Here is a 55,196-nt window from a genome sequence, read left to right on the forward strand (position 1 = left end):
CTATGCCAACACCCAGCAGGCCGGGCCCACCCATACCTCCCGCGCCATGGCGATCGTGCATCTCGCGATCCACGACACCATCGCCTTCCTGCGCCGGCCGCAGGCGGCCTACCTGGTGAAGAAGGGCGAACCGGTCATCGCCAACCCCGGCGGCATCGTGCTGGAGGATGCGATCGACGGCGCCGCCGTCCGTTCGATGACCGCGATGTATCCGGCCTATGCCGAATACTTCACCGAGGCGCTCGGCACCTTCGGCCAGGTGGGATTCGACTTCGGCGCCTCCGTCGCCGATGCGATCCTCGAGTTCCGGGCGGATGACGGCGCCAACCTGCCCGACCCGCCGCCGAGCCTGGCGGCCTATGGCACGCACCGGGTCGACCCCTACAACCCGGGCCAGGGCTTCCTCACCTCGCATTGGGGCCAGGTGACGCGCTTCATGGGCGGGACGCACACGCCGCTCGCCAACTATCCCGGCAAGGGCACGGCCAGCTTCCTCGACAACGCGCATTTCCGCCAGGACTACGAGGAGGTGAAGGAATTCGGCGCGCGGGAGCGCCGCAGCCGCACCGCGGAGCAGAGCGTCATCGGCGTCTATTGGGGCCATGACGGGGCGCAGGGCCTCGGCGTGCCGCCACGGCTGTACAACCAGATCGCCCGCAGGATCGCGCTGGCGCGGAACCTGACCCTGATGCAGGCGGCGGAGATGTTCGCCGAGGTCAATGTCGCGATGGCGGATGCCGGGATCGACGCCTGGCACTACAAGTACCAGCAGAACCTCTGGCGCCCGGTCGCCGGGATCCGCGACGAGGCGCCGGGCTATGCCGACCCCTTCTGGGCGCCCTATGGCGCGCCGCAGACCAACCGGCCCGGCGCGCGCCCGACCACGCCACCCTTCCCGGCCTACCCCTCCGGCCACGCCGCCTTCGGCTCCGCCATGTTCCAGGTGCTGCGCCTGCGGCGCGGCGGCCCGGCCCTGACGGTCGCCAACATCCTCGATGCGGCGGATGGTGGGCCCATGGAGGCGGAGGAGACGTTCAGCTTCGTCTCGGATGAGCTGGACGGTCGCGCCGTGGATGCGGATGGCTCGGTCCGCACGCGGCTCGAGCGCCAGTTCAACAGCTACGCCCGGGCGGTGTGGGAGAATGCCATCAGCCGGGTCTATCTTGGCGTGCATTGGCGCTTCGACGGGCTGCCGCGCAACGCCGCGGACAATATCGGCGGCGTGCCGCTCGGCCTCACCATCGGCAGGACCGTGCATGAGTTCTTCAACACCGGGCCCTCGCTCGGCGGCCCTTGAGGCGTCACCCGCCGCCGAGGCGCGCCGCCGGCAGCCCGAACTGGCGGCGCAGGTGGTGGCGCGGGATGCGCTGGGGCCGGTGCGGCTGCTGGGCGGGGCGGATGCCAGCACCTTGCGCTTCGACTCGACGCGGACCGTCCACGCCGGCCTGGTGACGCTGGATGCGGCGAGCCTGGCGCAGACGGCGGAAGCGGGTGCCACCGGCAGCGGCGGCCTGCCCTACATTCCCGGCCTGCTCGGGTTCCGGGAGGTGCCGGTGCTGGTCAGGGCCTTCCGGGCACTGCCCGAAAGGCCCGACCTGATCCTGGTGGATGGGCACGGGCTGGCGCATCCGCGCGGCCTCGGCGTCGCCAGCCATCTCGGCGTGGTGCTGGACGTGCCGACCATCGGCGTCGCGAAGTCGATCCTGGTGGGGACCGTGGAGGGCGACCTGGGCGAGGAAGCTGGCGCGCAGGCGCCGCTGGTCTGGCAGGGGCGGCAGGTCGGCGTCGCCCTGCGCACCCGGCGCGGCGCCAATCCGATCTATGTCTCCGTCGGCCACCGCGTCTCCCTGGCGACGGCGCTGCGCTGGGTGATGGCCGCCGGCCGCGGCCGGCGCCTGCCGGAGCCGACGCGGCTGGCGCATGAGGCCGCCACGCGGGTCCGTCTGGCGGCCCGCGCCGCCGCAGGGTAAGCCGCGCGCCATGGCACGGTTGTGGATGGTTCTCGGCGCCCTTTCGGGGCTGGTTGCGGTGGCGATGGCCGCCTATGCGAGCCACGGGCTGCCGCCGGAGGTGGCGAGCCTCGCCAATACCGGGGCCTCGCTGCAGGCCTGGCATGCGCTGGCGCTGCTCGGCTGCGGGCTGCTGGCGGATCGGCGGCGGGGGCCGCTGGTGCACCTGGCGGCCGGCTGCTTCGTCGCCGGGACGCTGGCCTTCTGCGGCGGCGTCTATGTGCGGGTGCTGACCGAAACCTCGCTCGGCCCCGTGACGCCGCTCGGCGGGATGCTCCTGCTGGTCGGCTGGGGCCTGCTGGCGGCGGCGGCGGCGCTGGCACCGGAGCGATGATCGCCAGCGCCTATCTGGCGGCCGAGGGGTTCGAGGCGGAGCTGGCGGAGGAATTTTCCCGCGCTGGCCGCAGGATCGGGTCCTGGCATGGCAGGCTGGCGCTGTCGCCGGACCCGCCCGGCCCGGCCGCCTGGGCGCTGGAGTGTTGGACCGCGCCGCAGGAGCTTCGCGCGGAATCGGTGAAGCAGGCGGCCGATGCGCTGCGCGCCATCCAGCGCAACTGGGCCGGCTATGCCGCCAGCCACCACCGGCGCAGCGCGCTGATCACGGAACGCCTGCCACCGGTGAAGGCGCGCCCGCTGGTCTTCCCGGAACCGGCGCCCGGCGGGCATCTCGGCGCCTGGACGCTGCTGGCGCCGGACCGGCTGCTGGCGAGTGCGACCAAGACCAGCCCCTTCGTGCAGGGCGCGGTCGCCTTCGTCGAGGATCGCGAGGGCCCGCCTTCCCGCGCCTATCTGAAACTGTGGGAGGCGCTGACCCGGCTCGGGCGGCATCCGGGGCCGGGTGAGACCTGCCTCGACCTCGGCGCCGCGCCGGGGGGGTGGAGCTGGGTGCTGGCGAAGCTGGGCGCGCGCGTGGTGGCGGTGGACAAGGCGCCGCTGGATGCCGCGGTGGCCGCGCTGCCCGGCGTGACGATGCGCGCCGAGAGCGCCTTCGGCCTGGACCCGCGCACGGAGCCGCCGGTGGATTGGCTGTTCAGCGACGTGATCTGCTACCCGAGCCGCCTGCTGGCCCTGGTGCAGCGCTGGATCGCCGCCGGTGCGGCGCGCAACTATGTCTGCACGCTGAAGTTCCAGGGCGAGACGGACCACGCCACCGCCGAGGCCTTCGCGGCCATCCCTGGCGCGGTGATGTTCCACGGCGCGCACAACAAGCACGAGCTGACCTTCGCGCTGCTGGACCAGCCCGGCCGCCCGCACCAAAACTGACCTGACCTGACCTGCGGCGGCCAGCGGCCGCCGAGGCCGCGAATTGCGGCCCGCCGCCTATGCGGCGAGCCAAGCCCCCGGAGGGGGCGCCCGGCGCCTGAGGGCAAGTACATGCGGCCGGCACAGCCGGCCGAGGCCGCGAATTGCGGCCCGCCGCTTATGCGGCGAGCCAGGCGGCCGGAGGCCGCGCCCGGCGCCTGAGGGCACCACAATACTGCGGGCGGCGGGGATCGAACCCGCATGGCACAAGGCCGAGGGTTTTTAAAACCCTTCCGTCTACCATTCCGGCACGCCCGCCTGGCGCGAGTATGCCGTCTCGCGTGGGGTCAGGGAACCGGCTGCGACATCGATTGGTCGGCGCGGGCCGGTGGCGGCTCCGTCTGCGCCATGTCGGATTGCAGGTGCGATTCCATGATGGGGCGCAGCAGGCTCCACCATTCGCATTCCTCCTCCCGCCCGCGGGCCGCGCACCAGATGCGGCCGGAACCGAGCGGTCGCATGCCGAGGCCGATCAGCACGGCGCGGGAGGCGTGGTTGTCCGGCTGCACGGCGGCGCGGATCTCCGCCACGCCCAGATGCTCGAACACGGCCGAAGCGGCGGCGGGGGCGGCCTCGCGCATCAGGCCCTCGCCCTGGAAATCATCGCCGAGCCAGTAGGTCAGTACGGCGCGGCTGCGATCGGCCTCGGCGCGGCTGGCGCTGATCCAGCCGAGGACCTGGCCGGCGCGCGGGCCGCCTTCGCGGCGGGTGATGACCATGGGTAGCGCAAGGCCCGCCATGGCGGCCGCGCGCGCCTCACCCAGGCGGGCCGCGGCGGCGGAGGGCAGCAGGTGGACGGGCCAGGAGGCGAGGCGGGCACTGATGGCGGGACCCATCAGGCCGGCCAGGGCCTCGGCATCCTCGGGGAACGGCAGGCGCAGGCACAGCCTGTGCGTGTGAACCTCCCGGACAGGGTCGCCAACTGCGTTCATGAACAAACTTTGCCTGCGTTAAGGCAATCTTACCAGTCTCCCGATCAACCGCTCCGCGAGTTTCTTACGAGGCGGATCAAATATACGTGCAAGACTCACGCGACCGTGATCGACGCGGGCGCGCTGGCTCGAAAATGCGAGGAATCCCGCATGTCCATGATATCGCCCGTATCCTGAGCCGCCGACACCGCCGAATCCGAGCGAGGGAAAGGCCGCGTATTCCACGGTGCGGCCGGTGACGAGGGCGCCTGAGCGTGTGCCGGATGCAAACCGGGCCACTTCCGGGCGAGTGGCGCCGAACAGGTAGATGGCAAGTGGCGCCGGGCGCGCCACGATCCAGGCGATGGCTGCCGGTACATCAACCATTGGTTGAACAGCGAGGACCGGGCCGAAGATCTCCTCCGCCAGCAGGGCATCGCCAGGCGCCGGATAGGCCAGGGACAGGGCGCGTTGCCGGCTGGGGCCGTCGGAGGCCAGCGGCTCCAGCCGCACGCCCTGGGTCAGGCGATCCAGCCGCGCCGCCTGGGCCGCCGTGGCGATGCCGGTTTCGGGCAGCCCGATGCCGCTGGCGCGGCAGGCGGCGGCGAAGGCCTCCGGCGCGTGGCCGACCAGCAGCACGGTGTCGGGCGCGATGCAGGTCTGCCCGGCATTCACCGCCTTGCCGGCCAGGATGTCCCGCGCCGCCACCCCCAGGTCGGCCCCCGGCAGCACCACCGCCGGGCACTTGCCGCCGAGTTCCAGGGTCAGTGGCACCAGGTTGCGCGCCGCGGCCAGGGCCACCTTGCGGCCGGTCTCGGTGCCGCCGGTGAACATCAGGTGGTCCCAGGCCTGCGCCGCGAACTCCGCCGCGACGTCCGGCCCACCCTGCACCGTCACGGCAATATCGGGGCCGAGTGCCGTGGCCAGCACTTCCGCCAGCAGCGCCGCCGTGCGCGGCACGGCCTCGGAGGGTTTCATCGCGACGCGGTTGCCGGCGGCGATGGCATCCACCACCGGGATCAGGGCCAGCTGCACCGGGTAGTTCCAGGGCGCCATGATGCCGACGATGCCCTTCGGCACCGGCTCCTCCCAGGCCCGGGCGGGCCAGAAGGGATAGGGCACGGCGACGCGGCGCGGCTTCGCCCAGGCGCGCAGGTGGCGGCGGGAATAGCGTGCGGCATCGACGGTGCAGAGCACGTCGGCCAGCAGCGTCTCCAGCCGCGACCGCCCGCCGTAATCCGCATCCAGGGCCGCGGCGATGTCCTCCGCCCGCCTCAGCAGTGTTTTCGCGAGTTGGTCCAGCAGGGCGCGGCGGCGGTCCGGGTCCGGGGCGCCGTCGCGGGTCTCGGCGGCGCGGAGGTGGGCGAGCGCCTCGGCTGGCGTCACGCCACCACCCGCTGGCGCAGCGCGCGGCCGAGCACGGCGGCGGCGGCCTCGCCGGACCGCACGGCGGCCTCGATGGTCGCGGGCAGCGCGGCGAGCGTCCAGTCGCCGGCGAGCACGAGGTTGGCCAGCGGCCGGCGCGGCGGCGCGGGGGGCGGGTTCAGCCCGTGGCGTGGCGTGGCGCGGCGTTCGCGCACGGCGCGGGCCGGTGAAGGGGCCTCGGGCCAGGCGCCGGGCAGGCGGAAGCGCAGCGCGGCCTGGCGAACCTCCGGCCAGATCCGCGCCGCGGCCTCGGCATCGGTCAGGCCTACGGCGGCATCGGCGGCGCTGACGGTGACGGAGACGCCGGTGGGCCGCACCAGCACCCATTGCGACAGGCCGCCGAGCAGGCCGAGGAAGCGCACCGGCCCCTCCTCCACCCGGTTGAAATGCACGTTGAGGATCGGTGCGTGGCGCTGCGGCACCGGCAGGCCGGGCAGCAGCCGCGCCGCCTCCCACGGTGGCACCGCCAGCACCACCGCATCGCCGGGGAGGAGGGCAATGATGGTGTCGCCGAAATCCAGCGCGGTGACCCGGCCCTCCGCCTGCACCAGCGCCCGCAGCCGTGCGCCGGCGCGCAGGCTGGCGCCGTGGCAGCCCAGCGTCGCCAGCGCCGGCGCCACCAGGTCCGGCCCCAGCCCCTGGCGCGCCACCAGCAGCCGTGCCGCGCCCTTGCCGCCGAGCCGCCGCAGCACCGCGCCGAGCAGCCGGGCGGAGGCTTCCTCCACCGGCGTGTTCAGCGCGGCGACGGTCAGCGGCTCGACCAGGGCGCGCAGCAGGCGCGGATGCGCGGCGAAGGCGGCGGCGACGCTGCGATCCGGCCCGGGAATCGCCAGGCGCAGCAGGGCGAACAGGCCGCCGAGGCTCAAGCCATCCGGCCGCCGCGCCGCATCGCCCCAGCCGAGCGGGGACAGCGCGACCCGGCGCGCCGTGCCTTCCTCCAGGTCCAGCACCGGCAGGCCGAGCGGCTCCGGCTCCACCCAGGCGTCTCGTGCACCAATCGCGGTCAGGAAGCGCAGCGCGGCGCGGTTGGCGCCGAGCAGGGCGTGGGTGCCGTTGTCGGTGCCATCCGGCAGGGCGCGGGCGCGGCCGCCGGGGGCGGGCGTGGCCTCGTGCAGCGCCACGCGCTGGCCGGCGCGGGCCAGGGCCAGGGCGGCGGCGAGGCCGGCGACGCCGGCGCCGATGACATGGATCGTCACGGCTTCATCGCCAGCCAGGCCATATGGAGCTTTTCGCCCCGTGTCAGGCGCAGGCGGGTGCGGGGGTGGGCGAAGCCGCGGGCGATCATGCGGTCCAGCAGGCGGCGATAGCCCCACATCATGATGCGCGCCGGTTTCATCGCCTTCGGATCATGCTCCCGCAATTCCCGCTCCGCCTGCGCGAAGCCCGCCGCCGCCTGCGCGGCCAGTTCGGCGCAGCAGCGGGCGAAGCCGGGATGCGCGACCAGGGCGGCGGCGTTCCCTCCTTCGACGCCGTGGCGCGCGAGCAGGCTCCCCGGGACATAGACGCGATCGATCGCCGCGTCCTCATCCACGTCGCGCACGATGTTCACGAGTTGGAAGGTGCGGCCGAGCGCCAGGCCGAAGGCCTCGGCTTCCGGTGCGCCGAAGATGCGCACCGCCATGGCGCCGACGCTGCCGGCGACGCGGCGGCAGTACTGGGCGAGCGCCGCCTCGTCGGGCAGGCGCAGCGCGGCGGTGGCATCGGTTTCCATGCCGTCGATCATCGCGGCGCATTCGGCGCGCGGCAGCGCATATTGCTGCCGGGCCCAGGCGAGTTCGGCGGACAGCGCGCAATCCGGCGCATCCAGCTTGCGGCGCCAGGACTCCAGCAGCCGGCGCTTCTCGGCCTCCGGCATCGCGCCATCGGCGATGTCGTCCACCGCGCGGCAGAAGCCATAGACGGCGTAGAGGCCGCGGCGGCGCTCGCCCTTCAGCACCGCCATGCCGCGGCCGAAGCTGCTGCCGGCGCGGGCGACGCGGGCGCGCACCACGGCGGCGTCGCTGCGCGGGGCGCGGGCCAGGCCGGCAAAGGCCGCGCCGAAATCGGCCTTCGTCAGCGCGACGCGCCCGGCCACCGGGTCCGCCGCCCGCAGGCGTGCGAGCAGCCGCCAGGCGAGGTCCAGCGTGACAGCCGCCTGCAGGCGCAGCCGGGACCGCAGCAGGCGCGGCAGCGGGGATGCGACCTCCAGCGCCGCCTCGACCCGGTCCAGCGCCGCATCCAGCACGGCGCGGCGCTGCGCGTTTTCCGGCGCGAAGAACGCGGCTTCGCCCCCGGCCAGCGCCATCCAGGGCTGCGGCAGGTAGATGCGGTCCATCGCGGCGCGGTCCGGCACCAGGTCCTGCAGGTGGTTGAGGATCTGCAGGGCGGTACACAGCGCGTCGGAGGCGCGGAGCGCGCCGGCGTCCTCCTCCCCATGCAGGCGCAGCAGCAGGCGGCCGACAGGCTCGGCGGAGCGCGCGCAGTAATCCTCGAGCGCTGGCCAGTCGGCGTAGCGGGGCTGCACGGCGTCCTGGCGGAAGGCGGAGAGCAGGGTGCGGGCCTCCCCGGTGCCGACTTCGGCCAGCGGACCGGCCGGGTCGTCGAGCAGGCGCTCCATGTGGTCCAGCCGGGCCAGCTTTTCCGGCGCGCTCAGCGCGGGCGCATCGGCGATGTCGTCCGCCAGGCGGGCGAAGCGGTAGAAGGCCAGCACCTTGGGGCGCAGCGCGGCCGGCAGCAGGCGCGAGGCGACCGGGAAATTCTCCGTCGTCTCCGTGCGGTTTGGGGGACCGGCGGGGAGCCCGGCGGAATCCATCCTCAGGCCGAACCGCCGGTCAGGACGTCGTGGCTACACGGGCTCATAGGCCCGGCCCTTCCAGCCGGCCGGCTTGCCCAGCAGCCCGCGCACCAGCGCCGTCCACTGGATCGCCAGGGCCACCGCCACCGTCAGCGGGTGCAGCGGGATGGTCCACCACGGCTCCCTCACCCGCAGCGTCACCGCGGCCCGCAGGGCGAAGCCGAGCGCCAGGGCCAGCAGCGCCGCCGAGCGCGGCAGGAAGAAGAACGGCCAGAGATGCGCGCCCGCCAGCATCACGGTCCAGATCGGCAGGCCAACCGGCGTCGCCATGCCCTCCCGCGCATTCTTGATGAAGCCGGCCCAGCTCTGGCCGAAGTCGCTGTACATGCGGCAGGTGGCGAGCCCGGCACCCTCCACGACTTCCGTCGCCAGCCCGTGCTCCCGCATGCGCCGGGACAGGGCCAGGGCGTCGTGCATCACGCCCTTCACGCCCTCATGCCCGCCGGCGGCGAGATAGGCCGCACGCTCCACCAGCATGAGCTGCCCGCAGGCGGCCGCCATGCCGGAGCGACGGGTGAAGGCGCGCCCGCCACCTGGCAGGTAGCAGAATAGAAGAAAATTGATCATCGGCACGGTCAGCGCCTCGCCCAGCGAGCCGATGAGCTGCTTCGGCACACCGGTGACCATGGCCGTGCCAGTGCGCGCGGCGTGGCCGGCCATGCTGGCGGCCGCCTCCGGCGCCAGGCGCACATCGGCATCGATGAACAGGAAATGCGTGCCGCGCGCGGCCTCCGCCAGCCGGGCGCAGGCATGCACCTTGCCGGTCCAGCCGGCGGGAAGGGGCGGTGCCGCCTCCAGCCGCACGCGCGGGTCGCGGGCGGCGTAGGCTGTGACGATGGCGGCGGTTTCGTCGGTCGAGCCGTCATCCATCACCACGACCTCCACCGCGACGCCGCGGGAGGCCAGGGCCGCATCCAGGCAGGCGGCGATGTTGGCGGCCTCGTTCCGCGCCGGGATCAGGATGGAGACGAGCGTGCCCTCCACCGGCGTACCGCGCGGCGGGCGCACCAGGAACAGGTTCACCACGCCCATGGTGGCGGGGAACATGGCGAGGGCGAGCGCAATCCAGGCCCAGGTGAATTCCATATCCATCGCCTAGCCCGCCCCTCCCCTTGGATCATGTCGTGGGTCGAATGTTTGGCCCTTCATCGCGGAACGCAAGCGCCGCCACAACTGGTAGATTCCGCCCATGCCCTCCGGGCCCTGCAGCAGCGTCTCGAACCGGGCGGGATCGCGCGCGATGGCGTCCTGCGCCAGACGGTCCATGGTCATCGCCAGCGCGTCGGAAAGCACCGCGACGCGGGCCTCGCGCGGCAGCGCCGCCAGCGTTTCCCCGCTGACGGGCTGGCCGAAGGCGCACAGCATCTCCGGCTTGCGTTCCGACCAGAAGGGGTAATCCAGCGCCAGGGGCACGAACAGCGCCTCCGGCGCCATCTCCGGCAGGCGTGTCATGCCCAGCGCAATGGGCACCGGGCGTTCGCGCGGGTCGCTGAACCGGCCGGGGGCGTTCATCCACAGCATGCGGTCCGGCGCGCCCAGAACCAGGCGGGCGGTGCGCAGGAAGGCGACGGCCCCGCGCGGCGTCGCGTTCTCCACCCCGAAGACGCCGATGCGGGTCATGAAGCGGTAGCGGGTCAGCGCGCCGGCATCCATCGGGATGAACATGCGCCGGCCCGGAAACAGCCGCTGCGACAGCAGCATGAAGGCGACGCCGTCCCACCAGCCCGGATGGTTGGCGAAGACCACCAGCGGCCGGTCGCCATACGGCTGCGGCAGGCCCCACAGCGCCACCCGCGCGGCGCGCATGTGCTTCCGGAAGAACCGGCCGAACATGTAGTGGAAGAACGCCATCCGCCGCGGGTCGTACAGCGCCACGGGGTTGTCCCCCGTGGCAGCCCTGGCCGTCGGGCCACCAGCGGGCGGCGTCATGTGGTTCACGGCACGGCTATTCCGCGGCGGTGGCCAGTTCGGATTCGCGGCGCCCGGCCTCCTTCGCCGCCGCATCCATGCCGCGGCCGCCACGGTCGCGATCCAGCGCGTCCGCCGCGATCCAGCCGGACATCATCACCATCGGCATGCCCGGCCCCGGATGCGCGGCGCCGCCGCACAAATACAGGCCCTTCACCAGCTTGGACCGGTTGCCCGGCTTGAAGGCGCCCATGAAGCTGCCATGGCTGGCGAGCCCATAGATGGCGCCGTCCAGCACCTTGTAGCGCTCATGGATATCGACCGGCGTCAGGTGACGCTCGACCACGATGCGCTCCTCGATATCCTCCAGCCCCGCCGTCCGCTTCAGCTTGTCGAGGATGGTCTGGCGGTACTGCGGCAGCATCTTCGACCAGTCATGGCTCGGCCGCAGGTAGGGCGTGTGGACCAGCACGTACAACGCCTCGCCACCCTCCGGCGCGACCGAGGGATCGGTGCCCGACGGCGCGGCCAGGTAGGCGGTGGGATCGGGGGCCGGGATGCCCTTCTTGTAGATCGCGTCGAATTCTTCTTCCGCATCGCGGGAGAAGACGAAGTCGTGGTGGCCAAGATGCTCGTAGCGCTTGTTCAGGCCGAGATAGAGCACCACGCCGGAACAGGCCGGCTCGAAGTTCTTCTTGGCGTATTTCCGTCCGGGTTCGCCGCCCACCAGTTCCTTGTAGGTGCGGACCGCGTCCATGTTGGAGATCACGGCGTCGCAGGCGATCCTTTCCGACCCGACGCGCACGCCCTTGATGGCGCCGTTCTCGATGTCGAAGCCGGTCACTTCGCTGTCCGTCCGCAGCTCCGCGCCCAGGTCGGCGGCCAGCTTGGCAAGGCCCTCCGCCACTGCCCGGGTGCCGCCCACCGGATACCAGACGCCCTCGCTGGCCTGCATGTCGCCGATCGAGCAGACCACCGCCGGCGCCAAGTAGGGCGAGGAGCCGATATACTGGCAGTAATGGTCCAGCATCTGCGCCAGCCGCTCATCAGGCACATGGCCGCGGATGATCTTCGCCGCCGTCTTGCCCATCTTCAGCGACAGCACGTCGCGCAGCGTGTTCGGGTTGAGGTTGGCCTTCATGTCGATGGTGTCGGAGACCCCCTCGACCGGCCGCCAGAAGAAGAATTTTTCCGAGACGCCATGCAGGTGGCGGCTTTCCTCCTGGAACTTGCGGTAGCCCTCGCCCAACCCGCGGCCGGGCGCGAACTTCTCGATCTCCGCCTGCATGGTCGCGACATCGGCCATCAGGTCGATCTGCGTGCCATCCTCGAAGAAACACCGCCACTGCGGGTCCAGCCGGATCAACGGCAGGTCCTTCGCCTGGTCGCGCCCGGCCTCCGCGAAAATCCGCCGCAACACGCGCGGCACCGTCAGGATGGTCGGCCCCATGTCGAAACGAAAATCACCCGAGCCGTCCGGCGCCGGCAGATTCAACACCGCCGCCTTCCCACCCAGCCACGGGTTCTTGTCCAGCAACGTCACCTTGTGCCCGCGCGCCGCCGCCACGGCCGCCGCGGCTAGCCCACCCAGGCCACCCCCCACCACCACCACCCGGTCTGCCATGCGTGCGTCCTCCGTGTCGTCGAAGTCTTAGCAGGTTCCGCGGGTGGCCCGCAGGGAGGGCGCTGCCCTCCCTGCACCCTCCCGCGAAGGGGCAGCGGCCCCTTGAACCCTTGTATGAGGGGTGGAAGGGAGGAGGGGCTTGGAGGGACCGTTGAACCGGCGGTCCCGCGATGCCCCTCCTCCCTTCCACCCCTTGATGGGATTCCAAAGGGACCACTGTCCCTTTGGCGGGGGTGCAGGGGGCAGCGCCCCCTGCAAGGCCACCCGTGGAAGTTGATTAAGTCTCCGCCGCCACCGGGGTCGCCGCCCGGAAGCCGCTGTCGGCGGTCGGGCGGCTGGGGGCGGCCGAGAGGCCGAGGTCGGCGGCGAGCAGGCCGGTGGTGATGCGGGCGCCTTCGTAGATCACGGGCAGGCCGCTGCCGGGGTGGGTGCCGCCGCCCACCAGGTACACGCCTTCGACGTCGCGGAAGCGGTTGCCGGGGCGGAACAGCAGCATCTGCGGCAGTTCGTGCGACAGGTTGAAGGTGGCGCCGTAGCCCACGGCGAAGTCGCTTTCCCAGTCCTGCGGGGCGACGATGCGCTCGTACTTGATGTGCGGCCGCAGGTCGCCGAGGCCGAGGACCTTGAGGCGGTCCAGCGCGATTTCGCGGAAGCGGGCGCTTTGCGCGGCCCAGTCCGGCTGGTGGATCAGGTTCGGCACCGGGACCAGGACGTAGAGCGCCGAATGGCCGGCGGGGGCCATGGTCGGGTCGGTGGCGCCGGCGTGCTGGACGTAGAGGGAGGGGATTTCCGGGATCACCCCGGTCTCGATCTCGCCGATGTTCTGCCGGTACTGCTCGGACAGGATGACGTTGTGGTGGGCGACGCCGGGCAGTTCGCGGTCGAGGCCGAGGTAGAGCATGAAGGTCGAGCAGGAATAGCGCGCCTGGCCGATCTTCTTGTCCTTCCAGCCCTTCCGGAGGTGGTCGGGGATCAGCTTCGGGATGGCGTGGGCGAAGTCCGCGTTCACCACCACCGCGTCGGCGTCGTGGCGCGTGCCGCCGATCTCGACGCCCTTGGCGCGCTTGCCCTGGAAGGCGATGGCCTCGATCGGGGTGTTCAGGCGGATATCGGCGCCGAGCCGTTCGGCGACGCGCGCCATGGCGGTGGACACGGCGCCGCAGCCGCCGATCGGGTGGAAGACGCCGTGTTCATATTCCAGGAACGACAGGATGGTGAACAGCGCCGGGCATTTGAACGGGCTCATGCCCAGGTATTTGGTCTGGAAGGAGAAGGCGAGGCGGACCCGGGGGTCCTTGAAGTGCCGCGCCAAATCCTTGTCCACGGTGGACCAGGGCTTCATCAGCGGCAGCGCCTTGAGCATGTCCGGCCGCATCATGTCCGCGGCGGTGGAGAAGGCGCGTTCCAGCACCGGCCGGAAGGCTTCCAGCTTGGCGCGGTTTTCCAGCATGAAGGGCCGCAGCCCCTTGGCGTCGCCCGGCGAGATGCGGGCGATTTCCGCCTCCATCCGGTCGAGGTCGGCGCTGGCGTCGAGCCTGGTGACGTCGCCGCCCTTCTCGAACAGCAGGCGGTACTGCGGCTCCAGCCGCCGCATGTCGACTTCCTGCTCGAGATCCGCGCCGCAGCGGGCGAAGATCTCCTTCAGGATGCGCGGGTACAGGAAGAAGGTCGGGCCCAGGTCGAAGCTGTAGCCCTCCTCCGAGGTGAGGGTGCGCGTACGCCCGCCCACCACCTCGTCCTTCTCGTACACGGTGACCCGTGCGCCGGAGGCGGCGAGCAGCATGGCTGCGGCAAGGCCACCCGGTCCGGCGCCAATGATGGCAACCTTCGGGCGTGACCGGTGGAGGGCGGGGGAGGCGAGAGGAGCGGTCATGTCAGTCCGCAGCAGATGCGTGCGTGTCGGAATGCTGCAAGAGGCATGTCGATGCCGTTAAAGCACGAACGGCACGGGCACCAGGGCGCCCTGCTCGATTTCCAGGCATCGGGCCTCGGCGCGCGGCAGCAGCCGGGCCAGGTAGAAGGCGGCCAGCGGGGCGTGCGCGGGGGATGCCGCGGCGGCGCGGGCCAGCATCCAGCCGCCCAGCAGCCAGCCGCAGGCATCGAGATAGGGCGCGGCCAGGGATTGCGCGCGGTCGGGGTCCTTCGCCTGAAGCCCGAGCAGGATTTCCGTCACGTCGCCCAGGCGTTCCGCGGCAGGGGTCAGGCGGCGGTCGCTGGCGGAGACCTCGGCGAGCAGCACCCGCATCGCATCGCCCTCGTCGCGGGCCACCTTGCGGACCAGCAGGTCGATGGCCTGGATGCCGTTGGTGCCCTCGTAGATCGGCGCGATGCGGGCGTCGCGGAGGATCTGGGCGGCGCCGGTTTCCTCGACGAAGCCCATGCCGCCATGCACCTGGATGCCGGTATTGGCGGTCTCCAGGCCCCGGTCGGTGCACCAGGCCTTCACGATGGGGGTCAGCAGCGCCAGGCGCGTGGCGCCTTCCTCGTCGCCCAGCAGGTGGTGCGCATCGAGCGCCGCCGCGGCCTCCAGCGCCAGCAGGCGGCCGGCGAGGGTGACGGCGCGCATCTCTGCCAGCATGCGGGCGACATCGGCGTGCTGCGCGATCGGGCGGCCGTTCTGGACGCGCTGGAGGGCGAAGGCCTCCGCCCGTTCCAGGGCGCGGGCGCCCTGCCCCACCCCCTGCACGCCGACGGCGAGGCGGGCGGCGTTCATCATGGCGAACATGGCGTTCAAGCCGCGGCCGGGCTCGCCCACCAGCTCCGCCTCGGCGCCTTCGAACAGCATGGTGCAGGTGGGCGAGGCGTGGATGCCCAGCTTCCGCTCGATGCCGCCGCAGCGCAGCGCATTGCGCTGGCCGGCCTCGGTGATGCGCGGGGCGGCGAACAGGGAAATGCCCTTGGAGCCTTCCGGCGCACCGGGCAGGCGGGCCAGGACGAGATGGAGGATGTTCTCCGTGAGGTCGTGCTCGCCCCAGGTGATGTAGATTTTTTGCCCGTGCAGGGCGTAGCGGCCATCGCCCAGCGGCTCCGCCTTGGTGCGCAGCGCGGCGAGGTCGGAGCCGGCCTGGGGCTCGGTCAGGCACATGGTTCCGGTCCAGGTGCCGGAGACCAGCTTGGGCAGCCAGCGCGCCGCCTGGTCCGGCGTCGCATGCGTCACCAGCAGGTCGATGGCGCCGGCGGTCAGCACCGGGCCGAGGAAGAACGCCATGTCGGCGGCGGAGGCGAGTTCCGTCACCGCCACCCACAGCGCGTGCGGCAGGCCCTGCCCCCCATGTTCCTCGGGTGCGGAGACGCCCTGCCAGCCGCTGTCGATCCAGTCCCGCATCAACTGGTTGTAGTGCGGCGGCACAGTGACCGTGCCGTTGGCGTAGCGGGCACCATGGCGGTCGGCATCCTGCCAGCCGGGCGCCATCTTTTCCGAGGTGAAGCGGGCGGCTTCCTCGACCAGGGCGGCGATGTCGGCGGCGGGCAATGGGCTGCCGGCGGCCTCGGTCAGGCCGGGCAGGCCGATGACCTGGGTCAGGCCGAGGACCAGGTCCTCGGCCGCGGTGGGCAAGCTCATGCCGCGTTTTCCTGTTGCAGGGCGTCCAGCAGGCCCGGCGGTGGCGGGGTGGCGCCGGCGGCCCAGCCGGGCAACGAATCGGCCAGTGAGGCGTCACCCGCGGCCCGCGCCAGGGCCAGGCCGAGCAGCGCGCCGAACTTGAAGCCGTGCCCGGAGAAGCCGGACATCACGAAGGCCCTGTCGCCCAGACGCTCCAACACGAATCGCTCCTCCGCCTCCACATCGTAGTAGCAGGCGGCGGCGGACAATACGCGATAACGATCGAGCCCGAGGATGCGCGGCCTGGCGAAGTCCAGGATTTCCGCGGCCTCGGCGGCGGTGGCCTCGCGCGGCGCGTCGGGGTCGCCGGTGGGGGCGAAGCGGTGGTCGCCGATCTTCAGCGGGGTGCCGGCCACGGGCGGGACGGCGTAGAAGCCGCCATCCTCGGCCAGGTCCAGCAGCATCGGGGCCCGTTGCCAGGCGGCCTCGTGCTCCGGCGGTGGCGCGAGGCGGACCAGGATCTGCCGGGTCGGGCGGACCCGCGTGGCGAGGTCCGGCAGCAGCCGCGGCGCCCAGGGGCCGGCGGCGACCACCAGCAGGTCGGCCTGCAAACGCGTGCCATCCCGCAGCAGCAGCCCGGCGCGGGCCGGGTCGACCGCGGTGGCGTGGCCACGGCGGATGTCCACGCCCCGGCGGGCCAGGATGCGGGACAGCATCTCGACGATCCGGCGCGCCAGCAGCACGCCGCCGCTGGGCAGATGGAAGGCGTCGGCGAGGCCGTCGGCGGACAGATAGGGGTAGCGGGTGGCGATGGCGGCGGCGTCGAGGTCCTCCACCGCATGGCCATCGGCGCGGAGCGCGGCGCGGCTGTCCGTGATCCAGGCGTTCGGCGCGTTCGCCAGGGCGAGCACCCCGGTCGGCACATAGGCTGTCTCGCCGGCTTCCTGGAACAGCAGGCTCCAGGCGGCATGGGCGGGGTCGATCATCCGCATGTAGCCGCGCGCGGCGCCATAGGCGTGGCGGATCAGGCGGTGGTCGTCCACCGAACTGCCGCGGGGGTTTGGCACCGGGTCCTGTTCCACCACCCGCACGGCGTAGCCGGCCCGGGACAGGGCCCAGGCAGCCGACAGGCCCATGACACCGCCACCGAGGATGAGCGCGCTTCGCATGCGCCCATTCTCGCCCGGCCCGCGCCGCTTGGGGAGGGGGGTTACCCCAGGTGCAAGGTTGCCGTGCCCTCAAGCGCCTGGCCGGGCGCCAGCACATGCATCGGGCCGTGGGCGGCAAGGTCGGGGCGGTTCACGGCGTCCGGCACATGGCTCACCGGCTCGACGCACAGCACCTCCGCGATGCTCGGCGCATAGATTTGCAGGTGGCGGGACCAGTCGCCGGTGGCGCGCAGGACCAAGGTGGGGCCGCCGGGCCAGGCGATCTCGGCCAGGCCGTCCCAGCCGGCGAAGTGGGTGTCGTGGCCGACCAGCACGGCCTCCCCGCCCGCCAGCCCGGCCGAGGGGCGCGGCGACTGGGCGAGGCCGCGGGCGTCGCGGCTGAAGGTGGTGGTGGCGGCGAAGCGCAGGCGGGTGCCGAGGGGGCGGGTGAAGAAGGGGTGCCAGCCCATGCCCATGGGGGTGGGCAGGCTGCCGGTGTTGGTCAGCGCCAGGGACAAGGACAGGCCCTGGTCCGTCAGCGCCACCGTCAGCCAGGCGCCGCAGCGGAAGGGCGGGTGGTCCACCAGGCAGGACAGCACGGCGCGGTCCGCCGCCTGGGATTCGACCTTCCAGGCCTGTTCCCGCACGAAGCCGTGCAGGGCGTTGTCCTCCAGCGGCCGGTTGATCGGCATGCGGTACGCGGTGCCATTCACGGTGATGCGGCCGCCATCCAGCCGGTTGGTCCAGGGCGCCATCAGGAAGGCGCTGTGCAGGCCGCGGTTCGGGCTTTCGCCGGCCGGCACCGGCGCCACGATATCCCGGCCGCGCCAGGTCAGGGTGCCGAGTGCGGCGCCCTCATCCTCCAGGATCGTCGCCGCCCAGTCGCCGGCACGGAGGGAAATCATTCCGGATCGAACTGGTCGCGCGGGGAGAAGCCGCCCTTCCGCGAATACTCGATCGAGCAGTAGCCGCCGCCCTGGTAGCGTTCCTCCACCGGGTCGTCGGAGACGATGTGGCCGACCTCGGTGCGGAAATCCTCGGCAGTGTCCTCCGGCTCCCAGCCCAGGCGGTCGCGGTGGTCCGCGCCCCAGAAGCTGTCGGGGTTTTTCGAGGCGCCCCAGATCACGCAATGCCCGGTGCGTTCGGCGACGATGGTGCGGGTGATGAGGCGGGCGAGATCGGCGTAGGACAGCCAGGTCGCCAGCATCCGCTTGTTGATCGGCTTCGGAAAGCAGGAGCCGATGCGGATGTTGACGTTCTCGACGCCATGCTTGTCCCAGTACATGCGGCCCATCAGCTCGCCATAGACCTTGGACAGGCCGTAGTAGCCGTCCGGCCGGAAGGCGCAGTCGGCATCGAGCTTGGCCTGGTTGCTTTGGTTGTTCCCCTGGGGCCGTTCATGGAAGCCGATGGAGTGGTTGGAGCTGGCGAAGACCACGCGGGCGCCGAACATCCGGGCGGCCTCGTAGATGTGGTACAGGCCGTGCAGGTTCGGGCCGGCGACCTCCTCGAACGGCTTTTCCACACTCACGCCGCCGAAATGCAGGATGGTGCCGCAGCCTTCCGCCTGGCGGACCACGGCGAGCGATTCGGACAGGTCCGCCTTCACGAAGCGGGCGCCGGCGGGGATCTCGTCCGGGAAGGGCATGATGTCGGTCAGGCGCAGGGTGAAGCCGGCGGCCGACAACTCGCGCGTCAGCATGCGGCCGAGATTGCCCGAGGCACCAGTGAGCAGGATGGGTTTGCTGTCGGTCATGCCAAAAATCCTCAGTCGGCGAAGCGATGCACGGGCGCACCCTGGCCCAGGCCTTCGGCGCGGAACAGCCCACCCAGGGTCGGATGCTCGGCCAGCACCGATTCGCGGCCGCGGCGCAGGCTGGTGACGAACAGCGTGGACAGGTCCGGCCCGGCGAAGCAGGGCATGGTGGGGGCCGGCACGGGGAAGGCAAAGTGGCGCAGGATCTCGCCAGCCGGCGAGATCACGTTGATGCGGCCGGCTGAGACGCCGGCGGACCAGTAGTTGCCCGCCGCATCGCAGGCGGCGCCATCCGGGCGGCCGGTTTCGTCCGTCATGGTGATGACGGTGCGCCGGGCGCCGGTGGCGCCGGTCGCGGGGTCGAAGTCGCAGGTGTCGATGCAGGCGCTGCGGCTGTCCGAATGCCACATCGTGCGGCCATCGGGCGACCAGGCCAGGCCGTTCGAGACGGTCAGCCCCTCGCGCCGCCGCTCCGCCCGGCCATCGGGGGTGACGCGCCACAGCATGGCGGTTGCCTGCTTTTCGGGCCGGTCATCCATGCTGCCGACCCAGAATGCGCCATCGGGGCCGACCTTGCCGTCGTTCAGGCGGTTATGCGCCGGCTCCTCCGGGATGGTCGCGAAGGGCGCGGTGGCGCCGCTGTCCGGGTCCAGGCGGATGAGGCTGGCGCGCTGCGCCACCAGCAGGGCGCCGGATCGGCACAGCGCCAGGCTGCCGCAGACCTCCGGCACCGGGATGCGGTGGACGCTGCCATCGGCGGGGTCGAAGCGGATGACGCAGGGGGCCAGGATGTCGACCAGCCACAGCACGCGGCGGCGGTCGTCCCAGGTCGGGCCCTCGCCGACCTCGGCGCGGAGGTCGGCGGCAAGGATGAAGTCCATCAGCCGGTGTATCCCAGCAGCAGCTTCGGCAGGGTCAGGGAGATGGCGGGGATGTAGGTGGTCAGCATCAGCGCGAACAGGATGGCGGCGTAGAAGGGCAGGATCGACTTCATGATCTGCTCCATGGGTATCTTGCCGATGGCGCAGCCGACGAACAGCACCGCGCCCACCGGTGGCGTGGTCAGCCCCAGTCCCAGGTTCATCATCATCACCATGCCGAACTGCACCGGGTCCATGCCGATGGCGACCACCACGGGCAGGAAGATCGGCGTGGTGATCAGGATCAGCGCCGCCATGTCCATGACGCAGCCCAGCAGCAGCAGGCAGACGTTGATCATGATGAGGATGACGATGGGGTTGGTGCTGATCGCCAGCATCCCTTCCGTCAGCAGGTCCGGCAGCCGGTACACGGCGAGCAGGTAGGCGAAGGCGGTCGCGGTGCCGACCAGCAGGAACACCACGGCGGAGGTGCGCACACTCGCGGCGACGCAGATCTTGAAATGCGCCCAATCCAGGCTGCGATACACCAGCACGGTGACCAGGATGGCCCAGATGGTGCCGAAGGCGGCGCTTTCGGTGACGGTGAAGATGCCGGACAGCACGCCGCCCAGGATGATCACGGCCGTCAGCAGGCCGGGCAGCGCATCGATGAAGGTCCAGACGATGTGCCGGATGCCCTGGAACGGCTCCGCCGGGTAGCCACGCTTCACCGCGACGACGTAGGCCGCGATGCCGAGGCAGAGGCACATGATCAGCCCGGGCACGAAGCCCGCGACGAACAGCGCGGAGACCGAGATGCCGCCGCCCGCCGCCAGCGAATACAGGATCATGTTGTGGCTCGGCGGGATCATGATGCCGGCGATGGAGGAGGTGACGGTGACGGAGACCGAGTAGTCCGTGCCGTAGCCGCGCTGCTTCATCGCCGGGATCAGGATGGTGCCGAGCGCGGAGGCATCCGCCACCGCGCTGCCGGAGATGCCGCCGAACAGCATGGAGGTGGAGACGTTCACCACGCCGAGGCCGCCGCGCATCCAGCCGAACAGCGACGACGCCACGGAAATCAGCCGGCGTGCGATGCCGCCATGCAGCATCAGTTCGCCGGCGAAGACGAAGAAGGGGATGGCGAGCAGCGAGAAGATGCTCATCCCCGAGGCCATCTGCTGGAAGGCGACGGCGGGGTTGATCCCCTCGTACAGGAAGCCGACCACGGCGGCGATGCCGAGCACGAAGGCGACCGGGACACCGGCCGCGATGCCGAGGAAGAAGATGCCGAAGATGATGTAGAGGCCGGTTTCCACGCAGGGCTACTCCAGGAAGGCCGCGGCGGCGCCGCGCTGTTCCGGACCCTCCGGGTTGAGGATGTCCTTCAGCACCTGCTCCACCGAGAACAGGAAGGTCAGCGCGCCGCAGACCATCATCGGCGCGTAGGTCCAGCCCTGGCTGATGTTGAGCAGCGGGATGTTGAACGGCCCGACCATGCCGACCAGCTCATACCCCCAGACCACCATGCCGAGGCCGAACAACCCGACGGCGGTGTCGCAGCCCACGGCGATCCAGCGCTGGATGCCGATGGGCAGCGCCTCCCGGAAGCCGAGCACCGAAAGATGAAACCGCTCCCGCACCCCGACAGCGGCGACCGGCAGGGCGATGGCGAGGATCGAGAGGGTGGCCCCGCGCTCGATCCAGGTGGGCGTGTCGTTCAGCACGTAGCGGCCGAACACCATCCAGCCCATCATCACCACCAGGCCGACCAGCGCGAAGCCGGCCGTCACGACGACGATCCGCGACAGGATGTCGAGGATACGGGAAAACAGCACCATCTTGTTCGGTCACCCCGGCTGGTGGTTGGGGGCGGCGCGGAGGCCGCCCCCTGCGTCAGGTCACGGCAGGGCGCGGATCGCCTGCACCATGCCGGCGAGGCGCGGCGTCGCCGCGTACTTGGCGTAGACCGGCTCCATCAGCGCCGACCACGGGGTGCGGTCCGCGATCTCGATCACCGTCACGCCGGCGGCCACCACGCGCTGGCGCGAGACCTCCACGCGTTCCGCCCAGAGCTGGCGCTGCAGCGTCGCACTCTCACGCGCCGCGTCGCGCATGATGTTGCGATCCGCCTCGCTCATCCGGCGCCAGCGCTGCTGCGACACGGCCAGCACTTCCGGCACGTTGGAATGCTCGGTGGTGGAGTAGTAGCGCGCCACCTCGAAATGCCGCGTGCTCTCATAGGAGGGGAAGTTGTTCTCGGCCGCGTCGATGACGCCCGACTGCAGGCTGGTGAAGACCTCGCCGAAGGGCAGCGGCGTGGCGTTGGCGCCGAGCGCGCGCATCAGGTCGATCCACAGGTCGCTGGTCTGCACGCGGATCTTGAGGCCGCGCATGTCGGCCGGCGTGCGGATCGGGCGCGTGGAATAGACGCTGCGGGCGCCGCCATCGTACCAGGCCAGCGCGATGATGCCGATCGCCTCGAGGTCCTTGGCGATTTCCTGCCCGGCGACGCCATCGATCGCGGCGTGGCTGTGCGCCACGTTGCGAAACAGGAAGGGCAGCGTCACCACGTTGGTGGACGGCGCCAGGTTGTTGAAGGGGCTCAGGTTGAAGTTGCCGAAGTCGATGGAGCCCAGCCGCATCTGCTGGATCGCCTCGTCCTGCTGGCCGAGCTGCGCCGAGTGGTAGGTGCGCATGCGGATGCGGTTGTTGGTGCGCTGCGCCACCAGCTCGCCGAACCGGTCCATGCCGCGGCCGTTGGGATAGTCGCCGGCGTGGATGTTCCAGCCGCGCCATTCCTGGGCGACACTGGGGCTGGCAGCCCATGGCAGGATCGCCGCGGCTGCTATGGCCACGGCGCGGATGGCGCGCATCGCTTTCATGTGGATCCCTCTCCTTCCCCGTTCCGCGGCCTTCTGGCTGCGGGTTATACGACATCATACAACCGGTGCCGCGCGGCTTTGTCAATTCATCCGGATGGAACGAACCCCTGCCCACAGCGCTGACGCTGCATGCGCAGGAGAGTGCGAGCATGGACCGGGATATGCTGGTTGAGGAAGTCGAGACTGGCGGCGTCCGGCTGCTGCCGGCCCGGATGATCGGCTACCTGATCTACCCCTCGGCGCTGGAGTTGATCCTGTCCGTGCCGCCGGCCAACGACCGGGTCCCGCCCGGCGAGGCCTGAGCGCCGCGACCCCGGCTTGCCCGATCGGGCGCGCGACCGCAGCATCCGGCGACACGTCGCCGGATGCCCGCCACCATGCCCCATACCCTTGCCGAAGCCGCCGAGGCCCTCGCCGCCGGGTGCACCACCGCGGAGGCCCTGACCGAGGCGGCGCTGGCGCACATCGCCGACCCGGCCGGCGAAGGCGGGCGCGCCTTCATCACGGTCCACGGCGATGTCGCGCGCGCCACCGCGCGGGCGATGGACGGGCTGCGTGCCGCAGGCCTTGCGCCGAGCCCCTGGGCCGGCATCCCCATCAGCATCAAGGACCTGTACGACGAAGCCGGCCAGCAGACCCGCGGCGGATCCGTCGCGCTGTCCGACATCGCGCCCGCCGCGGCGACGGCACCTTCCGTGGCGCGGCTGCAGCGGGCGGGCTTCGTCGTGCTGGGGCGCACCAACATGGTGGAATTCGCCTTCTCCGGCCTCGGCGTGAACCCGCATTTCGGCACCCCGCGCAGCCCGTGGGACCGGGCGACGGGGCGGCTGCCGGGCGGGTCTTCCTCCGGCGCCGCGGTGGCGACGGCGGATGGCATGGGCTTCGCCGGCCTGGGCTCGGACACCGGCGGGTCCTGCCGGATTCCGGCGGCGCTGTGCGGCATCGTCGGCTGGAAGCCGACCGCGTCGCGGGTGCCGTTGACGGGGACGCTGCCGCTGTCCTCCACGTTGGACAGCCTCGGGCCGCTGGCCCGCTCCGTCGCCTGCTGCGAGGTGCTGGACGGGATCATGGCGGGCGAAGACCCGGCGCCACCCCAGCCGTTGGGGCCGGTGGCCGGGCTGCGATTGGGCGTGTTGCAGGGCTATGTCTGCGATGGCTGGGATGCCGGCGTGACCGAGGCCTTCGAGCGCACCCTGTCCCGGCTTTCCGCTGCCGGCGCGCGGGTGGAGAAGCTGGCGGTGCCGGAGCTGGCCGAGATTCCGCAGGCCAACGCCACCGGCGGCTTCGCGGCCAGCGAGGCCTTCGCCTGGCATCGCGGGCTGATCGAGCGGGCGCGCGACCGCTACGACCCGCGCATCCTGGCGCGCATCCTGCGCGGCGGGCAGATGCCGGCGGCGGACTACATCGCCCTGCTCCGGGACCGCGCCCGCATCATCGCGGGTTTCGCGGCGCGGACGGCGGGGTTCGATGCGGTGGTCTCCCCCACCTGCCCGCTGGTGCCGCCGGCGATCGCGGCGGTGGAGGATGAGGCGGAGTATGGCCGCATCAACCTGCTGCTGCTGCGCAACACCAGCGTCGGCAATTTCCTCGACCGCTGCGCCATCAGCCTGCCCTGCCACCGGCCGGGCGAGGCGCCGGTCGGCTTCCAGCTGATGGGCGAGCATGGCGGCGATGCGCGGCTGTTCGCGGTGGCGGCGGCGGTGGAAGCGGCGCTGGCGGCCTGAGTCAGCGCGGCGCCTCCAGTGCGCGCGGTTGTTCGTCCTTCAGCCCGACCCCCGTGAGGCCAAGCCGGCGCGCCGCGGCGACCAGCCACAGCAGCTTGGCGGCGGCATCGCCTGGGGACAGGCCGCCGGGGCGGATGTTGCTGATGCAGTTGCGCTCCGCGTCGCTGCGGCCGGGGCGTGGCGCGTGGGTCAGGTAGATGCCCATGCTGTCGAGCGCCGAGAGGCCGGGACGCTCGCCGATCAGCACGGCGACCATCGCGGCGCCCAGCGCGTGGCCCACCTCGTCACCGAGGGCGACGCGTGCCTGCGTCGCGATGACCGGCGGCGCGACCTGCCAGCCGGCGGCCAGCAGGCCTTCCGCCAGGATCGCCACCAGCGCCGGTGCCTGGGCCTGCACGCCGGTGGCGCACAACCCGTCGGCGACGACGATGGCGAAGCAGCCGGGCATCGGCGCCAACCTGGTCGCCTCGCCAGGCGCCAGCCGACGGCCGCGGTCGGGGCGCAGCAGATACTCCCGCCGGTCCGCTGCCGCGCTGGCCACCACGGTGCCGCCGATACGCGCCTGCAAGGCGGGCGCATCCAGCGTGGACCAGACGGCGTCGCGGGCCTGGGCGTGGGCTTCCTGGAAATCGAGATGCGCGGCGGTGGGCAGCCCGTTGCCGACACGGCCGAGGCCGACGCGCGCGGCGGTGTAGCGGCGCAGGTCGGTCCAGAGGACGGGTGCCGTCACAGCAGGCCCGCCGTGGCCATGCCGCTCGGCAGCCGGTCCGGCGTGCGTTCCGCGAGGCCCATGCTATCCAGCCACGCGGCGAATTCCGGCGCAGGCTGCTTGCCGAGCGCGGCGCGGACATACAGGCCATCGTGGAAGGAGGTGGACTGGTAGGCCAGCATGGTGTCGTCCGCCCCCGGCACGCCCATCACGTAGGTGACGCCGGCGACGCCGAGCAGCGTCAGCAGCGCGTCCATGTCGTCCTGGTCGGCCTTCGCATGGTTGGTGTAGCAGACATCGACGCCCATCGGCAGGCCGAGCAGCTTGCCGCACATGTGGTCCTCCAGCCCGGCGCGGATGATCTGCTTGCCGTCGAACAGGTATTCGGGGCCGATGAAACCGACGACGCTGTTGACCAGCAGCGGCCGGAAGCGGCGCGCCACGGCATAGGCGCGGCATTCCAGCGTCTGCTGGTCCACGCCGCGATGCGCGTTGGCGGACAGTGCGCTGCCCTGGCCGGTCTCGAAATACATGCAGTTGTCGCCGAGCGTGCCGCGCCGCAGCGCGAGGGCCGCCTCATGCGCCTCCGCCAGCAACGCCAGCGAGACGCCGAAGCTCTCGTTCACGCCCTGCGTGCCGCCGATGGATTGGAACACCAGGTCCACCGGCGCGCCGCGGCGCATCGCCAGCAGCGTGGTGGTGACATGCGCCAGCACGCAGGTCTGCGTCGGGATGGCGTAGCGGTCTCGCACCGCATCCAGCAGGCCGAGCACGCGGCAGAGGTTGTCCACATTGTCGGTCGCCGGGTTGACGCCGATCACGGCATCGCCGGCCCCGAGCAGCAGGCCGTCGAGCACCTGGGCAGCGATGCCCTTCGGGTCGTCCACCGGGTCGTTCGGTTGCAGGCGGATGGACAGGGTGCCCGGCAGGCCGAGCGTGTTGCGGAATTTCGTGACGACACGGCATTTCGCCGCAATGGCCACCAGGTCCTGCAATCGGCAGATTTTCGAGACCGCCGCCACCATCTCGGGCGTCAGGCCGGGGGCGAGCGCGGTGACGGCGGCGGGGTCGGCGGCCAGCAGCCAGTCGCGGAAGCCGCCGACCGTCAGGTGGGCGACCGGGGCGAAGGCGGCATCCTCATGCCCATCGACGATCAAGCGCGTAACCTCGTCCTCCTCATAGGGCACCATCGATTCGGACAGGAAATGGCGCAGCGGCAGGTCGGCCAAGGCGCGCTGGGCCGCGACGCGCTGCGCGGCGGATTCGGCCGCGACGCCCGCCAGGGCGTCGCCGGACCGGAAGGGTGTCGCGCAGGCCATCAGGGCGCGCAGATCGGCGAAGACGTGCCGCGTGCCGCCCACCGTCGCGGAAAAACCCATGCCGTCCTCTCCTTGCCAGGCACCGGTTGCCAGCCCGCGCAACCGGGGGGAGGATGGCACGAATCATCCCCGGGAGTGAGCATCGGCATGGATCGCGAGAAACTGGAAATGCGGCCGGACGCGGCGGCGGCCTGGCCCGACCAGATCTACGATGCGCTCAAGGCCAATGGCATCACCCAGGTGGCATTGGTCCCGGATGCCGGACACAGCCGGCTGATCCGCCGCTGCCTGGCGGACAACGAGATGACGGTGGTGACGCTGACGACCGAGGAGGAGGGCGTCGCGATGGTGTGCGGCGCCTGGCTTGGCGGGGTGAAGGGCGTGCTGCTGATGCAGTCCTCCGGCGTCGGCAACTGCATCAACATGCTGTCGCTGTCCACGCTGCACCGCACGCCGCTGCCGATGATCGTGACGATGCGGGGCGACTTCGCGGAGTTCAACCCGGCGCAGGTGCCGATGGGCCATGCGACGCAGACGGTGCTGGAGGCGATGGGCACGCTGGTGCATCGCGCCGACAAGCCGGAGGATGTGGCGGAGACGGTGGATGCGACGCTGCGGCTCGCCTTCAACACCTTCCGCCCCGCCGCCACCCTTCTGGGCCAGCGCCTCATCGGCGCCAAGACCTTCGGCAAGGACTGACCCATGGCACAGCTTCCGGATCGGCGCGACGTGGTGCGCGCCCTGCTGGCGGATCGCGGCGACCTGCTGGTGATCGCCGGCCTCGGCGCCTCCGCCTGGGACATCACCGCCATCGGCGACCACCCGCGCAACCTGCCGCTGTGGGGCGGGATGGGTGGTGCGGCGATGATGGGCCTGGGCCTGGCGCTGGCGCAGCCCTCGCAGAAGGTGCTGGTCATCACCGGCGACGGCGAGATGCTGATGGGCCTCGGCGCGGTCGCCACCATCGCCGTGCAGAAGCCGGCCAACCTGTCCGTCGTGGTGCTGGACAACGAGCATTACAGCGAGACCGGTGGGCAGGAGACGGCGACCAAGCATGGCGTGGATCTCGCCGCCATGGCGCGCGGCGCCGGCATCGTCGAGACGCGCACGCTGCGCGGGCTGGAGGAGGTGCCGGCGCTGCGCGACCGCGTGCATGCCGGCGGCGGGCCGCTGTTCGCCGTGGTCAAGATCGCCGTCGGCAACCTGCCGCTGGTGCTGCCGCCACGCGATGGCGCCATCCTGCAGGCGCGGTTCCGCGAGGCCGTGCTCGGCCCCGCCGCACACCACCAACTGTGAGTTCGGAAAAATGCCGCACGTAATCTGCCTTCGCCCCATCCACGACGATGCATTGGCAAAAATGCGGGCGACGGAGGGGGTGACGGTGGAGGTGCTGATGGACCTCTCGCCGGAGTCGCTCGCCGCCCGGCTGCCGCACGCCGATGCGCTGATCGTCCGCACCGCCAGGATCGACCGGCCGCTGCTGGCGCATTGCACGCGGCTGAAAATCCTGGCGCGGCATGGCGTGGGGTACGACCAGGTGGATGTGGCGGCGCTGACGGAGCGCGGCATCCCGCTGACCATCACGCCGGATGCCAATGCCGTGTCGGTGGCCGAGCACGCGCTGATGCTGATGCTGGCCTGCGCCCGCAAGCTGTCCGGCTATGACGGCAACATGCACCGCGCGACGCCGGTCTGGGGCGGCCAGCCGAGCCTGCCGACCTTCGACCTGGCCGGGCGCACCGTGCTGGTGGTGGGCTTCGGGCGCATCGGCACGCGCGTGGCGAAGCTGTGCGCGGCCTTCGACATGAAGGTGCTGGTGCGCGACCCGAACGTCGCCAAGGGCACCATCGCCGGCCTCGGCTTCACGCCGGTCGATGATGCGGCGGAGGCGGCGGCGCAGGCGGACATCGTCACGCTGCACGTGCCCTCCAACCCGCAGACGCGGCACATGGTGGATGCGCAGTTCCTGGCGCGGATGAAGCCGGGCGCGGTGCTGGTGAACACGGCGCGCGGCACGGTGCTGGACCAGTCGGCGCTGGAGGCCTCGCTGCGCGCAGGCCACCTGTCCGCCGCCGGGATCGACGTGTTCGAGGAGGAGCCGGTGGAGACGCCGCTCAGCCTGCTGTCCGCGCCGAACCTGGTGATGACGCCGCATGTCGCGGCCAGCACGGCGCAGGGCTTGCGGCGGATGGCGCTGGACAGCGCGGGCGCGGTGCTGGCCTGCTTCGCCGGGACGCTGGACCCGGAGATCGTGGTGAACGCGGAGGTCCTGCCGCGGCGGAACTGAGGCGGGCCGAGACCCCCTCACCCAACCCTCTCCCCCAAGGGGGAGAGGGCTTTTTGTCAGTCGAACTGGATGTTGGCGCGGCGGATGACCTCGGCGTATTTCGCCGCGTCCCGCCGCAGCAGGGCGGCTGCGTCGGCGCTGGTGCCGCCGCCGGGGATGAAGCCTGCATCGGCCACGCGCTGGCGCAGACCAGGGTCGGACAGCGCCTTGTTCACGGCGGCGACCCAGCGCTCCGCGATCGGGGCCGGCAGGCCGGGCGGGCCCATCACCATGTACCAGACGGCGGCGTCGAAATCGGGGAAGCCGCTTTCGGCGATGGTCGGCACGTCCGGCAGCGTCGGCACGCGTTCCTTCAGCGTCGTCGCCAGCGCCCGGACGCGGCCGGCACGGATATGCGGCAGGTAGGTCGGCAGCGTGTCGATGGCGATGTCGATGCGCCCGGCCAGCACCTCGTTCACCGCCTGGCCGGTGCCGCGGAACGGGATATGCGTCATGTCCAGCCCGGCGGCGAAGGACAGCGCCGCGGCGGCCAGGTGCTGCTGCGTCGCGACGCCGGAGGAGGAGTAGTTCAGCTTGCCCGGATTGGCCTTGGCATGCGCGATGAACCCACGGAAATCCTGTGCCGGGGAGGACAGCGGCACCACCGCCACCAGCGGCACCGTGCCGGCCAGCACCACCGCCGTCTGGTCGGCGATGATGTCGAAGGGCGGCGGCTTCATGGTCGGCGGCACGACGGCGGAGGCGCTGACGGTCGTCATCAGCATCTGGTAGCCATCGGGCCGGCCACGCGCATTCTGCGTCGCGGCGATGGTGCCGGACCCGCCGGCGCGGTTGTCGATGGCGAGGGCCTGGCCGAATTCCTCCTGCAACGCCGGTTGCAGCAGGCGGGAGATGATGTCCGTGCCGCCGCCCGGCGCGAAGCCGACCAGCAGGGAGACGGTACGGGTGGGATAGGCGCCTTGCGCCAAGGCCGGCATCGGCAGGGCGGCAGCGCCCGCCGCGGCCAGCAGGCCGCGTCGATTCAACATCAGTTTCCTCCGGAGTCTTCTTGTGGCGGCAGGATGCCGGGGTGTCAGGTGCCCGTCCAGACCGGCTTCCGCTTGGCGAGGAAGGCCTGCACGCCTTCGCGGAAGTCGTTGCTGCCGAAGCACATCGTCACCAGGTCGTCGCCGTCGATGCTGCCATTGGCGATCCGCAGGCGCTTCAGCGCCACCTTGGTCGCGGTCAGCGTCAGCGGCGCCATGCCGGCGACGTCCTCGGCCAGCTTCATCGCCCGCTCGGCCAGGGCTTCCGGCGTCTCCAGCATCTCCGAGATGAAGCCGGCGGCCAGCGCCTCGGGCGCGTCCATCAACCGCGCGGTGAACACCAGGTCCTTCAGCTTCGCCGGGCCGATCAGCGCCGCGAAGCGGGAGATGTTCATGGTGGACAGCGTATTGCCCAGGGTGCGCGCCACCGGCACGCCGAAGCGGGCATTGGCGCTGGCGATGCGGAGGTCGCAGACGCCGGCGATGCCCAGGCCGCCGCCGACGCAGGCGCCGGCCACCGCGGCGATGACCGGCTTCGGGCAGTCCTCGATGGCGGACAGCACGCGGTCGATGCGGGTCTCGTAGTCCAGCGCGTCCTGGCCGGTGCTGAAGTTCTGGAACTGGCTGATGTCGGTGCCGGCGGCGAAGGCCTTGCCGCCGGCGCCGGTGATGACCCAGCAGCGGATCGCCGGATCCTTCGCCACCGCGGCGGCCTGTTCGAACAGGCCTTCGTACATCGGGAAGGTCATGGCGTTGCGCTGTTCCGGGCGGTTCAGCGTGGTCCAGGCAACAGGACCGCGGGTCTCGTGCAGGATATCGGGCATGGGTTGGTTCCTCCTCCCCCCTTGTGCAGCGGTCCGGTGCGGGGCGACAAGGCGGGCAGCCGGATGGAGGTCCACAAGAATGCGTATCGTCAGCGTGAAGCAGGGCATCGCCCCGATCGCGAGCGACATTGCCAACGCCTATATCGACTTCTCCAAGATGACCGCCTCCATCGTGGCGGTGACGGTCGAAGGCGAAGGCGGGCGCCGCGCCACCGGCTACGGCTTCAACTCCAACGGCCGCTACGCCCAGCCCGGCCTGCTGGCGGAACGCTTCGTGCCGCGGCTGACGGAGGCCTCGGAGGCGCAGATCACCGCACCGGACGGCAGGCTGAACCCGCAGGGCGCCTGGGCGGCGATGATGAAGAACGAGAAGCCGGGCGGCCATGGCGAGCGCAGCGTCGCCGTCGGCGTGCTGGACATGGCGTTGTGGGATGCGGCCGCCAAGTTGGAGGGCGTGCCGCTGTGGCGGCTGCTGGCGGATCGCTACAATGGCGGCGTGGCGGATGAGGCGGCCTGGGTCTACGCCGCCGGTGGCTACTACTACCCCGGCAAGGGGGTGGATGCGCTGGTCGAGGAGATGAAGCGCTACCTCGGCATGGGCTACGCCACGGTGAAGATGAAGATCGGCGGCGCCCCCGGCACCAGCATCGCCGACGCCCTGGCCGAGGACCGCGCGCGCATCGAGGCGGTGCTGGGGCTGCTTGGCGGCGATGGCGCGAAGCTGGCGGTGGACGTGAATGGCCGCTTCGACCTGCCGGCGGCGCTGGCCTATGCCGAAGCGCTGGAGCCGATGGGCCTGCGCTGGTACGAGGAACCGCTGGACCCGCTGGACTACGCCACGCATGGGACGCTGGCCGAGCACTACGGCCCGCCGATCGCCACCGGCGAGAACCTGTTCTCCATGCTGGATGCGCGCAACCTGATCCGCCATGGCGGGCTGCGGCCGGACCGCGACATCCTGCAGATGGACCCGGCGCTGTCCTACGGGTTGTGCGAATACCTGCGGACGCTCGACATGCTGGCCGCCCATGGCTGGTCCCGCCGCCGCTGCGTGCCGCATGGCGGGCACCAGTTCGCGCTGAACATCGCGGTGGGCCTCGGGCTGGGTGGCAATGAGAGCTACCCGGAGGTCTTCGCGCCCTTCGGCGGCTTCGCCGACGACGTGCCGGTGGTGGAGGGGCGCGTGGCGATGCCGGATATCCCCGGCATCGGCTTCGAGGCGAAGAACAAGCTGTATGAGGTGTTCAGGACGCTGTAGCCCTCGGCAGCGTGGTGATGCCGGGGATCGCCTGCACCCGGGCGACCCAGTCCCGCACGCCGGGCCAACGGGCGAGGTCGAAGCCCCCCTCCTCCGCCCGGTGGGTGTAGGCGAACAGGGCGAGGTCGGCGATGGTCGGCGCCTCGCCGGCCAGCCAGGGATGCGCCGCCAGGCGGCGTTCCATCACATCCAGCGCCTGGGCGCCGCGGCGGGCGCACTCGGCCAGACGGTCGGCGTGCAGATGCGCCTCCCGCCGCCAGGCGATGATGTTGCGGGCGACGGCGATGTAGGGCTCGTGGCTGTACTGCTCGAAGAACAGCCATTCATGCACCCGCGTCCGCGCCAGGCCGGGCGGCGGCAGCCAGGGCGTGCCCTCGGCGAAGTGCAGCAGCATGGCGTTGCTCTCGACCAGGACCGTGCCGTCATCCAGCACCAGCGCCGGCACCTTGCCGTTGGGGTTGATGGCCAGGAAATCCGGGCTTCGGGTCGCGCCGGAATTGCCATCCGTCTCCACCCATTCGAAGGCGTGGCCGGTCAGGGCCAGGATCTGCGCCGGCTTCCAGCAATTGCCGGACACCCGCATGCCATGGAGTCGCATGAAAACTCCCGGAGATGGAACAACCCGCAGGCTAGCGCAAAAGCCACTCCGGTGCGAAGGCATCGGCGCCGGAGGGCAGCGGCACGGCTGGGTCCGTGACGAAGGCCAGGATGTCCCGCACCACCGCGTCCCGGTTGCTGTCGGTCAGCAGCAGATGGAAACCTTCCTCGTGGATGCCGATGCGGATCGGGCTTCCGGCCGGCAGGGCGTTCAGCGCGGTGCGGACGGAGCCCGCCGGGATCAGCATGTCCTTGGCGCCATACAGCAGCAGCACCGGCGCCGGGGTGCCGCGCGCGGTGCGGCAGCAGGCGGGCAGCGCTGCGACGGCCTCGTCCATCAGGTCGATCAGGCCGATCGCGGCATCCACCCGCGTGCTGCGCACCACCAGCGGGTCCCGCCCCAGCCGGCGCAGCGCCGCCGGGTTGTCGCTGGCGACGATGCCGCCGACGCCGCCCTGGAAGCCGACGATCGGCATGGTCCGCGCGGCGACCCAAAGCCCGCCACGCATCAGGGCGTTCATGGACTGCCGGCCCCATAGCGCCGGGGCCAGCAGGATATAGCCATCGACGGGTGGCGGCTCCGCGCTGCTGCCGGCCAGGATGGCGACGGCGCCGCCCATGCTCTCCCCCATCAGGAACAGCGGCAGGTCGGGGTGGCGGGCGCGCAGCAGGCGCGCGGCGGTGGCGGCATCGGCGGCCAGCGTCTCCGCCCCCGCCCAGTAGCCGCGGTTGGGGGACCGGCCGAAGCCGCGCTGGTCGTAGGCATGGACCAGCAGGCCGCCCTCGGTCAGCGGGCCGATGCTGTCCTCCAGGAAGTTGCCGGAATGGTCGTTGAAGCCGTGCAGCGCCAGCAGCATGGCGCGCGGCGGCCCCTTCGGCGCGAAGGCGCGCAGCGGCAGGCGGGCGCCATCGGCGGCGACCACGGCATCCTCGGCCAGCGAGGGCGCGGCGATGCGCGGGCCCGCCGGGATCACCACCGGGGTGCAGCCGGCCAGCAGCAGCGCGAGGATCAGCACCAGCGGGCGCAGGGGGGGTCGCATACGATTCCCCTACCAAGCCGGCGCGGGCTGGTCCATCACCTCCGGACCCCCTATGTTCCCGCCGCCAATCATGAGGACCGCCATGCGCGACGCGCGACAGACCGGCTATACCCCGGTGGCCCTGCCCGGCGTGACGCCGATGGACACCCTGCCCGCCACCGCCCGCACCGTGGGCTGCGATGGCGGCGGCGGCGCCCTTGGCCATCCCCTGGTCTATCTGCGGATCGAGGACCGGCAGGTGACCTGCCCCTATTGCTCCCGCACCTATGTCCTGGCCGAGGGCGCCGGCGACGACCACGGGCATTGACCCAAGGGACACTGAAATGAGCGAAGCCCCGGTCCTCGCCCCGATGCCCGTGCCGGAGGCGGTGGCCGAGGCGGTGCCGCCGGTCGCGCCGGGCGAGAAACGCCTGATCCTGGTCGATGGCTCGGGCTACATCTTCCGTGCCTTCCATGCCCTGCCGCCGATGACGCGGCCGGACGGGGTGCATGTGAACGCCGTGTTCGGCTTCACCCAGATGCTGTCGCAGTTCCTGTCGCGCCACGCCGCCAGCCACATCGCCGTGGTGTTCGACAGCGCGCGGACCACCTTCCGCAACGACATCTACCCCGACTACAAGGCGCACCGCCCCGAGCCGCCGCCCGAGCTCGTCCCGCAATTCGCCCTGATCCGGGAGGCGACGGAGGCGCTCGGCGTCTGCCAGGTGGAACTGCCGGGCTTCGAGGCGGATGACCTGATCGCGACCTATGCCCGCTGCTTCGTGGAAGAGGGCGGCACCGTCTCCATCGTCTCCTCCGACAAGGACCTGATGCAGCTGGTCGGCCCCGGCGTGCAGATGCTGGACCCGATCAAGCAGAAGCCGATCCGCGAGCCGGAGGTGTTCGAGAAATTCGGCGTGACGCCGGACAAGGTGGTGGAGGTGCAGGCGCTGGCCGGCGACAGCACGGACAACGTGCCCGGCGTGCCGGGCATCGGCATCAAGACGGCCGCCCAGCTCATCAACGAATACGGCGACCTGGAAGGCCTGCTGGCCAACACGGGAAAAATCAAGCAGCCGAAGCGGCGGGAGGCGCTGGAGCTGAATGCGGAGAAGGCGCGCATCAGCCGCCGCCTGGTGCAGCTCGACGCCAACGCCCCCCTGCCCTGCCCGATCGAGAAAATGCTGGCGCGCGCGCCGCAGCCGGCGACGCTGGAGAAGTTTCTCCGCGACAACGGTTTTCGGAGTTTGCTGGCGCGGCTCGGCATGGGCGAGGCCGGCGCCGTCACCAATGGCCGACGGCCGCCCTTCCCCTCCGCCGTGCCGATGCCGGCCGCTCCGGCGGAGGCGCTGCCCTTCACGGGCTATGAGACGGTGGCGACTCTGGAGCAGTTGCGGGAGTGGGTGGCGGAGGCCCGCGCCGCGGGCGTGATCGGCTTCGATACGGAGACCGACAACCTCAACGCGCTGAAGGCCCGCCTGGTCGGGCTTTCCATCGCCACGGCCCCGGGCCGCGCCTGCTACGTGCCGCTGCGGCATGAGGGCGGCGGCGACCTGATGGACAACGCCCAGCCGGTGCAATGCGACCCGGATGCGGCGCTGGCGGAATTGCGGGACCTGCTGGAGGACCCCTCCGTCCTCAAGGTGCTGCACAACGCGAAATACGACCTGGAAGTGCTCAGCCGGGCGGAGAATGGCGGCATCGCCGTGGCGCCGGTGGATGACACCATGCTGATGTCCTACGCGCTGCGCGCCGGCAAGCATGGCCACGGCATGGACGAACTGGCGAAGACCCATCTCGGCCATGAGTGCATCAGCTACGACAGTTGCACCGGCACCGGCCGCAACCGCATCCCCTTCGGCCGCGTCGCGCTGGACAAGGCCACGGCCTATGCGGCGGAGGATGCCGATGTGACGCTGCGCCTGTGGCACGCGCTGCGGCCCGAACTGCGCCCGGCCCGGGCGCTGGCGCTGTATGAGCAGGTGGAGCGCCGGATGGTGGCGGTGCTGCGCGACATGGAACTCGCCGGCATCAAGATCGACGCCGGAGAACTGTCCCGGATCGGCGCCGACTTCACGGAGAAGCTGGCGCGGTATGAGCGCGAGATCCACGAGCTGGCGGGCAAGCCGTTCAACGTGGGCTCGCCGAAGCAGCTCGGGGAAATCCTGTTCGACGAGCAGAAGCTGCCGGGCGGGCGGCGCAGCAAGCTGACCGGCGCCTGGGGCACCGATGCCTCCGTGCTGGAGGAGTTGGCCGCCCAGGGCCACGCCCTGCCGCGCCGGGTGCTGGACTGGCGCCAGATCGCCAAGCTGAAATCCACCTATGTCGATGCGTTGGCCGAGGCGGCGGATGCGCAGGGGCGGGTGCATACCGACTTCGCCATGGCGCTGACCTCGACCGGGCGGCTGTCCTCCTCCGATCCCAACCTGCAGAACATCCCGGTGCGGACCGAGGAAGGCGCCCGCATCCGGCGCGCCTTCGTGGCGGAGCCGGGGCATGTGCTGATGGCGGCCGACTACAGCCAGATCGAGCTGCGCATCCTGGCCCATGTCGCCGACGTGCCGGCGCTGAAGGAAGCCTTCGCCACCGGCCAGGACATCCATTCCCGCACCGCCGCCGATATCTTCCACCTGGCCCCGGACGCCGTGGACAAGGAGGCGCGGCGGCGCGCCAAGACGATCAACTTCGGCATCATCTATGGCATGTCCGCCTTCGGGCTGGCGGCGCGGCTGGGAATTTCCCCCGGGGAGGCGAAGGCGATCATCGACGCCTATTTCGCGCAGTACCCGGGCATCCGTGCCTGCATGGAAAAGCTGAAGGAGGATGCGCGCACCACCGGCTACGTGCAGACCCCCTTCGGCCGCAAGCTGTGGATCGCCGACATCGCCTCCAAGGACCCGGTGCGCCGTGGCGGCGCCGAACGTGCCGCGATCAACGCGCCGTTCCAGGGCGGCGCGGCGGAGGTCATCAAGCGCGCCATGGTCCGCCTGCCGCGTGCGCTGGCCGAGGCCGGGCTCGGCGCGCGGATGCTTCTGCAGGTGCATGACGAACTGGTCTTCGAGGTGCCGGAGGCGGAGGTCGCGGCGACCAGCGACCTGGTGAAGCGCATCATGGAGAACGTCGCGAGCCTGTCCGTGCCGCTCGGGGTCGAGATCGGGCACGGCGCCTCCTGGGCGGAAGCGCATTGAGCATCACGGCGGACGCGGCACCCTCCGGCTGGACGGCGCCGGAACGCCGCACGCTGGGCGCCATCGCGGCCGCCCATGCCGTGTCGCACCTGCACATCCTGGTGCTGCCGCCGCTGTTTCCCCTGTTGCAGGCGCAGCTTGGCGTGGGTTTCGTCGAACTCGGGCTGGCGATCACGCTGTTCAGCATCGTCTCCGCCCTGACGCAGGCGCCGATGGGCTTCCTGGTGGACCGGATCGGGCCGCGGCGGGTGCTGACGGCGGGGCTGGTGCTGGGCGGCGCGGCCTTCATGCTGCTGGGTGCGACGCTGAGCTACCCGGCCCTGCTGCTGGCCGGCGCCTTGGCCGGGCTGGCCAATGCCGTCTACCACCCTTCCGACTACGCGATCCTGAACACGGAGATCGCGGCGCCGCGCATGGGGCGCGCCTTTTCGCTGCACACCTTCGCCGGCTTCGCGGGCGGCGCGGTGGCGCCCTTCCTGATGCTGGGGCTGGCGGCGGGGCTTGGCCTGGCCGGGGCGCTGGTGGTGGCCGGGGCCATCGGGTGGGCCGCGGCCGGATGGCTGTGGCTGACCTGCCCGGCGGATCCGGTGAAGGCGGCCCGCGCCAAGCCGGTGGCAGGGCAGCCGACGCGGGTGCTGAACGGCACGGTGATCTCGCTGACCGGCTTCTTCGTGCTGATCTCGTTGTCCTTCGGTGGCATGAACGCCTTCGCCATCGCCGCCCTGGTCGCCTCCGGCAGCATGGGGCTGGCCATGGCCTCCACCGCGCTGACCCTGCTGCTCGCCGGGTCGGCGGGTGGCGTGCTGATCGGCGGGGCCCTGGCGGACCGCTTCAAGCGGCACGGGCTGGTGGCCATGGCGGGCTTCGGCGCGGCGGGGGTGCTGACCATCGCGGTCGCGCTGCTGCCGATGCCGCCGCTGCTGGTGGTGCTGGTGCTGGGGATGGCCGGCGTGCTGAGCGGATTGTGCATGCCGTCCCGCGACATGATGGTGCGCGCCGCCGCGCCGCCGGGGCAGTCCGGCGCCGTATTCGGCATCGTCTCCACCGGCTTCAACATCGGCGGCATGATCGCGCCGCCGGTGTTCGGCTGGCTGGTCGATTCGGGACGGCCGGAGGCGGTGTTCCTGGTTGGCGGCCTGTTCATGCTGGCGACCGCCACCATGGCCCTGGCGCAGGAGTTGTCCCGAACTCGCCGAGGCTGAGACCTACGCCCGGGGCGCCGGGAGCCGTTCGAACAGGCCCATGCGCAGGCTGCGCGCGATCCGGTGTGCCCGCTCGCTGAAGGCCTGCGCCGTCTCCGGCGGGAAGCTTTCGCGGCAGGTGGCGTCGAACAGGGCGAGCCACTGCTCGAACAGGTCCGAGGTCAGGCCGGGCAGGCGCAGATGCGCGGTGAAGGGGTCGCCGTGATAGGCGCCGCTGCGCAACATCACGGCGGACCAGAACCGCCGCAGCTTTTCCAGATGCGCCGACCAGGCTGCCGCATCCGCCCCGATCTTGGCGTGGAACACCGGGCCGAGCGCCGGGTCGCTGCGGACGCGGCCGTAGAAGCGGTCCACCAGCCGCGCGATGTCAGCCTCCGTGATGTCTGGCGGGCCGTTCACAGGAAGGGCAGCACGGCCAGGACGGCCACCAGGTTCCACACCAGCATGTTGACCAGCGTGCGGAGCATCACCCGGCTGTCCCTGTCCTGGATGTGCAGGGCGTCGCTGGCGAGGTTGCCGGGGAGAAGGAACAGGCTGACGGGGCTCATCGCGGCCTCCTAAGATGGATCGATTATACATCTTATGGGCTCACGGTGCTTGCAAAGCAATACGGATGATGCATCTTCCAGCCATGCGCCTCACCACCCTCACCGACTACTCGCTCCGCATGCTCATCTACCTGGCGCTGCAGCCCGACCGCCGCGCGACGATCGGGGAGGTGGCGCAGGCCTATGGCATCTCGGAGAACCACCTGATGAAGGTGGCGCACCTGCTCGGGCAGGCGGGCCATGTCAGCACCTCGCGCGGCCGCGGCGGCGGGCTGGTGCTGGCCCGGCCGGCCGCGGAGATTACCGCGGGGGATGTGGTGCGCCGGATCGAGCCGGACCTGTCGCTGGTGCCCTGCTTCGCCGGCGGCGACTGCGCCATCCTGCCGGCCTGCCGCCTGAAACACGCGCTGCACGCGGCACGGGCGGCCTTCCTCGCGGTGCTGGATGGCACCACGATCCAGGACCTGGCACAGCCCGAGGGGACGCTGCGCGAGGCGCTCGGGATCGCGGCCTGAGAGCGCGCGCTGGCCCTATGCCGGCTTCCGGGCCACGAACAGCGAGATCAGCACGGCCAGGTCGCGCGGCGGGCGGCCCCGGAAGCGCGCCGCCAGTGGCAGCGTCGCCAGGTCGGCCAGGCACTTCGCATCGGGCTCGCCCAGCGCGGCACGCAGCTCGAAGCCGCCGGCTTCCAGCAGTCGGATGTAGTCATCGTGCCGCAGGCGGTTCTGGAAGGCCTGCGGGTTGAACTGGCCGAGCTTCCAGACCGGGTCGCCATCCTCGAAGCGCAGGAAGTTGATGCGGCTGAGCGCGGGGTCGCGGTGCTGCCAGTGGTCGGAATTGTCCACCAGATGCGTGGTCATGCCGCCAGGTCGCAGGATGCGGTGGAACTGGCGCAGGAAGAAGGCGATCTGCGCTTCCGGCACATGCTCGAAGGTGGCGCGGGAGATCACCAGGTCGACGCTTTCGGCGGGATGCGCGGCGGCGTCCCAGGGCACCAGGTAGTCATACGCCATCGGCACATCGAGCCGGGCCAGCAGCGCGTCCTGCGGCTGGTCCAGCGCGGCGGCGATGTCATCCATCCGGCCGCGGACGATGGCGCGGGCGCGGGCGATGGTCTGGTCGTCCATCAGCCGGTCGATATCGGTCAGCGTCAGGCGCGCCGCGCCGGCCAGGTGGAACAGCAGCGGAATCAGCGGCAGCCAGCCGGTGCCGAATTCCAGCACGGACTTGCCGCGCACGTCGAAGCCGGCGTCACGCAGCGCCGTGATCTGTTCCAGCCCGTTGGTGATGCAGTAGTGCGAGTTGCTGGCGTTGTCGTCGTAGGGCCGCAGCCGTCGCTTAAGGCGGCGTAGCGCCTTGCGGAACGGGACGGCGTGGCGCAGCGCCGCCTCCGCCAGATGCGCCACCTGCACGCCATTGTGCCGCATGCGTAACCCTCGTGAATCCACGCGGCATCCCTAGCACGGCGCAACGCGCCGGCCGGTCCGCGCGGGATCACGTTCGTTTCAGTCAACTCATGCTGGCCGTGACGCCACCATCCACGAACAATAATTGACCGGATACAAAATCCGATGCGGGCGAGGCGAGGAACACCGCGGTGCCGGCAATCTCCTCCGGCTGCGCGTAGCGCCCGGCCGGGCAGCGCCGCTGCACCATGGCGAGCCACTCCGGGTTGGTCAGCAGCGCCTTGTTGAGTTCCGTGTCGAACCAGCCCGGCCCGATGGCATTGCACTGGATGTTCCAGGGGCCGAGTTCCACCGCCAGTGCCCGGATGAACATCTTCAGCCCGCCCTTGGCCGAGGCATAGGGCGTGATGGTGGCGCGGCCGAGGTCGCTGGCCAGGCTGCCGGTCGCGATGACCTTGCCGCGGCGGCGTTCCTTCATGCCCGGCACGACGACGCGGGACAGGCGCCACAGCGCGGTCAGGTGCGTGTCGATGACGCTGTACCAGCCTTCCTCCGTGGTCTCCTCGATCGGGGCGCGGTGCTGGTTGCCGGCGTTGTGCAGCAGGATGTCGATGGGGCCGAGCGCGCCGACCGCGGCCTCCACCGCCGCGCCATCCGTCACGTCGAAGGCGCTGGTGCGGCAGGCGAGGCCCTCGGCGCGCAGCGATTCGGCCTGCGCCTCCAGCGTTTCCACGTTGCGGCCGTTGAGGATCACCTCCGCCCCCGCCTGCGCCAGCCCGCGCGCCATGGCGGCGCCGAGGCCGCGGGAGGCGCCGGTGATGAGCGCGACGCGCCCCGACAGGTCGAATTTCTGTGCGTGCGCCATGTTCATGCGCGTTGTCCCCCTTAGGTGTGGGGCACAGTCTGCGTGGCGGGCTACACCGGGTCCAGGGCGTGGGCGCGCAGATCGGGCAGGCGGATCACCGCCAGCGCCGCCTCATGCGTCGCTTCCAGCAGCACCGGCGGGGCATGGCCGGCAAGACGCGCCTCCTCCCACCGCGCGGCGCAGAGGCACCAGCGGTCGCCGGGCTTCAGGCCGGCGAAGCGGTATTCGGGGCGGGGCGTGGACAGGTCGTTGCCGCACATCCGGCTGAAGCGCAGGAAATCTGCGGTCACCTCGGCGCAGACCACGTGCAGGCCGAGATCCTCCGGCCCGGTGTTGCAGCAGCCGTCGCGCAGAAAGCCGGTGAGTGGCGCGACGGAACACGGCAGCAGCGCGCCGCCGAGCACGTTGCGCGCCGGCGGCGGATGTTCGGGAAGCCGGCGTCCCGGGTCGTTCTCGCCATAGGGCATGGCGACAGGGTAGGCGCCGGCGAAGGCCGGCGCCATCCCGAACTCAGGCCGCCGTGCGGATCGCCGCCGCCTTCACATCGTCGCTGACGGCACCGGCGAAGCTTTCGAAGTTCTGCTCGAACAATCCGACGAGCTGCTTCGCCTGGCGATCATAGGCGTCCTTGTCGGCCCAGCTGTCGCGCGGGTTCAGCACCTCGGCCGGGACGCCCGGGACCGACTTCGGGATCATCAGGCCGAAGAACGGGTCGCGCTGGAACTCCACCTTGGCCAGCGATCCGTCCAGCGCCGCGCGCAGCAGGGCGCGGGTGTGCTGGATGCTCATCCGCTTGCCGGTGCCATAGGCGCCGCCGGTCCAGCCGGTGTTCACCAGCCACACTTCGGCGCCGTCGCGCGCGATGCGCTCGGCCAGCATGCGGCCATAGACTTCCGGGTGGCGCGGCAGGAACGGGGCGCCGAAGCAGGTGCTGAACGTCGCCTGCGGTTCCTTGCCGAGGCCCTTCTCCGTCCCCGCCACGCGCGCGGTGTAGCCGGACAGGAAGTGGTACATCGCCTGCGCGGCGGACAGCTTGGCGATCGGCGGCAGCACGCCGAAGGCGTCCGCCGTCAGCATCACCACGTTCTTCGGCAGCCCGGCGACGCCGCCCTGCACCGTGTTCGGGATGAACTCGATCGGGTAGCAGGCGCGGGTGTTCTCGGTCAGGCCGTTGTCGTCGAGGTCGAGGCTGCCGTAGTCGTCGCCGACCACATTCTCCAGCACCGCGCCAAAGCGGTGGGAGGCGTCCCAGATCTGCGGCTCGGCCTCGCGCGACAGCTTGATGACCTTGGCGTAGCAGCCGCCCTCGAAGTTGAAGACGCCGGTCTCCGACCAGCCATGCTCGTCATCGCCGATCAGGCTGCGCTCGGGGTCGGAGGAAAGGGTGGTCTTGCCGGTGCCGGACAGGCCGAAGAACAGCGCGGTGTCACCGTTCCTGCCGAGGTTGGCGGAGCAGTGCATCGGCAGCACGCCGCGGTCCGGCAGGATCCAGTTCATCACGGTGAAGATGGATTTCTTGATCTCGCCCGCATAGCTGGTGCCGGCGATGCAGATGGTGCGGGCGGCGAAGGACAGCGCGATGAGGGTGCTGGTGCGGCAGCCATCGACGGCCGGATCGGCCTCGTATTCCGGGGCGTGCAGGATGGTGTAGTCCGGCTTGAAGCCGGCCAGTTCCTCGCGCGGCGGGCGGATGAACATGTTGCGCGCGAACATCGCGTGCCAGGCATTGGTGGTGACCAGGCGCACCTTGATGCGGTGCGCCGGGTCGGCGCCGGCATACAGGTCCTGGGTGAACAGCTCCGGCTTCTCGCCGAGCCAGGTGCGGACCTTGGCGGTGAAGGCGGAGAACTTCTCCGGCGCCAGGGGCCGGTTGACCTTGCCCCACCAGATCGCGTCATGCACCGAAGGGTCGTCCACCACGAACTTGTCCTGGACGGACCGCCCGGTGTGCTGGCCGGTGACGGCCATGAAGGCGCCATCCGCCGAAAGCCGCCCCTCGCCCCGCCGCAGCGCATGGGCGTAGAGGCCCGGCGCGGTCAGGTTGGCGTGGATGGTGGCGGGGCCGGCAACACCGGTCCCGGCCAGGGCGGATACCTCGGACGTCATGACTATCCTCCAAATGGATGTGGTTCGACGCCAAACGCGCCCGCCACATCATCGTCGTCCCCTCTGGGCGCCGCTGGCGGCGAAATTACGGCGGGTAAGCTGTCACAAGCAACGCGAACCGATTGGTTACTTTCTCGTCCTGGCCTCCCGCGCGGCCTGGACCAGGGCCATGCGCACCCCGTCGGCATCGGTGACCGGGGCGGGCCAGGGCAGCCGGGCCACGCGGTCGCCGGACGCCAGGTCGCAGCCATCCGGGTCCACCGCCACCATCCGCCAGTCTCCTGCCGGCTGGGCGAGCAGTCCGGTGGCGATGGCGGCGAGCGCATCGGCGTGGTCCTCGTTCACATGGCCAAGGATGCCGGCCTCGGCCGCGGCCAGCGCCGCCACCGCCGCCGCGTCCGGCAGCAGCGCCTCCTGCCGCAGCCGCGTGGCGCGCGCGAAGCCGCCGACCAGCAGCGCCGCGACGGGTGTGACGCGCCAGAGGTGGAAATCGCCGAAATCGGCGTAGAGGGCGGCGTAGGGGTGGCGGGCCAGCCAGCGCGGCTTCAGCGCCGCGACCTCCGCCGCCGGCACCGGCTCGGCCAGGCCGGTCAGCGTCACGCGTGGCGCGGTCTGCGGGTTGGCGCCGTCCGGCGCGCCCTGCGCCATCAGGGCGCAGCGCGGTTCCGTCTTCAGGTGGCGGGTGTGCTCGGACAGGTCGGACAGCAGCAGCAGCGCCGTCAGGTCCGGCAGGAAGGCGGGCGTGACCAGGCTGGCAAAGGGCTGGGCGCCATCCGGACCGGCAGTTGCCGTCGCCAGGGTGGCGGAGGAGGAGGCGCGCAGCAGTTGCCGCGCCTCGAAGCCTGGCTGTTCCGTCACGCGGGGTCCCCATAGGCAAGCACGGCTGCGTGACCGTGGCTTTGCCACAATTGCACTTCAGTCTATCCACCTGGCGCCGTTTTCCGCCCCTCGAGGAGGCTCGCACCCGTGCCGCATACCATCGCCCTGGTGGACGACGACCGCAACATCCTGACCAGCGTCTCCATGACCCTGGAGCAGGAGGGCTTCACCGTGCGCACCTTCACGGATGGCGAAAGCGCCTTGCAGGGCCTGATGGCCAAGCCGGCGGACCTCGCCGTGCTCGACATCAAGATGCCGCGCATGGACGGGATGGAGCTGTTGCAGCGCCTGCGCCAGCGCAGCGCCATGCCGGTGATCTTCCTGACCAGCAAGGATGACGAACTGGACGAGCTGATGGGCCTGCGGCTCGGCGCCGACGACTACATCACCAAGCCGTTCAGCCAGCGCCTGCTGCTGGAGCGCATCCGCGCCCTGCTGCGCCGCAACGAGGCCGGCCGCGCCGAGGGCAGCGGCACCCCCGCCGGCGGCATCATCGCCCGCGGTGACCTGGTGCTGGATGAGACGAAGCACACCTGCATGTGGAAGGGCCAGCAGGTGCAGCTGACCGTGACCGAGTTCCTGCTGGTGAAGGCCCTGGCGGTGCGGCCCGGCATGGTGAAGAACCGCGACCAGCTGATCGATGGTGCCTATGGCGAGAACATCTACGTCGATGACCGCACCATCGACAGCCACGTGAAGCGCGTGCGCAAGAAGTTCCGCCAGGTGGATGACGACTTCCAGCAGATCGAGACGCTGTACGGGCTGGGCTACCGCTACAAGGAAGCCTGACCCTACAGGTAGCGGCGGATCGCCGGCAGCGCCTGTTCGACGCAGGCGCGGCCTTCGGCGATCGCCTCCCGCCCGCGCTGGAACTCCATCAGCCCCATGTCGCGCAGGCGCGGAAGCAGCATGACGTGCGGCGGCTCCCCGGCCAGGCGGGTGCGGGTGATCTGGTCCTGCATGATGTTGATGGAATTGGCCAGCACGTCGAAATAGCCGGGCGTGGCCGGTGCCGGCGGGAACAGCCTTTCGCCGATGGCGGCCGCATGGTCGCGCAGCGTGGCGGGCAGGTGGCGCATCGCCTCGACGAAGCCTTCGGCGGGAAGGGCCGGCGTGGCGGGTGGCGGCTCCGGCCCGGCCTGGAAGCGGCGGCCGAGCAGGTCGCCGTTCAGGTTGACCGCCAGGATCACCTCCGCCCCGAGCGCACGGCAGACGGACACCGGCACCGGGTTGCACAGCCCGCCATCCACCAGCCACCGCCCCTCCGCCCGCATGGGGCTGAACAGGCCGGGCAGCGCGGCGGAGGCGCGCACCGCGGCCGCGATGGGCCCGGATTGCAGCCAGACCTCCCGCCCGGTGGCGAGGTCGGTGGCGATGGCGGCGAAGGGCGTGGGGTAGCTCTCGATCGGCGCGTCGATGCCGAGGCCGCGCAGGAAGTCGAGCAGGTCGTCGCCCTCGATCAGCCCGCCGCCGGTCAGGCGAACATCCAGCAGGCCCACGATGTCCCGCCAGGTCGCGGCCGCGACCCAGTCCCGCAGCGCGGGCAGCCGGCCTGCGACCTGTGCGGCGCCGACCAGGGCGCCGATCGAGGTGCCGGCGATGATGTCCGGCACGATGCCGGCCTCGCCCAGCGCCTCGATCACGCCGATATGCGACCAGCCGCGCGCGGCACCGCTGCCGAGGGCGAGGCCGATGCGCGGCGGGGCCATCCGGGTGGTCCTACGGCACGCCGAAATAGCCGGCGAACTGCTCCCGCAGCTTGGTCTTCAGGATCTTGCCGGTGGCGGTGTGCGGGATCTCGGCCACCACCACCACATCGTCCGGCAGCCACCATTTCGCGACCTGCGGCGCCAGGTGGGCCAGCAGGCTGTCGCGGGACACCTCCCGCCCCGCCTTCGGCACCACCACCAGCAGCGGCCGTTCGTCCCATTTCGGGTGGCGTGCCGCCACCACCGCGGCCTCCGCCACGTCGGGGTGGCCCATCGCCAGGTTCTCCAGCTCGATGGAGGAGATCCACTCGCCGCCGGACTTGATCACGTCCTTGGTGCGGTCGGTGATGTGCATGTAGCCGGCGGGATCGATGGTCGCGACGTCCCCGGTCTCGAACCAGCCATCCGGCGTCAGCGCGTCATGCCCGGCCTTGAAGTAGCTGCGGGTCACCGTCGGGCCGCGGACCTGGAGGTTGCCGAAGGTGGTGCCGTCCCAGGGCTTTTCCGTGCCGTCGTCGCCGACGATCCGCATATCGACCGTGAAGGGCGGAAAACCCTGGGTCTCCTGCAGGTCCAGCGTGCCTTCCGCGTCGCGCCCGGCCACTTCCGGCTTGACGCCGCAGATGGTGCCGATCGGGCTGGTCTCCGTCATGCCCCAGGCATGCACGACATGCACGCCGCGGCGCTCGAAGGCCGCGGTCAGGGCGCGCGGGCAGGCGGAGCCGCCGATCACCACGCGCTTCAGCGTGGACAGCGGCGCGGAGGACGCCTCTAGGTACTGCAGCAGGCCGAGCCAGACGGTGGGCACCGCGGCGGTGAAGGTGACGCCCTCCGCCTGCATCAGGCTTTGCAGCGATTCGCCGTCCAGCTTCGGCCCGGGCAGGATCAGCGACGCGCCGGACAGCGGCGCGATGAAGGGCAGGCACCAGCCATTGGCGTGGAACATCGGCACCACCGGCATCACCCGGTCCGTGGCGGACAGCCCCAGCATGTCCGGCGCGTTGCAGGCCAGCGCGTGGATCACGTTAGAGCGGTGCGAATACAGCACGCCCTTGGGCTCGCCCGTGGTGCCGGAGGTGTAGCAGAGCCCGGCGGCGGCGTTCTCCTCCCCCGCCACCCATTCGAAGTCGCCATCCGCCTCGGCCAGCCAGGATTCGTAGTCCACCGCCCCCGGGAGGGTGGTCTCCGGCACGGTCTCCGGCCCGGTCAGGACAACATACCGGGTGATGTGCGGCAGCTTCGGCGCGATTCCTTCCAGCAATTTGAGAAAACTGAGGTCGCAGAACATCAGCCGGCTTTCGGCGTGGTTCAGGATCCAGGCGATCTGGTCGGGGAACAGGCGCGGGTTCAGGGTGTGGTAGATGGCGCCGGCGCCGGTGATGCCGTACCAGGCCTCGATATGGCGCCAGGTGTTCCAGGCCATGGTGGCCACCCGGTCGCCGGGCTTCACGCCTTCGCGCGCCAGGCGCTGCGCCAGGGCCAGGGATCGGCGGCGGATGGCGGCATAGTCGGTGCGCTGCACCGGACCCTCCACGCTGCGGCTGACGATGGCGCGGCCGCCATGGTGGCGGGCGGCATGGTCGATCAGGCGGTGGAGCCGCAGCGGCCAATCCTGCATCAGTCCGAGCATTTTCGGTCGTTTCCCTGGTTTGCGGCGAGTCTTGGCCGTTCCGGCGCGGCTTGCAACCGGCATGGCCTCCCTGTGCCATTCCGCGTTACCCTGTGGCGGCCAACCGATGGGAATTTTGAGACAAGATGCCGGATGCGGGTGGCGCACCCTCCCCTGCCGTGAAGACGGAGCCGCGGCGGCGGCGCTGGATGTCGCCGCTGCTGCGCCGCATCCTGCTGATGAACGTGCTGCCGCCGGCCCTGCTGGCCGCGGCGCTTTTGTACCTGGACCAGTACCAGAACGGCCTGCTGGCGGCGGAGGTGGAGGCGCTGCGGACCCAGGCGCGCATCTACGCGGCGGCCATCGGCGAGGCAGCCTCCCGCCCCAGCGACGACCGCACCATCCTGGTGCCGGAGGCGGCGCGGCCGCTGCTGCGGCGGCTGGTGGAGCCTTCGCCCAACACCCAGGCCCGGCTGTTCGACAACACCGGCCTGCTGGTGGCCGACAGCCGGGTGCGGGAAGGCCCGGGCGGCGCCATCGTGACCGAGCCGCTGACCCCGCCGGAACCCCGCGGCGCCTTCGCCGGCACCGTCGCCGGCATCTATGAGCGCGTGCTGGCGGTGCTGCCGCGCGGCAGCGGCGGCACCGGCATGCTGGTGGATGTGAACCCCAACGCGCCGTCCTTCGACTGGCAGCCGGAATTCGGCGGCAGCAGCGGCACCGATCGGCGGGAGGAGTTGCGCCTGGCGCTGGAAGGCGGCGTGCGTCCGTATATCCGCCGCACCGCGGATGGCCGCCTGCTGGTCTCCGTCGCCGAGCCTGCGCGCCGCGGCGCCGCCTCCGTCGGCATCGTGCTGCTGACGCGGGAGGCGCGGGAGGTGGACCAGCGGCTGCTCGACATTCGCGTCTCCGTGCTGGTGCTGTTCGCCATCGCGCTGGTGCTGACGGTGCTGCTGTCGCTGTACCTGTCCCGCACCATCGCCACGCCGATCCTGCAACTCGCGCGCTCCGCCGCCGCGATGCGGGAAGGCGAGGGCCGCGGCGGCAGCGTGCCGGCGCCGCTGCTGAAGCGGGAGGATGAGATCGGCGTGCTGGCGCGCGACCTGCAGACCGCCGCGCGCGCCCTGTGGGCCCGCATCGATGCGAATGAACGCTTCGCGGCCGACGTGGCGCATGAGCTGCGCAATCCGCTGACCAGCGTGCGCAGCGCGATCGAGACGCTGCGGCGAATCGAGGACCCGGTGAAGCAGCGAAGGCTGCTGGCCATCATCTCCGACGACGCGGTGCGCATGGATCGGCTGATCAACGACATCGCGGATAGTTCAAGGGTCGACGCGGAATTGTCACGCACCATCGCGCAGCCGGTGGATGTCGCGCCGATCCTGGGCGCGCTCGGCGAATTGCAGGCGGCGACGCGGGAGGAGGACGACCCGCGGCTGGAGATCGAGGCGCCGGCCTCCGGCCTCATCGTGCGCGGCGTCGAGGGGCGCCTGGTGCAGGTGTTCCGCAACCTGATCGGCAATGCGATCTCCTTCAGCCCGAAGGGCGGCAAGGTGACGCTGCGGGCGCGGCGCACGGGGCAGATGGTGGAGTTCGTCATCGAGGATGAAGGCCCGGGCATCCCGGACGCCAAGCTGGAAAGCATCTTCGACCGCTTCTATTCGGAGCGTCCCAGCAGCGAATTGTTCGGCCAGCATTCGGGCCTCGGCCTGTCGATCTCCAAGCAGATCGTGGAGGGGCTGCGCGGGCGGATCGCGGCGGAGAACCGGCGCGATGCCAGTGGCGCGGTACTGGGTGCGCGCTTCATCGTGCGGCTGCCGGCCGGCTGATTTGATCTGTGCGTGAGACCAGTTGCAGCACCGCGGATCAATCCGTCGCGGGCTTGCAACAGCAGGCTTGACCACGTGGCGGACCGCGATCCAATGAAGCGATGCAGGCCACGCCACCTCCCGCCGTGACGACACCCGACTCCGCCTTGCGCCCCGGCACGAATGTCTGGCGGGTGGAACAGGCCACCCGTGCCACCGTCATCATCGATGCCGCGGAGTACTTTGCCTCCGCCCGCGCGGCGATGATGGCGGCACAGCGGCGCATCATGCTGATCGGCTGGGACTTCGATGCCCGTATCGACCTGACGCCGGGTGTCGATTCGAAGGATGCGCCGAACGGCCTGGGCGATTTCATCATCTGGCTGGTGAACCGGCGGCCGGAGCTCGAGATCTTCCTGCTGCACTGGGATCTCGGCGCCATCAAGGCGCTGTTCCGCGGCACCACCATCCTGACCCTGCTGCGCTGGAAGGCGCATAAGCGAATCACCTCCCGCTTCGACGGCGCGCATCCGGCCGGCGGGTCGCACCACCAGAAGATCGTGGTGATCGACGACTGCCTGGCCTTCTGCGGCGGCATCGACATGACGGGCGACCGCTGGGACACGCGCGAGCACCTGGACGAGGAGCCGCGCCGCGTCCGCCCAGGCGGCAGCCTGCACGGCCCCTGGCACGATGCGACCACCGCGCTGGAAGGCCCGGTGGCCGCCGCCGTCGGCGAACTGGCGCGGGAACGCTGGCGCCTGGCCAGCGGCATGACCCTGGCGCCGCTCACCCTGCGCAGCGATTGCTGGCCGGAGGCGCTGCATGCGCAGTTCCGCGACGTGCGGATCGGCATCGCCCGCACCCAGCCGGAAATGCCGGACGTGACGGGCATCCATGAGATCGAGCGCCTGTATCTCGACCTCATCGCCAATGCGCGGAACTGCATCTATGCCGAAAGCCAGTACTTCGCCTCCCGCCGCATCGCCGAGGCGATCGCGCGGCGGCTGGAGGAGCCGGAGGGGCCGGAGATCGTGCTGGTCAACCCGGTCTCGGCGCAGGGCTGGCTGGAGCCGATCGCGATGGATTCGGCGCGCGCCCGGCTGCGGGAGGCGCTGCGCCGGCACGACCCGCAGGGGCGCTTCCGCATCTACCACCCGATGACCGCCGGCGGGCAGCCGATCTATGTCCACGCCAAGGTGCTGGTGGTGGATGACCGCGTGCTGCGCGTCGGCTCCTCCAACATGAACAACCGGTCCCTGCGCCTCGACACGGAATGCGACGTCGTGCTGGATGCGGCGCTGAACCCGGGCGTGGAGGATCAGATCCGCGGCGTGCGCGACGGCCTGCTGGCCGAACACCTGGGCAGCACGGCGGAGGAGGTGGCGCGGGAGATCGCGGCGCGGGGCTCGCTGATCGGCGCCATCGAGGCGCTGCGTCGCCCCGGCCGCACGCTGCAACCCTACGAGACGCCGGACCTCAGCAGCGTCGAGGCCTGGCTCGCGGACAACGAGGTGCTGGACCCCGAGGGGCCGGGCGAGATGTTCGAGCCGCTGGCCAGGCGCGGCCTGTTCCGGCGGCTCCGCAAGCGCTGGCGCCTGCGGCCGCCGAAGCAGAGTTGACCGTGGGTTCTACAACGCCCCCCCGCGCCCGATCTACAGGGCGCCGCCGCGCCGGCCGGCCATCGCGCCCAGCCGCAGCCGCAGCGCGTTCAGCTTGATGAAGCCCTGGGCGTCGAACTGGTCGTAGGCGCCCTGGTCGTCCTCGAAGGTGACGTGCTTCATGGAATACAGGCTGTGCGGTGACTGCCGCCCGGTGACGATGGTGTTGCCCTTGTACAGCTTGAGCCGGACGGTGCCCGTCACGCTCGCCTGGCTCTCGTCGATCAGCGCCTGCAGCATCCGGCGCTCGGGGGCGAACCAGAAGCCGTTGTAGATGATCTCGGCATAGCGCGGCATCAGGCTGTCCTTGAGGTGACAGGCCTCGCGGTCCAGCGTGATGCTTTCCATGGCGCGGTGCGCGGTGTGCAGGATGGTGCCGCCCGGCGTCTCGTAGCACCCGCGCGACTTCATGCCGACGAAGCGGTTTTCCACCAGGTCGAGCCGGCCGATGCCGTTTTCCTTGCCGAGCGCGTTCAGTTTGGTGAGCAACGTGGCGGGGGACATGCGCTCGCCGTTGATGCCGATGGCGTCGCCACGCTCGAACTCGATGGTGATCTCGGTCACGCGGTCCGGCGCATCCATCGGGCTGACGGTGCGCTGCCACACCATCTCGTCCGGCGCATCCCAGGGCTCCTCCAGGATCTTGCCCTCGGAAGATGAGTGCAGCAGGTTCGCGTCGACGCTGAACGGGCTTTCGCCGCGCTTGTCCTTGGCGATCGGGATCTGGTGCTGTTCGGCGAAGGCGATCAGCGCGGTGCGGCTGGTGAGTTCCCATTCCCGCCAGGGCGCGATGATCTTGATGTCCGGCTTCAGCGCGTAGTAGCTGAGCTCGAAGCGCACCTGGTCGTTGCCCTTGCCGGTCGCGCCATGCGCCACGGCATCGGCGCCGACCTGCTCCGCGATCTCGATCTGGCGCTGCGAGATCAGCGGCCGGGCGATCGAGGTGCCGAGCAGGTACATCCCCTCGTACAGCGCATTGGCGCGGAACATCGGGAAGACGAAGTCCTTCACGAAGGTCTCGCGCAGGTCATCGATGAAGATGTTCTCCGGCTTGATGCCGAGCAGCAGCGCCTTGTCCCGCGCCGGGCCCAGCTCCTCGCCCTGGCCGAGGTCGGCGGTGAAGGTCACCACCTCGCACTGATAGGTGGTCTGCAACCACTTCAGGATCACGCTGGTGTCGAGCCCGCCGGAATAGGCGAGCACGACCTTCTTCACGTCCTTGACGCGCATCCGAGAATCCCCTGGTCGGCCGGGGCCGGTCGGCCGGCCCGAAAGGCGGCGGACCATGCCGCCGAAGCCGCGCCACGGCAAGCGGGTCGGACGCGAATCGTGCTGGACAAGCTTCTTTCGTTCTGGTTCCATCCTCACGACATGTTGATTCCCTTCCCCCGCATCGTGCTGAGCCTGCTCGTCCTCCTGGCGCTTGGGCCAGCGGCGCGGGCCGAGACCCTGCCGCTGCTGGACCCCATGCGGGTGCCGCATCTGTCGGCGGAGGGACGGGCCGACTACCAGCGCTTCCTCCTGCAACCGACGCCGCGCACCTTCGCGCTGTCCGCCAACGGGGCCTGGGGTTGGGCCGCGGCCATCAGCGACGACCCGCAGGCGACAGCGGACCGGGCAATGGCCAATTGTGCCAGCTACGGCGGCACGCAGTGCCGCGTCTATGCGCGGGACCTCGACATCATCTGGCCGGAGGCAGCGCGGCCGGCACCCCAAACCCCGCGCGCCGCACTCGCCGGCGGCCCCGGCTGGTCCCTGGTGCCGGATGGGCGCTTCCTGTGGCAGGGCCCGCAGGCGGCGCGCGGCGCCTATCTCTGGGCGCATGGCCGTGCCGCCGGCGGCGCCGACAGCCGCGGCAGCCAGCCGCAGCCGCATGCCCGGGCCTTCAACAATGCCGGCTACGACGTGCTGCGCCTGGATCGCGACCCGGAGACGGACGAGACCGAGGCCGGCGCCGCCCGCATGCGCCTGGCGCTGGCGGAAATGCGCGCCCGGGGTTATCCGCGGGTGATCGCCGCCGGCCAGTCGCGCGGTGCGTGGGACGCGTTGGCGGCGCTGGACGCACCGGTACGCGCCGATGCCGTCATCGCCATCGCCCCCGCCGCACATGGCCCGACCGGCAGCCCCGCCCATGCCTGGGCGCTGGACGACCTTTCCCGGGTCGTCACCGCCGCGAACGCGCCGACGACCCGCGTCGTCATCGCCACCTTCACGGGCGACGAATACGCCCCCGACCCGCCCGGCCGCGCCGCCGCCTTCGCCCGGCTGGCACCACGCACCGCGGCGCTGCTGCTGCTCGACCGGCCGCAGGGGCTTTCCGGCCACGGCGCCGGCGGCGACTGGCGCTTCACCCTGCGCTATGCCGCCTGCCTGCTGGACTTCGCCGAGGGCCGCGCCAGCATCTGCTGATCAGGCGGGCCGCCGCCGGCCGAACAGGCCCATCACCCGCGGGATGAAGCCCGGGATCGCCCAGGCCACCGCCAGCAGCGTCAGCACGCACAGCGCCATGCTGATCGGCCGGGTGAAGAAGGGCGAGACGTCGCCGCCCGTCAGCACCAGGCCGCGCAGCAGGTTCTTGTCGAGCAACTCGCCCAGCACGATGCCGAGCACCAGCGGCGCCATCGGGAAGCGCAGCTCGCGCAGGATGAAGCCGAAAAGCCCGGCGCCGAGCATCACCCAGATGTCGAACAGGCGGGAGGTGATGGCAAATGCCCCCACGGTGCACAGCACGAAGACGATCGGCATCAGGCGCGACCGCGGGATCAGCAGCACCCACAGCAGCGGCTTCACCAGGATCAGGCCGTAGACCAGCTTCACCATGTCGGCGATCACCAGCATGGCGACGATCTGGTAGATGAATTCCGGCGCGGTGATCGCCAGCATCGGCCCCGGATTCAACCCGTGGATCATCATCGCCGCCATCAGCACGGCCGCCGGCGCGGAGCCCGGCACGGCCAGCGTCAGGACCGGGATGATGGCGCCGGGGACGCAGGCACTCTCGCCCGTTTCCGCCGCCATCAGCCCCTCGACGCTGCCCTTGCCGAATTTTTCCTTTTCCTTGGAGGCGCGCTTGGCGGCAGCGTAGCTGGTCCAGGCGGCGATGTCCTCGCCCAGGCCCGGCATGGCGCCGATGAAGGTGCCGAGCGCGCCGGAGCGCAGGATGGTGCGCCAGTACTGCGTCACGTCGCGGATGCGCGGGATGACGCTGTCGATCTTGGCGGATACCGCGCGCACCGCCGGGCCGCGCATGGCGTTCAGCACCTCCGCCACGCCGAAGACGCCGACCAGCACCGGCAGCAGCCCGAGCCCGCCGGCGAGGTCCGCATTGCCGAAGGCGAAGCGCGGGTAGGCGTGGTTGGTCTCCTGCCCGATGGTCGCCACCAGCAGGCCGAGGAAGCCGGCGATGTAGCCCTTCAGCGGGTCGCCGCCGGACAGGCTTCCGGCGATGACGATGCCGAACAGCGCCACCCAGAACATCTCGTAGCTGCCGAATTGCAGCGCGAATTCGCCGAAGCTGGGCGCGAACATCGCCAGGATCAGCGTGCCGAACAGCGTGCCGAACCAGGACCCCAGCGTGGAGATGCCCATCGCCCGCCCCGCCAGCCCCTGCCTGGCCAGCGGAAACCCATCGAGCGTGGAGGCGGCCGAGGCCGGCGTGCCCGGGATGTTCAGCAGGATGGCGGAGCGTGAGCCGCCATAGATCGCGCCGACATAGACGCAGACCAGCACCAGCATGGCGACCTGCGGCCCCATGGTGAAGGTCAGCGTGGTCAGCAGCGCGACGCCCATCGTCGCCGTCAGCCCCGGCAGCGCGCCGACGACGATGCCGATCAGCACCGCCCAGAAGGCATGGAAGATGGCGCCGCCCTGGAGCACATGGGCGAAGCCATCGCCCAGCATCGTGATGGGATTGTTCAGGGCAGCCTCACGAGAAACAGTTGCTCGAAGACCAGCGTCACCAGGCCGCCGGTGGCGAGGCCGAGCAGCGCCGCCTCGATGAGGCGCCGGGTGCGGCCGATGGGGCCAGCCTGCCATTCGAAGGCGGCGGTGAAGGCGAAGACGAACAGGCTGGCGGCGAGCCAAAACGGGACGCGGCCCACCAGCACGCCGGCGTACAGCACGCCGAGCAGGGCTGCGGTGCCGAGCTGCCGCGCATCCTCCCGGCTCCAGGCACCGGCCTGGGCGGTGCCGCGCTTCAGCGCGCCCTGGCGGATGGCGCGCAGGCCGAGCAGCACGGACAGCAGCGCCACCACCAGGCCGTGGAAGCCGGGCACGATGCCCGGCGCGGTCAGGCCGGTGCCGGATTGCTCGACGAAGGTCGGCATCCGCCAGGCCAGCGCCACCACCCCGAGGCCGAGCGCCAGCAGCACCGCCGCGGTGTACAGATCCACCCGCGGTGGCAGCTTCGCGCGCTCGGCGGCGTTTTCAGCTTCGGTCAACGCAGCAACCAAGGCAAAAAGCCCTCTCCACCCAACGGGGGGAGAGGGTGGGGTGAGGGGGGGCTGCGCCACGCGTCGAGCGACTTGGTCGGCCTGCCCATCCCCCTCACCCAACCCTCTCCCCCAAGAACGGGGGAGAGGGCTTTCATGTCTTCCACAGTCCTCAAAGCCGGGCGATGCCCAGCGTGTCCGGGCTGACCTGTGCCTTGCCGCCATCGAAATACAGCCAGGCAGTCTGGCGGACCATCTTCCACGCCTCGTCATGCGCGTTCTGGCCATGCAGCGGTGCGAAGACGGCGGCGCGCTGGTTGGAATAATCCTTCAGGCGCTGGCTGTTGGCGATCTTCTCCTGCCACACCTGGTTCATCGTGTTCACCACGTTCTCCGGCACGCCCTTCGGCGTCCAGATGCCGAAATAGTTCAGCGGCGCGGGGATGTTCGGCAGCCAGCGGCGGACGGAGGGAATCTCGCCCACGCCCTGCAGCGTCACCGGCTGTTCGGACTGCACCGCCAGCGGGACCAGGCGGCGGGCGCGGATCATCTCGGCCGCTTCCACAAGCAGCACGGCGCCCATCGGCGTCTCGCCGCTGACCGTCGCGATCATCGCCGGGTTGCCGCCATCATAGGTCGCGTGGCGGTACTGGATCTGGGAGGCGGCGCGCACCGCCTCCATCATGTTGTGGCCGGCGGAGGACACGCCCGCGGTGGCGACGGAGGTGCTGGCACCGCGCGCCTTGAACGCCTCCATCGCCGCGCCGAAATCGCGGATGTTGGCGGACGGGTTGGCGACCAGAACGTTCACGTTGGCCACC

At 71.0% G+C, this 55,196-nt stretch carries 53 protein-coding genes and 1 tRNA gene (1 of these 54 running past the window's edge); 18 read left to right on the plus strand and 36 right to left on the minus strand.

The annotated features are described in order from the left end of the window. The 4 genes from ACFHPP_RS09370 to ACFHPP_RS09385 all read left to right on the plus strand — a co-directional run. Window positions 1-1,297: hypothetical protein (locus ACFHPP_RS09370; RefSeq protein WP_437163003.1), on the plus strand; the 1,297-nt coding region annotated here is incomplete at its 5' end. Continuing rightward, complete coding sequence (locus tag ACFHPP_RS09375; protein ID WP_437163004.1) at window positions 1,257-1,970, plus strand: endonuclease V; 714 nt, start codon at window positions 1,257-1,259, stop codon at window positions 1,968-1,970. The genes ACFHPP_RS09370 and ACFHPP_RS09375, both read left to right, overlap by 41 nt. Before the next feature lie 10 nt (window positions 1,971-1,980). Next, window positions 1,981-2,343: a DUF423 domain-containing protein gene (locus tag ACFHPP_RS09380; RefSeq protein WP_437163005.1), complete on the plus strand. Its 363-nt coding sequence runs from the start codon at window positions 1,981-1,983 to the stop codon at window positions 2,341-2,343. After that, entirely contained in the window at window positions 2,340-3,272 is a 933-nt protein-coding gene (locus tag ACFHPP_RS09385; RefSeq protein ID WP_437163006.1) for an SAM-dependent methyltransferase, read from the plus strand. Before ACFHPP_RS09380 ends, ACFHPP_RS09385 begins: the two co-directional genes overlap by 4 nt. Window positions 3,273-3,487: 215 nt before the next feature. On the opposite strand, the gene ACFHPP_RS09390 is transcribed toward ACFHPP_RS09385, so the two are convergent. The 17 genes from ACFHPP_RS09390 to ACFHPP_RS09470 form a co-directional block, all read right to left on the minus strand. After that, a tRNA-Leu gene (locus tag ACFHPP_RS09390) sits at window positions 3,488-3,569 on the minus strand. 29 nt (window positions 3,570-3,598) lie between these two features. Continuing rightward, on the minus strand, window positions 3,599-4,243 hold the full coding sequence (locus ACFHPP_RS09395; protein ID WP_437163007.1) for a GNAT family N-acetyltransferase: 645 nt from the start codon (window positions 4,241-4,243) through the stop codon (window positions 3,599-3,601). Between the two features lie 18 nt (window positions 4,244-4,261). Beyond that, window positions 4,262-5,608, minus strand: a complete 1,347-nt coding sequence (locus ACFHPP_RS09400; protein ID WP_437163008.1) for an aldehyde dehydrogenase family protein — start codon at window positions 5,606-5,608, stop codon at window positions 4,262-4,264. Next, window positions 5,605-6,843, minus strand: coding sequence for a hydroxysqualene dehydroxylase (locus tag ACFHPP_RS09405; protein WP_437163009.1), 1,239 nt, complete (start codon window positions 6,841-6,843; stop codon window positions 5,605-5,607). Before ACFHPP_RS09405 ends, ACFHPP_RS09400 begins: the two co-directional genes overlap by 4 nt. Continuing rightward, complete coding sequence (locus ACFHPP_RS09410; protein ID WP_437163010.1) at window positions 6,840-8,438, minus strand: squalene/phytoene synthase family protein; 1,599 nt, start codon at window positions 8,436-8,438, stop codon at window positions 6,840-6,842. Before ACFHPP_RS09410 ends, ACFHPP_RS09405 begins: the two co-directional genes overlap by 4 nt. Window positions 8,439-8,471: 33 nt before the next feature. Beyond that, complete coding sequence (locus tag ACFHPP_RS09415) at window positions 8,472-9,572, minus strand: glycosyltransferase (protein ID WP_437163011.1); 1,101 nt, start codon at window positions 9,570-9,572, stop codon at window positions 8,472-8,474. A gap of 3 nt (window positions 9,573-9,575) precedes the next feature. Then, window positions 9,576-10,409 carry a lysophospholipid acyltransferase family protein gene (locus tag ACFHPP_RS09420; protein WP_437163234.1) on the minus strand — a complete coding sequence of 278 codons (834 nt, stop codon included), beginning with the start codon at window positions 10,407-10,409 and terminating at the stop codon, window positions 9,576-9,578. Window positions 10,410-10,425: 16 nt separating this feature from the next. After that, on the minus strand, window positions 10,426-12,012 hold the full coding sequence (locus tag ACFHPP_RS09425; protein WP_437163012.1) for a phytoene desaturase family protein: 1,587 nt from the start codon (window positions 12,010-12,012) through the stop codon (window positions 10,426-10,428). A 277-nt stretch (window positions 12,013-12,289) separates the two neighbouring features. After that, on the minus strand, window positions 12,290-13,885 hold the full coding sequence (crtI, locus tag ACFHPP_RS09430) for a phytoene desaturase family protein (RefSeq protein ID WP_437163013.1): 1,596 nt from the start codon (window positions 13,883-13,885) through the stop codon (window positions 12,290-12,292). A gap of 57 nt (window positions 13,886-13,942) precedes the next feature. Then, window positions 13,943-15,574 (minus strand): acyl-CoA dehydrogenase family protein, encoded by a 1,632-nt coding sequence (locus ACFHPP_RS09435; protein ID WP_437163014.1) that lies wholly within the window; start codon window positions 15,572-15,574, stop codon window positions 13,943-13,945. Then, on the minus strand, window positions 15,571-16,722 hold the full coding sequence (locus ACFHPP_RS09440; protein WP_437163015.1) for an FAD-dependent oxidoreductase: 1,152 nt from the start codon (window positions 16,720-16,722) through the stop codon (window positions 15,571-15,573). Before ACFHPP_RS09440 ends, ACFHPP_RS09435 begins: the two co-directional genes overlap by 4 nt. A 41-nt stretch (window positions 16,723-16,763) precedes the next feature. Next, window positions 16,764-17,606 (minus strand): aldose epimerase, encoded by an 843-nt coding sequence (locus ACFHPP_RS09445; RefSeq protein ID WP_437163016.1) that lies wholly within the window; start codon window positions 17,604-17,606, stop codon window positions 16,764-16,766. Next, on the minus strand, window positions 17,603-18,457 hold the full coding sequence (locus ACFHPP_RS09450; RefSeq protein ID WP_437163017.1) for an NAD-dependent epimerase/dehydratase family protein: 855 nt from the start codon (window positions 18,455-18,457) through the stop codon (window positions 17,603-17,605). Before ACFHPP_RS09450 ends, ACFHPP_RS09445 begins: the two co-directional genes overlap by 4 nt. Window positions 18,458-18,468: 11 nt before the next feature. Beyond that, window positions 18,469-19,338 (minus strand): SMP-30/gluconolactonase/LRE family protein, encoded by an 870-nt coding sequence (locus ACFHPP_RS09455; RefSeq protein ID WP_437163018.1) that lies wholly within the window; start codon window positions 19,336-19,338, stop codon window positions 18,469-18,471. Continuing rightward, the gene (locus ACFHPP_RS09460) at window positions 19,338-20,636 is read right to left on the minus strand and encodes a TRAP transporter large permease (protein ID WP_437163019.1); all 1,299 of its coding nucleotides are present in this window, start codon (window positions 20,634-20,636) and stop codon (window positions 19,338-19,340) included. The genes ACFHPP_RS09455 and ACFHPP_RS09460 overlap by 1 nt, the downstream gene beginning before the upstream one ends. Before the next feature lie 6 nt (window positions 20,637-20,642). Continuing rightward, complete coding sequence (locus ACFHPP_RS09465; protein ID WP_437163020.1) at window positions 20,643-21,158, minus strand: TRAP transporter small permease; 516 nt, start codon at window positions 21,156-21,158, stop codon at window positions 20,643-20,645. A gap of 60 nt (window positions 21,159-21,218) precedes the next feature. Continuing rightward, on the minus strand, window positions 21,219-22,202 hold the full coding sequence (locus ACFHPP_RS09470; protein ID WP_437163021.1) for a TRAP transporter substrate-binding protein: 984 nt from the start codon (window positions 22,200-22,202) through the stop codon (window positions 21,219-21,221). Window positions 22,203-22,351: 149 nt separating this feature from the next. Between ACFHPP_RS09470 and ACFHPP_RS09475 the strand changes: the two genes are divergently transcribed. Then, entirely contained in the window at window positions 22,352-22,504 is a 153-nt protein-coding gene (locus ACFHPP_RS09475; RefSeq protein ID WP_437163022.1) for a hypothetical protein, read from the plus strand. 63 nt (window positions 22,505-22,567) lie between these two features. Continuing rightward, a complete protein-coding gene (locus ACFHPP_RS09480; protein ID WP_437163023.1) occupies window positions 22,568-23,926 on the plus strand; it encodes an amidase in 1,359 nt (452 codons plus the stop codon). A 1-nt stretch (window position 23,927) separates the two neighbouring features. Here ACFHPP_RS09480 and eutC read toward each other — a convergent pair whose 3' ends face one another. Together eutC and ACFHPP_RS09490 are read right to left on the minus strand one after the other, a co-directional pair. Further along, window positions 23,928-24,656 (minus strand): ethanolamine ammonia-lyase subunit EutC, encoded by a 729-nt coding sequence (eutC, locus tag ACFHPP_RS09485; protein ID WP_437163024.1) that lies wholly within the window; start codon window positions 24,654-24,656, stop codon window positions 23,928-23,930. Beyond that, window positions 24,653-26,014 (minus strand): ethanolamine ammonia-lyase subunit EutB, encoded by a 1,362-nt coding sequence (locus tag ACFHPP_RS09490; protein ID WP_437163025.1) that lies wholly within the window; start codon window positions 26,012-26,014, stop codon window positions 24,653-24,655. Before ACFHPP_RS09490 ends, eutC begins: the two co-directional genes overlap by 4 nt. Window positions 26,015-26,101: 87 nt before the next feature. Between ACFHPP_RS09490 and ACFHPP_RS09495 the strand changes: the two genes are divergently transcribed. From ACFHPP_RS09495 to ACFHPP_RS09505, 3 genes are read left to right on the plus strand one after another with little or no spacing between them, the layout of a single operon-like run. Next, on the plus strand, window positions 26,102-26,653 hold the full coding sequence (locus ACFHPP_RS09495) for a thiamine pyrophosphate-binding protein (RefSeq protein ID WP_437163026.1): 552 nt from the start codon (window positions 26,102-26,104) through the stop codon (window positions 26,651-26,653). 3 nt (window positions 26,654-26,656) lie between these two features. Then, window positions 26,657-27,250, plus strand: a complete 594-nt coding sequence (locus ACFHPP_RS09500) for a thiamine pyrophosphate-dependent enzyme (RefSeq protein ID WP_437163027.1) — start codon at window positions 26,657-26,659, stop codon at window positions 27,248-27,250. A 10-nt stretch (window positions 27,251-27,260) separates the two neighbouring features. Continuing rightward, entirely contained in the window at window positions 27,261-28,241 is a 981-nt protein-coding gene (locus ACFHPP_RS09505; protein WP_437163028.1) for a hydroxyacid dehydrogenase, read from the plus strand. 56 nt (window positions 28,242-28,297) lie between these two features. Here the strand turns inward: ACFHPP_RS09505 and ACFHPP_RS09510 are convergent, their stop codons facing one another. Both ACFHPP_RS09510 and ACFHPP_RS09515 read right to left on the minus strand, forming a co-directional pair. Next, window positions 28,298-29,269 carry a Bug family tripartite tricarboxylate transporter substrate binding protein gene (locus ACFHPP_RS09510; protein ID WP_437163029.1) on the minus strand — a complete coding sequence of 324 codons (972 nt, stop codon included), beginning with the start codon at window positions 29,267-29,269 and terminating at the stop codon, window positions 28,298-28,300. A 44-nt stretch (window positions 29,270-29,313) separates the two neighbouring features. Continuing rightward, window positions 29,314-30,090 carry an enoyl-CoA hydratase/isomerase family protein gene (locus ACFHPP_RS09515; RefSeq protein WP_437163030.1) on the minus strand — a complete coding sequence of 259 codons (777 nt, stop codon included), beginning with the start codon at window positions 30,088-30,090 and terminating at the stop codon, window positions 29,314-29,316. Window positions 30,091-30,169: 79 nt separating this feature from the next. On the opposite strand from ACFHPP_RS09515, the gene ACFHPP_RS09520 reads away from it, so the two are divergent. Continuing rightward, window positions 30,170-31,348, plus strand: coding sequence for an enolase C-terminal domain-like protein (locus tag ACFHPP_RS09520; protein ID WP_437163031.1), 1,179 nt, complete (start codon window positions 30,170-30,172; stop codon window positions 31,346-31,348). On the opposite strand, the gene ACFHPP_RS09525 is transcribed toward ACFHPP_RS09520, so the two are convergent. Together ACFHPP_RS09525 and ACFHPP_RS09530 are read right to left on the minus strand one after the other, a co-directional pair. Beyond that, window positions 31,335-31,946 carry a glutathione S-transferase family protein gene (locus tag ACFHPP_RS09525; protein WP_437163032.1) on the minus strand — a complete coding sequence of 204 codons (612 nt, stop codon included), beginning with the start codon at window positions 31,944-31,946 and terminating at the stop codon, window positions 31,335-31,337. The two genes, ACFHPP_RS09520 and ACFHPP_RS09525, sit on opposite strands and share 14 nt — an antisense overlap. A 31-nt stretch (window positions 31,947-31,977) precedes the next feature. Then, window positions 31,978-32,985, minus strand: a complete 1,008-nt coding sequence (locus tag ACFHPP_RS09530) for an alpha/beta fold hydrolase (protein ID WP_437163033.1) — start codon at window positions 32,983-32,985, stop codon at window positions 31,978-31,980. Between the two features lie 82 nt (window positions 32,986-33,067). Between ACFHPP_RS09530 and ACFHPP_RS09535 the strand changes: the two genes are divergently transcribed. The 3 genes from ACFHPP_RS09535 to ACFHPP_RS09545 are packed head-to-tail and all read left to right on the plus strand — an operon-like array spanning window position 33,068 to window position 37,354. Next, window positions 33,068-33,292, plus strand: a complete 225-nt coding sequence (locus tag ACFHPP_RS09535; RefSeq protein WP_437163034.1) for a zinc-finger domain-containing protein — start codon at window positions 33,068-33,070, stop codon at window positions 33,290-33,292. Between the two features lie 43 nt (window positions 33,293-33,335). Further along, window positions 33,336-36,152, plus strand: coding sequence for a DNA polymerase I (polA, locus tag ACFHPP_RS09540; RefSeq protein ID WP_437163235.1), 2,817 nt, complete (start codon window positions 33,336-33,338; stop codon window positions 36,150-36,152). Beyond that, window positions 36,149-37,354, plus strand: a complete 1,206-nt coding sequence (locus ACFHPP_RS09545; RefSeq protein WP_437163035.1) for an MFS transporter — start codon at window positions 36,149-36,151, stop codon at window positions 37,352-37,354. The genes polA and ACFHPP_RS09545 overlap by 4 nt, the downstream gene beginning before the upstream one ends. A 3-nt stretch (window positions 37,355-37,357) precedes the next feature. On the opposite strand, the gene ACFHPP_RS09550 is transcribed toward ACFHPP_RS09545, so the two are convergent. Then, window positions 37,358-37,753: a group III truncated hemoglobin gene (locus tag ACFHPP_RS09550; protein WP_437163036.1), complete on the minus strand. Its 396-nt coding sequence runs from the start codon at window positions 37,751-37,753 to the stop codon at window positions 37,358-37,360. Next, window positions 37,750-37,902: a hypothetical protein gene (locus ACFHPP_RS09555; protein WP_437163037.1), complete on the minus strand. Its 153-nt coding sequence runs from the start codon at window positions 37,900-37,902 to the stop codon at window positions 37,750-37,752. Before ACFHPP_RS09555 ends, ACFHPP_RS09550 begins: the two co-directional genes overlap by 4 nt. Window positions 37,903-37,985: 83 nt before the next feature. On the opposite strand from ACFHPP_RS09555, the gene ACFHPP_RS09560 reads away from it, so the two are divergent. Then, window positions 37,986-38,417 carry an Rrf2 family transcriptional regulator gene (locus tag ACFHPP_RS09560; protein WP_437163038.1) on the plus strand — a complete coding sequence of 144 codons (432 nt, stop codon included), beginning with the start codon at window positions 37,986-37,988 and terminating at the stop codon, window positions 38,415-38,417. Between the two features lie 15 nt (window positions 38,418-38,432). Here ACFHPP_RS09560 and ACFHPP_RS09565 read toward each other — a convergent pair whose 3' ends face one another. From ACFHPP_RS09565 to ACFHPP_RS09585, 5 genes are all read right to left on the minus strand, one after another. Further along, on the minus strand, window positions 38,433-39,329 hold the full coding sequence (locus tag ACFHPP_RS09565) for a class I SAM-dependent methyltransferase (RefSeq protein ID WP_437163039.1): 897 nt from the start codon (window positions 39,327-39,329) through the stop codon (window positions 38,433-38,435). Window positions 39,330-39,411: 82 nt separating this feature from the next. Continuing rightward, entirely contained in the window at window positions 39,412-40,179 is a 768-nt protein-coding gene (locus tag ACFHPP_RS09570; RefSeq protein ID WP_437163040.1) for an SDR family oxidoreductase, read from the minus strand. Between the two features lie 44 nt (window positions 40,180-40,223). Next, window positions 40,224-40,676, minus strand: a complete 453-nt coding sequence (locus ACFHPP_RS09575; protein WP_437163041.1) for a DUF2237 family protein — start codon at window positions 40,674-40,676, stop codon at window positions 40,224-40,226. A 7-nt stretch (window positions 40,677-40,683) separates the two neighbouring features. Then, the gene (locus tag ACFHPP_RS09580) at window positions 40,684-42,279 is read right to left on the minus strand and encodes a phosphoenolpyruvate carboxykinase (RefSeq protein WP_437163042.1); all 1,596 of its coding nucleotides are present in this window, start codon (window positions 42,277-42,279) and stop codon (window positions 40,684-40,686) included. Between the two features lie 126 nt (window positions 42,280-42,405). After that, window positions 42,406-43,137, minus strand: coding sequence for a HugZ family protein (locus tag ACFHPP_RS09585; protein WP_437163043.1), 732 nt, complete (start codon window positions 43,135-43,137; stop codon window positions 42,406-42,408). 108 nt (window positions 43,138-43,245) lie between these two features. On the opposite strand from ACFHPP_RS09585, the gene ACFHPP_RS09590 reads away from it, so the two are divergent. Then, a complete protein-coding gene (locus tag ACFHPP_RS09590) occupies window positions 43,246-43,947 on the plus strand; it encodes a response regulator transcription factor (RefSeq protein ID WP_430669388.1) in 702 nt (233 codons plus the stop codon). Between the two features lie 2 nt (window positions 43,948-43,949). On the opposite strand, the gene ACFHPP_RS09595 is transcribed toward ACFHPP_RS09590, so the two are convergent. After that, window positions 43,950-44,867, minus strand: coding sequence for a patatin-like phospholipase family protein (locus ACFHPP_RS09595; protein ID WP_437163044.1), 918 nt, complete (start codon window positions 44,865-44,867; stop codon window positions 43,950-43,952). Window positions 44,868-44,877: 10 nt separating this feature from the next. After that, complete coding sequence (locus ACFHPP_RS09600) at window positions 44,878-46,497, minus strand: long-chain-fatty-acid--CoA ligase (RefSeq protein ID WP_437163045.1); 1,620 nt, start codon at window positions 46,495-46,497, stop codon at window positions 44,878-44,880. 125 nt (window positions 46,498-46,622) lie between these two features. Between ACFHPP_RS09600 and ACFHPP_RS09605 the strand changes: the two genes are divergently transcribed. Both ACFHPP_RS09605 and ACFHPP_RS09610 read left to right on the plus strand, forming a co-directional pair. Continuing rightward, entirely contained in the window at window positions 46,623-48,305 is a 1,683-nt protein-coding gene (locus tag ACFHPP_RS09605; RefSeq protein WP_437163046.1) for a stimulus-sensing domain-containing protein, read from the plus strand. 125 nt (window positions 48,306-48,430) lie between these two features. Beyond that, window positions 48,431-49,906 (plus strand): phospholipase D-like domain-containing protein, encoded by a 1,476-nt coding sequence (locus ACFHPP_RS09610; RefSeq protein ID WP_437163047.1) that lies wholly within the window; start codon window positions 48,431-48,433, stop codon window positions 49,904-49,906. Window positions 49,907-49,939: 33 nt separating this feature from the next. On the opposite strand, the gene ACFHPP_RS09615 is transcribed toward ACFHPP_RS09610, so the two are convergent. Next, complete coding sequence (locus tag ACFHPP_RS09615) at window positions 49,940-51,175, minus strand: argininosuccinate synthase (protein WP_437163048.1); 1,236 nt, start codon at window positions 51,173-51,175, stop codon at window positions 49,940-49,942. 99 nt (window positions 51,176-51,274) lie between these two features. On the opposite strand from ACFHPP_RS09615, the gene ACFHPP_RS09620 reads away from it, so the two are divergent. Continuing rightward, entirely contained in the window at window positions 51,275-52,354 is a 1,080-nt protein-coding gene (locus ACFHPP_RS09620) for a hypothetical protein (protein WP_437163049.1), read from the plus strand. On the opposite strand, the gene ACFHPP_RS09625 is transcribed toward ACFHPP_RS09620, so the two are convergent. From ACFHPP_RS09625 to ACFHPP_RS09635, 3 genes are all read right to left on the minus strand, one after another. Next, the gene (locus tag ACFHPP_RS09625; protein WP_437163050.1) at window positions 52,355-53,845 is read right to left on the minus strand and encodes a tripartite tricarboxylate transporter permease; all 1,491 of its coding nucleotides are present in this window, start codon (window positions 53,843-53,845) and stop codon (window positions 52,355-52,357) included. It abuts the gene before it with no gap. Between the two features lie 14 nt (window positions 53,846-53,859). After that, window positions 53,860-54,384: a tripartite tricarboxylate transporter TctB family protein gene (locus tag ACFHPP_RS09630; protein WP_437163051.1), complete on the minus strand. Its 525-nt coding sequence runs from the start codon at window positions 54,382-54,384 to the stop codon at window positions 53,860-53,862. 163 nt (window positions 54,385-54,547) lie between these two features. After that, window positions 54,548-55,196, minus strand: the 3' portion of a protein-coding gene (locus ACFHPP_RS09635; RefSeq protein ID WP_437163052.1) for a Bug family tripartite tricarboxylate transporter substrate binding protein. 359 nt of this gene lie beyond the right edge of the window; 649 of the gene's 1,008 nt are visible here — the last part of the coding sequence; the start codon falls outside the window, past its right edge — the gene reads right to left on this strand; it ends in the stop codon at window positions 54,548-54,550.

This window comes from Falsiroseomonas sp. E2-1-a20 (genome assembly GCF_051433195.1).
Classification (GTDB): domain Bacteria; phylum Pseudomonadota; class Alphaproteobacteria; order Acetobacterales; family Acetobacteraceae; genus Falsiroseomonas.

Coding starts and splice junctions, on each gene's coding strand:
- ACFHPP_RS09445 (WP_437163016.1), bottom strand. CDS start 17,606: ATGATTTCCCTCCGTGCCGGCGACTGGGCGGCGACGATCCTGGAGGAT.
- ACFHPP_RS09500 (WP_437163027.1), top strand. CDS start 26,657: ATGGCACAGCTTCCGGATCGGCGCGACGTGGTGCGCGCCCTGCTGGCG.
- ACFHPP_RS09470 (WP_437163021.1), bottom strand. CDS start 22,202: ATGAAAGCGATGCGCGCCATCCGCGCCGTGGCCATAGCAGCCGCGGCG.
- ACFHPP_RS09375 (WP_437163004.1), top strand. CDS start 1,257: ATGAGTTCTTCAACACCGGGCCCTCGCTCGGCGGCCCTTGAGGCGTCA.
- ACFHPP_RS09595 (WP_437163044.1), bottom strand. CDS start 44,867: ATGGCCCCGCCGCGCATCGGCCTCGCCCTCGGCAGCGGTGCCGCGCGC.
- ACFHPP_RS09420 (WP_437163234.1), bottom strand. CDS start 10,409: ATGACGCCGCCCGCTGGTGGCCCGACGGCCAGGGCTGCCACGGGGGAC.
- ACFHPP_RS09535 (WP_437163034.1), top strand. CDS start 33,068: ATGCGCGACGCGCGACAGACCGGCTATACCCCGGTGGCCCTGCCCGGC.
- ACFHPP_RS09530 (WP_437163033.1), bottom strand. CDS start 32,985: ATGCGACCCCCCCTGCGCCCGCTGGTGCTGATCCTCGCGCTGCTGCTG.
- ACFHPP_RS09410 (WP_437163010.1), bottom strand. CDS start 8,438: ATGGATTCCGCCGGGCTCCCCGCCGGTCCCCCAAACCGCACGGAGACG.
- ACFHPP_RS09555 (WP_437163037.1), bottom strand. CDS start 37,902: ATGAGCCCCGTCAGCCTGTTCCTTCTCCCCGGCAACCTCGCCAGCGAC.
- ACFHPP_RS09560 (WP_437163038.1), top strand. CDS start 37,986: ATGCGCCTCACCACCCTCACCGACTACTCGCTCCGCATGCTCATCTAC.
- ACFHPP_RS09525 (WP_437163032.1), bottom strand. CDS start 31,946: ATGCGACTCCATGGCATGCGGGTGTCCGGCAATTGCTGGAAGCCGGCG.
- ACFHPP_RS09465 (WP_437163020.1), bottom strand. CDS start 21,158: ATGGTGCTGTTTTCCCGTATCCTCGACATCCTGTCGCGGATCGTCGTC.
- ACFHPP_RS09515 (WP_437163030.1), bottom strand. CDS start 30,090: ATGCCCGATATCCTGCACGAGACCCGCGGTCCTGTTGCCTGGACCACG.
- ACFHPP_RS09505 (WP_437163028.1), top strand. CDS start 27,261: ATGCCGCACGTAATCTGCCTTCGCCCCATCCACGACGATGCATTGGCA.
- ACFHPP_RS09580 (WP_437163042.1), bottom strand. CDS start 42,279: ATGACGTCCGAGGTATCCGCCCTGGCCGGGACCGGTGTTGCCGGCCCC.
- ACFHPP_RS09475 (WP_437163022.1), top strand. CDS start 22,352: ATGGACCGGGATATGCTGGTTGAGGAAGTCGAGACTGGCGGCGTCCGG.
- polA (WP_437163235.1), top strand. CDS start 33,336: ATGCCCGTGCCGGAGGCGGTGGCCGAGGCGGTGCCGCCGGTCGCGCCG.
- ACFHPP_RS09425 (WP_437163012.1), bottom strand. CDS start 12,012: ATGGCAGACCGGGTGGTGGTGGTGGGGGGTGGCCTGGGTGGGCTAGCC.
- ACFHPP_RS09415 (WP_437163011.1), bottom strand. CDS start 9,572: ATGGATATGGAATTCACCTGGGCCTGGATTGCGCTCGCCCTCGCCATG.
- ACFHPP_RS09435 (WP_437163014.1), bottom strand. CDS start 15,574: ATGAGCTTGCCCACCGCGGCCGAGGACCTGGTCCTCGGCCTGACCCAG.
- ACFHPP_RS09575 (WP_437163041.1), bottom strand. CDS start 40,676: ATGGCGCCGGCCTTCGCCGGCGCCTACCCTGTCGCCATGCCCTATGGC.
- ACFHPP_RS09625 (WP_437163050.1), bottom strand. CDS start 53,845: ATGCTGGGCGATGGCTTCGCCCATGTGCTCCAGGGCGGCGCCATCTTC.
- ACFHPP_RS09385 (WP_437163006.1), top strand. CDS start 2,340: ATGATCGCCAGCGCCTATCTGGCGGCCGAGGGGTTCGAGGCGGAGCTG.
- ACFHPP_RS09495 (WP_437163026.1), top strand. CDS start 26,102: ATGGATCGCGAGAAACTGGAAATGCGGCCGGACGCGGCGGCGGCCTGG.
- ACFHPP_RS09565 (WP_437163039.1), bottom strand. CDS start 39,329: ATGCGGCACAATGGCGTGCAGGTGGCGCATCTGGCGGAGGCGGCGCTG.
- ACFHPP_RS09395 (WP_437163007.1), bottom strand. CDS start 4,243: ATGAACGCAGTTGGCGACCCTGTCCGGGAGGTTCACACGCACAGGCTG.
- ACFHPP_RS09480 (WP_437163023.1), top strand. CDS start 22,568: ATGCCCGCCACCATGCCCCATACCCTTGCCGAAGCCGCCGAGGCCCTC.
- ACFHPP_RS09605 (WP_437163046.1), top strand. CDS start 46,623: ATGCCGGATGCGGGTGGCGCACCCTCCCCTGCCGTGAAGACGGAGCCG.
- ACFHPP_RS09440 (WP_437163015.1), bottom strand. CDS start 16,722: ATGCGAAGCGCGCTCATCCTCGGTGGCGGTGTCATGGGCCTGTCGGCT.
- ACFHPP_RS09455 (WP_437163018.1), bottom strand. CDS start 19,338: ATGGACTTCATCCTTGCCGCCGACCTCCGCGCCGAGGTCGGCGAGGGC.
- ACFHPP_RS09490 (WP_437163025.1), bottom strand. CDS start 26,014: ATGGGTTTTTCCGCGACGGTGGGCGGCACGCGGCACGTCTTCGCCGAT.
- ACFHPP_RS09570 (WP_437163040.1), bottom strand. CDS start 40,179: ATGAACATGGCGCACGCACAGAAATTCGACCTGTCGGGGCGCGTCGCG.
- ACFHPP_RS09450 (WP_437163017.1), bottom strand. CDS start 18,457: ATGACCGACAGCAAACCCATCCTGCTCACTGGTGCCTCGGGCAATCTC.
- crtI (WP_437163013.1), bottom strand. CDS start 13,885: ATGACCGCTCCTCTCGCCTCCCCCGCCCTCCACCGGTCACGCCCGAAG.
- ACFHPP_RS09615 (WP_437163048.1), bottom strand. CDS start 51,175: ATGCGCGTCAAGGACGTGAAGAAGGTCGTGCTCGCCTATTCCGGCGGG.
- ACFHPP_RS09510 (WP_437163029.1), bottom strand. CDS start 29,269: ATGTTGAATCGACGCGGCCTGCTGGCCGCGGCGGGCGCTGCCGCCCTG.
- ACFHPP_RS09380 (WP_437163005.1), top strand. CDS start 1,981: ATGGCACGGTTGTGGATGGTTCTCGGCGCCCTTTCGGGGCTGGTTGCG.
- ACFHPP_RS09520 (WP_437163031.1), top strand. CDS start 30,170: ATGCGTATCGTCAGCGTGAAGCAGGGCATCGCCCCGATCGCGAGCGAC.
- ACFHPP_RS09600 (WP_437163045.1), bottom strand. CDS start 46,497: ATGCTCGGACTGATGCAGGATTGGCCGCTGCGGCTCCACCGCCTGATC.